This is a genomic window from Paraflavitalea devenefica (assembly GCF_011759375.1).
GTDB lineage: Bacteria > Bacteroidota > Bacteroidia > Chitinophagales > Chitinophagaceae > Paraflavitalea > Paraflavitalea devenefica.
The window spans coordinates 2191515-2249185 of record NZ_JAARML010000002.1; the positions used below are offsets into that span (position 1 = coordinate 2191515).

General features: G+C 48.9%; 33 protein-coding genes (2 of these 33 cut by a window edge). 16 read left to right on the plus strand and 17 right to left on the minus strand.

Features of this window, described 5'->3' with window-relative positions:
* Positions 1-951 carry the end of a right-handed parallel beta-helix repeat-containing protein gene (locus HB364_RS18025; protein ID WP_167289605.1) on the plus strand. Its footprint begins 1545 nt before the window's first position, so 951 of the gene's 2496 nt are visible here — the last part of the coding sequence; its start codon lies beyond the left edge, outside the window; it ends in the stop codon at positions 949-951.
* Positions 952-1016: 65 nt separating this feature from the next.
* On the opposite strand, the gene HB364_RS18030 is transcribed toward HB364_RS18025, so the two are convergent.
* Positions 1017-2042 (minus strand): LacI family DNA-binding transcriptional regulator, encoded by a 1026-nt coding sequence (locus tag HB364_RS18030; RefSeq protein WP_167289606.1) that lies wholly within the window; start codon positions 2040-2042, stop codon positions 1017-1019.
* A 156-nt stretch (positions 2043-2198) separates the two neighbouring features.
* Here HB364_RS18030 and HB364_RS18035 point away from each other — a divergent pair, with 156 nt between their 5' ends.
* From HB364_RS18035 to HB364_RS18050, 4 genes are all read left to right on the plus strand, one after another.
* Positions 2199-3329 carry an acyltransferase family protein gene (locus tag HB364_RS18035; RefSeq protein ID WP_167289607.1) on the plus strand — a complete coding sequence of 377 codons (1131 nt, stop codon included), beginning with the start codon at positions 2199-2201 and terminating at the stop codon, positions 3327-3329.
* Positions 3330-3541: 212 nt separating this feature from the next.
* Positions 3542-6496: a SusC/RagA family TonB-linked outer membrane protein gene (locus HB364_RS18040; protein WP_167289608.1), complete on the plus strand. Its 2955-nt coding sequence runs from the start codon at positions 3542-3544 to the stop codon at positions 6494-6496.
* An 11-nt stretch (positions 6497-6507) separates the two neighbouring features.
* Positions 6508-8016: a RagB/SusD family nutrient uptake outer membrane protein gene (locus HB364_RS18045; RefSeq protein WP_167289609.1), complete on the plus strand. Its 1509-nt coding sequence runs from the start codon at positions 6508-6510 to the stop codon at positions 8014-8016.
* 10 nt (positions 8017-8026) lie between these two features.
* Positions 8027-8896, plus strand: a complete 870-nt coding sequence (locus HB364_RS18050; RefSeq protein WP_208419986.1) for a PKD domain-containing protein — start codon at positions 8027-8029, stop codon at positions 8894-8896.
* A gap of 67 nt (positions 8897-8963) precedes the next feature.
* Here the strand turns inward: HB364_RS18050 and HB364_RS18055 are convergent, their stop codons facing one another.
* The 10 genes from HB364_RS18055 to HB364_RS18100 form a co-directional block, all read right to left on the minus strand.
* Positions 8964-11186 (minus strand): hypothetical protein, encoded by a 2223-nt coding sequence (locus HB364_RS18055; protein ID WP_167289611.1) that lies wholly within the window; start codon positions 11184-11186, stop codon positions 8964-8966.
* 423 nt (positions 11187-11609) lie between these two features.
* Positions 11610-11909, minus strand: coding sequence for a hypothetical protein (locus HB364_RS18060; RefSeq protein WP_167289612.1), 300 nt, complete (start codon positions 11907-11909; stop codon positions 11610-11612).
* A 192-nt stretch (positions 11910-12101) separates the two neighbouring features.
* The gene (locus HB364_RS18065) at positions 12102-23756 is read right to left on the minus strand and encodes a hypothetical protein (RefSeq protein ID WP_167289613.1); all 11655 of its coding nucleotides are present in this window, start codon (positions 23754-23756) and stop codon (positions 12102-12104) included.
* Positions 23757-23785: 29 nt separating this feature from the next.
* Positions 23786-27340, minus strand: coding sequence for a hypothetical protein (locus tag HB364_RS18070; protein ID WP_167289614.1), 3555 nt, complete (start codon positions 27338-27340; stop codon positions 23786-23788).
* Positions 27341-27423: 83 nt separating this feature from the next.
* On the minus strand, positions 27424-28116 hold the full coding sequence (locus HB364_RS18075; RefSeq protein WP_167289615.1) for a hypothetical protein: 693 nt from the start codon (positions 28114-28116) through the stop codon (positions 27424-27426).
* Positions 28117-28150: 34 nt separating this feature from the next.
* Positions 28151-28813 carry a hypothetical protein gene (locus HB364_RS18080; protein ID WP_167289616.1) on the minus strand — a complete coding sequence of 221 codons (663 nt, stop codon included), beginning with the start codon at positions 28811-28813 and terminating at the stop codon, positions 28151-28153.
* Between the two features lie 137 nt (positions 28814-28950).
* Positions 28951-29613 (minus strand): response regulator transcription factor, encoded by a 663-nt coding sequence (locus HB364_RS18085; RefSeq protein ID WP_167289617.1) that lies wholly within the window; start codon positions 29611-29613, stop codon positions 28951-28953.
* Complete coding sequence (locus HB364_RS18090; protein ID WP_167289618.1) at positions 29610-30410, minus strand: sensor histidine kinase; 801 nt, start codon at positions 30408-30410, stop codon at positions 29610-29612. Before HB364_RS18090 ends, HB364_RS18085 begins: the two co-directional genes overlap by 4 nt.
* Positions 30389-31039, minus strand: coding sequence for a hypothetical protein (locus HB364_RS18095; RefSeq protein WP_167289619.1), 651 nt, complete (start codon positions 31037-31039; stop codon positions 30389-30391). Before HB364_RS18095 ends, HB364_RS18090 begins: the two co-directional genes overlap by 22 nt.
* Before the next feature lie 50 nt (positions 31040-31089).
* Positions 31090-31443 (minus strand): hypothetical protein, encoded by a 354-nt coding sequence (locus tag HB364_RS18100; RefSeq protein WP_167289620.1) that lies wholly within the window; start codon positions 31441-31443, stop codon positions 31090-31092.
* A 256-nt stretch (positions 31444-31699) separates the two neighbouring features.
* On the opposite strand from HB364_RS18100, the gene HB364_RS18105 reads away from it, so the two are divergent.
* From HB364_RS18105 to HB364_RS18140, 8 genes are all read left to right on the plus strand, one after another.
* Positions 31700-32326: an RNA polymerase sigma factor gene (locus HB364_RS18105; RefSeq protein WP_167289621.1), complete on the plus strand. Its 627-nt coding sequence runs from the start codon at positions 31700-31702 to the stop codon at positions 32324-32326.
* A gap of 72 nt (positions 32327-32398) precedes the next feature.
* Positions 32399-33619, plus strand: coding sequence for a FecR family protein (locus HB364_RS18110; protein WP_167289622.1), 1221 nt, complete (start codon positions 32399-32401; stop codon positions 33617-33619).
* A 97-nt stretch (positions 33620-33716) separates the two neighbouring features.
* Complete coding sequence (locus HB364_RS18115) at positions 33717-36911, plus strand: TonB-dependent receptor (protein ID WP_208419987.1); 3195 nt, start codon at positions 33717-33719, stop codon at positions 36909-36911.
* 10 nt (positions 36912-36921) lie between these two features.
* Complete coding sequence (locus HB364_RS18120) at positions 36922-38523, plus strand: RagB/SusD family nutrient uptake outer membrane protein (protein WP_167289624.1); 1602 nt, start codon at positions 36922-36924, stop codon at positions 38521-38523.
* A gap of 103 nt (positions 38524-38626) precedes the next feature.
* Positions 38627-40015: a Gfo/Idh/MocA family protein gene (locus HB364_RS18125; RefSeq protein ID WP_167289625.1), complete on the plus strand. Its 1389-nt coding sequence runs from the start codon at positions 38627-38629 to the stop codon at positions 40013-40015.
* 150 nt (positions 40016-40165) lie between these two features.
* Positions 40166-40630, plus strand: a complete 465-nt coding sequence (locus HB364_RS18130; protein ID WP_167289626.1) for a cupin domain-containing protein — start codon at positions 40166-40168, stop codon at positions 40628-40630.
* A gap of 221 nt (positions 40631-40851) precedes the next feature.
* Entirely contained in the window at positions 40852-43212 is a 2361-nt protein-coding gene (locus HB364_RS18135) for an ABC transporter permease (RefSeq protein WP_167289627.1), read from the plus strand.
* A 341-nt stretch (positions 43213-43553) separates the two neighbouring features.
* Entirely contained in the window at positions 43554-45560 is a 2007-nt protein-coding gene (locus HB364_RS18140; RefSeq protein WP_167289628.1) for a T9SS type B sorting domain-containing protein, read from the plus strand.
* Between the two features lie 71 nt (positions 45561-45631).
* Here HB364_RS18140 and HB364_RS18145 read toward each other — a convergent pair whose 3' ends face one another.
* The gene (locus HB364_RS18145; protein ID WP_167289629.1) at positions 45632-45904 is read right to left on the minus strand and encodes an RNA recognition motif domain-containing protein; all 273 of its coding nucleotides are present in this window, start codon (positions 45902-45904) and stop codon (positions 45632-45634) included.
* A gap of 227 nt (positions 45905-46131) precedes the next feature.
* On the opposite strand from HB364_RS18145, the gene HB364_RS18150 reads away from it, so the two are divergent.
* A complete protein-coding gene (locus HB364_RS18150; protein WP_167289630.1) occupies positions 46132-47592 on the plus strand; it encodes a glycoside hydrolase family 130 protein in 1461 nt (486 codons plus the stop codon).
* A gap of 5 nt (positions 47593-47597) precedes the next feature.
* Here the strand turns inward: HB364_RS18150 and HB364_RS18155 are convergent, their stop codons facing one another.
* On the minus strand, positions 47598-48683 hold the full coding sequence (locus HB364_RS18155; protein ID WP_167289631.1) for a glycosyltransferase: 1086 nt from the start codon (positions 48681-48683) through the stop codon (positions 47598-47600).
* A 16-nt stretch (positions 48684-48699) separates the two neighbouring features.
* Positions 48700-49902: a glycosyltransferase gene (locus HB364_RS18160; protein WP_167289632.1), complete on the minus strand. Its 1203-nt coding sequence runs from the start codon at positions 49900-49902 to the stop codon at positions 48700-48702.
* Positions 49903-50227: 325 nt separating this feature from the next.
* Between HB364_RS18160 and HB364_RS18165 the strand changes: the two genes are divergently transcribed.
* Positions 50228-51574 carry an alpha-L-fucosidase gene (locus HB364_RS18165; protein WP_167289633.1) on the plus strand — a complete coding sequence of 449 codons (1347 nt, stop codon included), beginning with the start codon at positions 50228-50230 and terminating at the stop codon, positions 51572-51574.
* 9 nt (positions 51575-51583) lie between these two features.
* Here HB364_RS18165 and HB364_RS18170 read toward each other — a convergent pair whose 3' ends face one another.
* On the minus strand, positions 51584-54010 hold the full coding sequence (locus HB364_RS18170) for a CshA/CshB family fibrillar adhesin-related protein (RefSeq protein ID WP_167289634.1): 2427 nt from the start codon (positions 54008-54010) through the stop codon (positions 51584-51586).
* A gap of 124 nt (positions 54011-54134) precedes the next feature.
* Here HB364_RS18170 and HB364_RS18175 point away from each other — a divergent pair, with 124 nt between their 5' ends.
* Positions 54135-54809, plus strand: coding sequence for an NAD-dependent epimerase/dehydratase family protein (locus tag HB364_RS18175; RefSeq protein WP_167289635.1), 675 nt, complete (start codon positions 54135-54137; stop codon positions 54807-54809).
* Here HB364_RS18175 and HB364_RS18180 read toward each other — a convergent pair.
* Together HB364_RS18180 and HB364_RS18185 are read right to left on the minus strand one after the other, a co-directional pair.
* Positions 54790-55257 (minus strand): acyl-CoA thioesterase, encoded by a 468-nt coding sequence (locus HB364_RS18180; RefSeq protein ID WP_167289636.1) that lies wholly within the window; start codon positions 55255-55257, stop codon positions 54790-54792. The two genes, HB364_RS18175 and HB364_RS18180, sit on opposite strands and share 20 nt — an antisense overlap.
* Positions 55258-55343: 86 nt before the next feature.
* Positions 55344-57671, minus strand: the 3' portion of a protein-coding gene (locus HB364_RS18185) for a family 10 glycosylhydrolase (RefSeq protein WP_167289637.1). Its footprint extends 354 nt past the window's final position; 2328 of the gene's 2682 nt are visible here — the last part of the coding sequence; its start codon lies off the right edge, out of view — the gene reads right to left on this strand; its stop codon occupies positions 55344-55346.

Below are 57671 nucleotides of genomic sequence, written 5' to 3' on the forward strand. Positions count from 1 at the left end.
AGGAATATTTCACCCATTGCTATCTCGGCAGGTATTTACCTCGATGGTTCCAGCAATGTGACCGTGGAAGACAATGAATCGTATAAGAATGGTGTTGGCTTATCGGTGGGTAATGAACAATCCAACAGCACCAGCGGCGGCCACCTCATACAAAATAATGTATTCAGGGATAACCTGGGCGCCGGCATGTATTATGGCAGTACTAACTCCACCTCCATGGTGCAGAACTGTGTCGCCAAATGGAATACCCTGCGGAATAACTATATCCTCGATTCTGTGCTGCGGGCAAGGGCCAATAACCAATATGGTATTACCAATGCCAGCCAGCGGTACACAGAACTGAATGTATACAGGCTGCAGAACAGCACCTTTGAAGAAAATACCATCGAGTCGCTGTCCAACATCGTGCTGGGCTTTTACCTCACGCAGTCCGGACTTACCTTCCGGTACAATGAATACTATGTGATCAGTGAAGATGCCTGCCAGGCCATTTTTGTAAGGGATAACAATAATGATGGCGGCATTGTAACACCCACCGATGATATCTTCACTACCTTCCATCAATACGGATTGCAAACCGGTTACGACCATACATCCAGTTGCGAGGGGCAAAATTATAGTGCTACAGGCTGTGGTACTTCCGGACTGGGAGGCAGTAACATGGTGACCGGGATAGTGGAAGCGGAAATGTTACAGAAAATAGCCGTATATCCTAATCCTGTTGTCAACAACCTCACAGTGCGCATTGGTATGAAGGGAAAGGGGACCGTGAAACTGGAGTTGTTTGACATAGCCGGCAGGTTATTACTCACCCGGCAGCAACAACTGGCGGCTGGTAATTATACCCTGGGATGGGATAACATCAGGCAGCAGGGAGTGACTACAGGTGTATACCTGTTGAAAGTGAGCATGCCCACTGAACGGAAAATAATCAGGTTGCTGGTGCAGTAGGTTAAGGTGGGTCGCCCTGCCGGGCTGCTTTTGTAGCGCTGTAGGGCGGCTCACCTTAATGGATATTATTTCTTTTCATGTATGATCAACTGTGAATCCAGGATGATCTTATAATAAGTCATATTCCCGGCTTCATTGTCATTTTTGGCCAATAACTCCAATAATATCTCGGTTGCTTTTTGTCCCTGCAGATAAGGGAACTGCTCTACAGATGCCTGGGGAGGATACGCCGTATAGTTGCTGATGGGCAGGTTGGCATAGCTGACAAAACAAAGGTCCTTGTTGATCTTTCTTTTATGCTTCATGGCGCATTGTACCGCATCCATGGCAACGTAATCATTGAAGGCAACGATCGCTGTCGGTTTTCTTTTGGAGTTCAATAATTCTTCCGTAGCACGGTAAGTACTTTCGGCGGTCAGGTCGGTGTTGACGATCAGGGAAGGGTCAAACTTTAAACGGCTTTTGGACATCGCTTCCCGGTAACCCTGCTTACGTTCCTCACTGGCAAATAGCTTTTCTGGCCCATTGATCATACCTATCACCCGGTGCCCTTGTTTGAACAGGTAATTAATGGCCTGGATGGTACCCGATGCCATATTGCAGGCAACATAATGGATATTGGGCATATTGGGTATCCGGTCGAAAAACACTACCGGGATATTGTATTTCTTGAGTGCTTCAAAATGCTCATAGTTGTTCGTGTTCTTGGAAATAGAAACGACCAGGCCGTCCACCCGGTGATTCTTCATCGTCTCCACGATCTTCTGTTCCCGTTTTTCATCGTCATGGCTTTGGCCAAGCAGCACTGTATAATTATTCTTCTCTGCCACATCTTCAATGCCGCTGATGGAAGCAGAAAAGAACATCTCGGAAAGCTCCGGCAATATGACGCCGATGGTATAGGTTTTTCTTTGCTGGAAAAACAGCGCCGTTTGGTTGGGTTCATAATTGAGTTGCCTGGCCAGCTCCTGCACCCTTGTCCTGGTGCGGAGGCCAATGGCCGGGTGGCCATTCAGGGCGCGCGAAACAGTAGAGGCGGATATGTTCAATTGTTTCGCGATCTCTTTGATCGTAGGCAGTTTGGCAGACATTCAACTAAATTTTTCAAAAGGTAGAAATTTTTAATCAAACCCCTTGCTTTCTATTCAAACGTTTGCATAAAGGGAAAGTAAGGTGCTCATCAATGCAGGTATTTTTCTTTTGAGAAAAATAGAGCAATTTAGGATAACCATTAAACGGTGCTATCCATGACTGCCACTACCAGTACAACCCCTCCAACACAACCCTTGTCCACACGTCTCGTATCGCTGGATACCATGCGCGGGCTCATCATGATCCTGCTGGCGGCAGAAAGCTGCCGGTTGTATGAATCCCTGCACCACCTGGCTGCACCGGGTTTTGCTGCCGGCATGGTAGAGCAGTTCTTTCACCACCCCTGGCATGGCTTGCGCGCCTGGGACCTGGTACAGCCGGCTTTTATGACCATGGCCGGCACTGCCCTTTATATATCTTATTATTATAAGCGGCAACGCGGGATAGCCTGGCAGCAACAGTCAACCCACATCCTGCTTCGTTGCGCCAAACTTTTTGTACTGGGTACAGCCCTCCATTGTGTATATGCCGGTAAGTTGGTGTGGGAATTGTGGAATGTGCTGACCCAGCTTGCTTTCACTACCCTGATTGCCTGGGTGATCATCAACGGGTCCTATACTTTTCAACTGATCATCTCCCTATTGTTGTTATTGCTTACAGAGTTCCTGTACCGTAGGGTATTAATGCCGGGGTTTGATCAGCCATTTACAGAGCACAAAAACTTTGGCGCCTGGTTCGACACGCTGGTGATGGGAAAGATCAATACCGATGGATGGGTGGCCATCAACATTATTCCTACGGCAGCGCATACGATATGGGGGGTGTTGGCGGGCAAGCTACTGGTACAGGAGGCGCCAGCCGCCAGGAAGATAAAGGCCTTGTTATGGGCAGGTGGCGCGGGGCTGATCATCGGCTATGGATTGGACATCAGTAATATTACGCCCATTATAAAACGCATCAGTACTACTGCTTTTATATTTGTTTCCGGTGGTTGGGTATTGCTGATCCTGGCTTTCTTGTACTGGCTGGTGGATGTAAGGCAGGTGAAGCGGTATGCGTGGATATTTACAGTAGTAGGCATGAATGCCATTTTCATTTACCTGTTCTTTGAAACAGTAGGCCATCAATGGCTGAATGGAACAATAGCGGTATTTGTACAGGGAGGCGCCGGCCTTATCGGTGTTACACCGGCATGGCAGGAAGTACTGAGTGCATCGGCAACATTGTATGTAGAATGGTATATCTGTTACTGGCTTTATAAAAAGAAAATATTCTTTAAACTGTAAAAAGTACAATAAAACTACGGGTAAGAGTAATGATGTGAAAATAGTGCAAACGCTTGCATAACGAAAGGCAGTACAGATAAGGGGTTCAACATTTTGTTTTGATAGCAGAAAGCATGAAATTAGGATAACGAATTTACACAAAACCCAAACTATCTACTGCTATGTTGCCCGCGAAAAAGAACCTGCTACTACTTTTACTTTTATCAGTCGGCATGCTTGTGCACGCACAGGAGCGTACCGTGACCGGTAAAGTAATTGCTGCAAAAACAGGGGAGGCGTTGCCCAATGTTACCATCAACATTCCATCGCTTTCCAAAGTGATCACGGCCGATAAAGAGGGCGTGTTCACCATCACGCTTCCTCCTAAAAGAGTATTGGTCACCATCAGTTCCTCCGGCTATGTAACGAAAGAGTGGCCCATCGAAGCCGGGGACAACCAGGTAGTGCTGGAGCTGGAAGCAGATCCCCGGAAACTGGATGAAGTGGTGATCGTGGGATACAGTGATAAAAAGAGGGGAGAACTGACCAGCGCTGTCACTGTGGTGGATGCAAAGAAGCTCAAAGATGTAACCGCCAATAACATCGGCACTATGCTACAGGGCAAGGTAGCCGGCCTGCAGGTGGTGAGCAGTTCCGGTGTGCCGGGCGCTACCCCTGAAATAAGGTTGCGGGGCGTTTCTTCTGTCAATGCCTCCCAGTCGCCTTTATTTGTGGTAGACGGTATCATTGGTGGCAATTACGATCCCAATGATGTGGAAAGCGTGACCGTGCTGAAAGACGCCGGCGCTACCGCCATGTATGGTTCGCAGGCCAATGGTGGTGTCATCATCATTACTACCAAAAGGGCCAAAGCAGGCAAAACACGGTATGAAGCAAAGATCACTACTGGTTTCCGGACACCCGATTTTGGTGAAATGGACATGATGAATGGAAGGGAACTGTACAATTACCAGAAAGAGCTGTACCGTGACTATATTCCTACCGACACCGGCAACTCCTATAAGATTGACATCCTGAAGTTCTACAACGAACGGCCGCTGTCGCTGCGTGACCAGGACCACAACTGGCTCACCACTATCTTTAAGCCTGCCTTCATGCAGAACTATTACTTCTCGGTGTCGGGTAAAACAGAAAAGAATGATTACTACGTAGGCGTGTCTTATTACAATGAAGAGGGTACCTTCATGAACACCCGGTTCCAGCGCCTCAACCTCCGGGGTAATTCCACGCTGCGACTGAGTAAAAGCATCAGTCTTACCAATAATATCAACCTTAGCGCAGCCAATGGCAAGGGCTACGATTACAACGATATCTATTTTGCTTATTTAAACCTGCCATGGGATAATCCGTACGACAGTACCGGTAATCCTTTGTATGTGGATGGCAATTCCACTTTTAAATGGTGGTCGAGGGACAAAATAAACCCGGTGCACACCATCAACAACAGCAAACATCCTTACAAGGGTTTTGATGTGAATTATGATATGGCGTTAAACATCGCCATTACCAAATGGCTGAGCTTTTCCAGCAGCAACCGGCTGGCGGCAAGCTATAACAAGGCCACCAATTATTTTTCTCCGGCTGTGGCAGGCACTTACCACAATACCGGTTTCCTGGAAGAGAGCAGTGTGCTGAGCTACGGGATTGTTTCCAATAACCTCCTGAAGTTTAATTTCAGTATGGGCGATCATAGCCTGAGCGGCCTGGCAGGGGTGGCCTTTGAAAACAGTAAAACGGAACTGCAGGGCGGTTCGGGAAGGGGTTTGCCCTTTGGCTTAAATGTATTGAATGTGGTGTCCAATAATATCCGGGTAACAGGTTCTAATAGTGAAACTTCCATTCAATCTGTCATTTCACAGGTGAACTATGGGTATAAGAACAGGTATTTTGTTACCGGTTCCCTCCGGGTGGATGGTTCCTCCAACTTCCCGGAATCCAACAGGTATGCTACCTTCCCTTCCATATCAGCAGCCTGGCTGGCCAGTAATGAATCCTTCTTCCGTTCAGCCATCATCGACAACCTGAAACTGCGCGCCAGTTATGGTGTCACTGGTACCCAGGATATCGGCTCCTCCCGTTATCTTGGGCTGTATTCCTTATCCACCCAATACAATGGGCAGGCAGCCGCTACACCCTTGCAGTTGCCCAGTTCCAACCTCACCTGGGAAAGCAAGCACCAGTTGAATGCAGGGTTGGATATCAGCTTTTACAAACGGGTGTCTTTAAGCATTGATGTGTACCGGAATATTACGAAAAACCTGTTGTTGCAGGTATCGCAACCGCTTTCCGTAGGCTTTGAGCAACGCTGGGACAATGCCGGCGAGATCGAAAACAAAGGCATCGAGCTCACCCTGAATACCATCAATATCCAACGAAGGGATTTTGAATGGACTACTGATTTCAGTATTAATTTCAACAGTAATAAATTACGCAACCTGCCGGGCCCCATTATCAGAACAGGCTCATGGGCCATTTCACAGATCTACCGGAACGGAGGTAACCTGTATGAATTCTACCTGCCCAAATGGGCGGGTGTGGACAAGCAAACAGGCGCGCCATTGTGGGAGAAGCAGACCCTGGATGCGCAGGGTAACGTGACCAAAACAGAACTTACTTCCGATTATGCCCAGGCTACTTTCCAGGAATTAGGATCAGCGCTTCCCAAATTCCAGGGCGGTATCACCAACCAATGGCGGTACAGGAACTTTTCATTGGGCGTAAACATGTATTTCCTTGCTGGTAATAAAGTGTTCAGCAACAACCTGCGTTTTTTGATGAACGACGGCAGTGAGCCCTATATGAACCAGGCAGTATTGCCGGATGGCTATAGTATATGGGCCAAGCCCGGCGACAATGCCACCAATCCCAGTCCGCAAAACGCCGCCAATTCCACGCAAACTTCCAGTCGCTACCTTAAAGACGGCAACTTTCTTTCTATAAGAAATGTCACGCTGTCTTACTCGCTGCCGGCTGTGCTTGTGCAAAAGTGGAAGCTGAGTAATGTAACCATTTCGCTTACGGCCGATAATGTGTACACTTTTACCAGGTTCTTTGGACAGGACCCGCAAACCACGATAACGCCCGGTGTGTATGCCACACCCGGTGTGTCGGACTTTAAGTACCCCAATAACCGCCAGTTCCTGTTCAACATTAACCTAGGATTTTAAAACGATCAGCAATGAAGAAAATCATCATACCCGTTTTCATAAGCCTGTTTTTGGCGGGCTGCGTCAGGGAAATAACACCCAGCGATGCGATTGACACCAATACACTGGTGCAAACCAAAGAGGGATTAACCAATGCGGTAAACGGCGCCTATGCCTTGTTTAAAGACCATGTTCCGTTTAATGGCACCTCAGACGACAACCTGATGTACCTGCGTCAATACTTCCAGTTGGCTGATTTTGCCAGTGATGATATTGTATGCGGCCAGATGACTACCGATCCGTTCATGAACAGCTTCTCCCTGAACCATTCACCTGCTCAAACCAATACCCGCTATTTCTGGTATATCTCTTACAAGATCATCAATGATGCCAATACGGTGATAGAAGCAGCAGCCAAAAATGCCAATCCAGATGCGTCCATTAAGCAATTGATCGGGGAATGTTATTTCCTCCGGGCCTTTGCCCATTTTAACCTGGTACGTTTTTTCGCCAAACCTTACACGATAGATCCTACGGCACCCGGCGTTATTATCAGGACTTCCACCAGCGAGCCTTCTTTAAAGGCAAGGGCAACGGTAAAACAAGTGTATGATGCCGTGGTAGCCGATGCGGAGAAAGCAGCATCCCTGATGGAACAACCAAGAGGCGTGCAATATGCTTCCAAAGAAGCAGCCTGGGCCTTATTGTCGAGGGCATACCTGTACATGGCCGATCATCCAAAGACCATTGAGTACAGTGATAAAGTGATCAATTCCGGCAGGTTTGTGCTCACAACTGCCGCCACTTACCCCGCGCTCTTTGCCAATGCACAAACCGGCACGGAAACTATTTTTTGCATTGCCTTCACGGCCCTGGAAGACTATGGCAAGTTTGGCTCCATCGCTTCTATGATCTACTCTGATGGTAATTCCGGCTGGGGAGAAGAGTTTGCATCCCAATCATTGAGAGATACCATGAGTAGCCAGCCTGGTGATGTACGCTCATCGTACATAGTTCCATCGAAAGATGGCGGCGGTGTGGTGCAAAAGAAAAACGGCATTGAAATGTATTATATATCCAAGTTCTCCTTCCAGGGGAATAGCCCCACTTTAAGTTCCCCTATCATGTTCAGGCTGGCGGAAATGTACCTGAACCGGGCAGAGGCAAAAGCTAAATCCAATAATGTGGCCGGTGCGCTGGCAGATGTAGACAGTATTCGCAACAAACGCGGTTTGTCGGGCGCTTTATACAGTGGCGTATTACCGGCGGGCAAAACGGTACTGGAGGTGGTACTGAAGGAAAGAAGGGTAGAGCTGGCATTTGAAGGTCACCGGGTGTTTGATGTATACAGGAATAAGCTGCCACTGAACCGTACTTACTGGGGATACCACCTGCCGGGACTGAGCGAAACGGATATCAACTTGTCGCAGCAACCGGCCGGCTATGCCAACATGGTCATTCCCTATACCAGCAACCGGATCATCTATTACCTGCCGGTTGATGAGGTCAAGACAAATACTTTGTGTACGCAAAACGACTAAAACTACCAGTATGAGATCAGCAAAAGCGATATTATTTTTCACCGTACTATCCGCCGGATGTATGGCCCTGTTGTCATCCTGTAGCAAAGATGCGGTAGAAGAGGGGCCTGATGTTATATTCTCTGTAGCGGTAGACGCCTATACCGTTCAATTTACCAATGCTACTAAGGGCGGGGCTTCCTATAAATGGGATTTTGGTGATGGCGCTACTTCCACGGAAGAAAGCCCGACCCATACCTATCCCGGCAAAGGAAAATTCGTTCCTACCCTGTATGTGACCACTGCCGGCGGAAAAACGGTAGAGGGATCAACAGTGATACGCATATCCAAAAGTTCGGCTGTTAAACTGAATGACAATTCATTGGCCGATTGGGATACGGTGACACACAATGCCTTTGTTTCCGGCCTGTCGGGCGGTATTTTCCGGAAAGGAAAGATGGACTATGATGCAGAGAATATCTACTTCTATTTTGAAATGGCCTCTACTGCGGCCAATGCCGATATCTTTGATTTTTATATTGATGCGGACAACAACAATACGACCGGCCTGATAACCTGGGTGGCTAATGGCAGCGGCAATGATGTACTGCTGGAAGGAGCTATCCTTACCGGATGGTTCGATCTGTTTTACCACAAAGGGGCGCAGAACAGCTTTACATTCGACTACCAGAGTACGACAGATTTCTTCCAGGTAGGCACCGTCCAGGAGTCAGGTGGTATACTGAAGTTTGAAGGTAAACTGGTACGTTCTAAAATAAAATTCCTGACAGGCAAAGGCGTTAAGTTTGGTATTACTGCTACCAAGAACGACTGGAGCGCCATGCTGGGCATTTTCCCCGATCCCGGCACACCGGCCTTCTATCTTGATATGACTGATTAAAAAAAACAGGGCCTTTAAGTAAAAACTTAAAGGCCCTCGCTTATTCTTAACCCGTCAACATAAGCGACTATTTTTGCTTCAGCACATCTGTCGCCTGCCTGTGGATGATGTCTAATACAGCAGGTTTCAGCTTCTTGGATTTGAACAGTTTTTCCATTTCATCCAGGGTAGCTTTGGCTGTTTTTTCATCGCCTTCCAGCAGGTATCCTTTGGCGAGGTGCCGGTATACCCAGTTGAGGGTGATATTGTCAAGACCTTCCTCTTCTTTGGAGGCGCTGATCACTTTACCCAGCCTGCTCTTGGCGGTTGGCAGGTTGCGTTCACGTACAGCCACTTTACCTGATTCTGCATCGGCGGTCTTAAACTTCATCGCCTCATTCACACCCAGTATCATTTCTGCATACAGGCTCAGCGGACTGTTCTTGTACTTCTCGGCCACCAGCTTCATATCATCCATACCTTTCTTCAGGGATTCTGAATCGGAACCCAACAGGTAGAATAATGTTCCGGCATCACTGCTGAAATAAAGATCGGCAATCTCATCCTCAGTAGCCGTTACAGGAGATTTTACACGGATCGTTACTTCTTCTGACTGTATGATGCTGCCATCTTTATACTGGTAAGCAGCCTTGATACGGTAGAATCCGGGCTGGTCGAAATAGAAACCTTCCTTGCCATAACCAATATAAGCGCTGGCATAGACGGTATTGTCGTCCTTTGTCAGGTTTACTTCTTTCGGTATTACGCAATTGTGCGCTATGGGTTCATATACCACTGCTTTGCCATTGGGTTTCAGGATGCCAATGCGTACCTGGTCGTACTTGGGATGCAGGTTGGCATTGACGGTCTGCCCGTTCAGGTGCATGCAGCGTAATTTTATTTCTGTTACTACCGGCTCGCCCAGGTTGAATGTTTTCTTAACAGGCGCCAGTTCCAGTTGCAGGCTGCTGTTATTCTCCAGCATTTCCTGGCTGAAGATGGCCAGCTCATCAGCATGTTCCAGGCCTGCACCTGAGGCCCAGTCTGAACCGCCCATGATCACATTGGTGCGGAAACCATGACGCATATGCATCAGTTCACCGGTATCAAAGCGGAAATTAAAGTTGTTCCAGTAGGAGCCCAGGCCGTTGCGCTGGTCATACCGCCAGTCGTAATTCATCCAGCTCAGGCTATCCGGGCGGGCCTTATCCCAGGAATGCAGGAGGTTGAAAGCGTGGCCCAGTTCATGTACATACGTGTACAATAAATGGCGGTCATAATCGGCTGCTGTAGGATGAAAGTTTCTAACGGTATCCTGGAATATGGCGCAACCCTGGCGATGCGGCTTGCTGCCAAGATAATCAAACATGATCCCCAGCAGGTTATTGCTGGTGGCCCTTCTGGCGGCAAACAGCCATACTGCCCATTGCGGGAGGTTGCTGAAGCGGCTGAAGTGCCTTACCATGGAAGCATGCATTTCGGTTTCTGTCCAGCGGGCGTCTGCGCCGCCTTCGGCCGAAGTAATGGAGTTGTTGCTGCCTGTCATCACCATATTGATGCCGGCTTCGCCATAGGCTTTCACGGTATTCAGTATCCGGTGAGGGGCTGGTGAGGGAAGGGTGGAGGTATTGTAATCTCCTGCCAGTGCAGTGCCGGTTTCAAAATCGGTTTCCAGCAACACAGTCCTGAAATAAGAACTTTGGAAATTGCAGGTATAAATAGCGCCCTGTGTGAGGTTCTGGAAGAAGGTGACTGTGGCGGGTGCTGCAGGTGAAGTGATATAGTTGCGGTTGATCTCAATGCGTACCCGGTTGGCCCAGAGAGCAACAGTACCCGTAATGCCGCCTACGATCGTTACCTTGGTGGAGGTGTAGGTAATCACCGGCGCCACCAGGCGGAAGGAACCAAAATAATTGATCACAGCGCCGATGCTGAAGAAATCATAGCTGGCTGTATTCAAAGCACCGGTCCGGTCCACATCCACCCGAAGGTCCAGGCGAAAGGAGCCGGTAATGCCTGAATAACTGCCGCTTACCTGCCTGCGCAGCAGCAAAGGCGTAACTGGTATAAAATCAGCTTCGGGAGGGGCCATGGCGTCTACCCGTTCTTCGGGATACACAATGTCATCCGGGGGGGCGGTCAGCGTGGGCTCCTTGGTTTTAGCGAGTGCTCCTTCCGGTGTAATCTCAATCTTTTCAGCAACACCCTGATGGCCATTGCCTTTGGTGCGAGTGATTTTGCCAGGCTGAAATTCCGGAGCATGGCCCAGGTCACTGCCTGTTTCTTGTAAAGAGGGATCTTTTAATGACATACATACGTGTTTAATGTCCCGGAGAGGGACAGGTTAAAGAATAGAAATAACAATAGATGCTACTTCGATACAGAGCTTTAATGGACGTGTGTCAGGCAGGGAATATGTAATTACAAGGGTAAGGAAAGAAACACTACTACGGCAGGGGAGAAATACACTAAAAGGAAAGGTAAAACCAAAAAGAAAGAGATCCGTTGCTACTAATTGTGGCCAAACTGAGATGGAACCTGTTTTAGCAGGTCATCGTTTTAATAAGGACGGTAAAGCTACAACTTTATCTTATTCTCCACCAAGAATATATTTATGTAAATTTTTTTAGCAGCTTGTCACCCTGGGGCCCGCGGAGCGGAGCTTGTCCCGTTCTACGGGAATAAACGCTGGCGAAGGGTTTCGACAAGCTCAACCTGACAGAACAATGACTCATCAGCGGATCACGACCGTTTTCAGGTAATAATGTTCACTGCTGAACACCGCTACCTTATAAATGCCCGTGCTTATTTTAGCCGGCAGCCAGATGGTATGGGTGGAATAATGTTCCTTATGTGCCAGGAAGGTCTGGAAGAGCAGCATGCCGCTCAGCGTGTAAAAGTAAACCGTGAAAACACCTCTTTCAATGTTGTACAGTTGAAGCCAGAAACGTTTTTCCGTTACCAGCTCGGGATACAGGGTGATGCGTTGCGAAAGCTGGAATAAACCCACTGCCGGCAGTAAAGTTTTGTTCATAGGACGGATTATGCTTAAAAAGTTATACGGAATCCAACTATCCGGTCGCCATGGTTCGTGTCTTCACGAACCTAACATTCGGCGGAGCTAAAAGTAATCACTTTTGAAGCGTCCGGCAATAGTAGACTTATGCAGCCGGTTGGTATTTTTACCATCTGGCCACCTAAGTCATCGTTTTGGCAGGGATGGCAACTAACTAAATGACATGATTTTCATATCCGTAATGTATAAAAGCGGTAATGTAAGGTCGGTCAACTGTAATAGTGGCATAGGCTGTTTGGTTAAATTGGAAAAAACCGTAAGGCTGAAAGTAAAACATCCCTGATCAGTGGCCGGGGCATGCGTATTGAACCACAGGCGGATACTGCCCGCCCAACCGGCGATCATAGCTGTTAGCGTGGCCTCATCTTCTTCTGTTCGTTTCGCTGCCTGCTTTACCCGGATGCTTTGCATAGGTTGCATCATTACCGGCAGCACAAAATCATCCAGGTAACTATTGCCCGAATACGTGTATTGACAGTTAGCCAGGAAGCTCAGAGTATCCTGTGAGTTCTTCTCCAGCAGGGCGGTAAACAGGTTGGTAAGCTGGTTTACCAGCGTGGTCTTATTGTGCTGGCCGGGTGGCGCCCCGATGGTGGAAATATCCAGTGCATCATCATACCGGTTGGTAGGATGGCAGGGATCGGCAAAGCCAATGTTGCCCGTAGTATACCTGAAAGAGGAGGCATAAGGCATGCCGGGTTTCAGCTCGTCATTGCGTATTACCTGTACCATGCTATAGCTGTCCTGCCGCGCCAATATATTCATACCGGGCAGTACAACAGTCCGTTGTGCGATCGCCTGCCCGGTGACTGCTGGCAGCGGGTTTTTATTCTGATCAACATAATAATAACAATAATTGCTTTCATGAGCGCCTGCATACACCTTTTCCGTATACCCACTGATCTGTACCACAGGTGTGCCGATGCCCTCAGGCGCTTCACCGGTAATGCCAACGATCAGTGCCTGCACGGGACCTGATGGCCCTGCGATGGTTGCCGAATCTTCCTTGATGTAAAATTCATAAGGCTTTACCTCGTTGCTGAAATACTGCGGCGATGGCGACAGCAGGGATAGATTATTGCCGGTGGAATTGTTCACGATACGCGTCACCATATCATTGAATGAGCGCAAGGCGGTCGAAGCAATGCGGAACTGGTTAGGATCGGTAGTGCCTGCATAAATGGCTGCCAGTACCGTAGAAAGGGTTTGCTGTACGGCAGGGAATACCGTGATAAATTCCGCCAGGTCGGCAAAAGCATCTTCCAGGCCGGCAAGATCATGAGCAGGCAGGGCGCCCACATTAAAGTTGACCGTAAAATGCAGCTTGTCCTGCGGATAATGGAAGCTTTGCGCATACACAATGGTATAACCCCAATTCAGCAGGTCGCTGATGTTGATCACTCCGCCACCTGTAGTGCGGATAACGGGAGCAAGGCTTGCCTGGTTGATCATCGAAGGAGTAGCCGGGAAGGAGCGCAGCAATAACGGCGCCGGGAACTGGCCCAGCGGGGCCACAAACGGATTCTCCGTATCCGGTACTACGAATGACAGCCAGGTGCTGGCCTCATAATCCTCAATACCGGGCAGTTGGCCGATCTGGTGCTCAATAAAGGCGCCGGCATAAGTGAGGTCCAGGTCAAGGTAGGAAAGTACCTCGCCATCCAGGCCACGTACCAGTTGAGGCGATGATAACAGGAAAGGCAGGTTGGCCTGTTTACTGGTGGCGAGGTTTAGTTTGGGGGAAGTAAGGCTGATGGCGTCGCTTACATGGCCACTGTCTACCGGGTTCATCAGCACATTCCCAAATAAGCGGGGCGGTATGGGGTCTTTACTATCAGATACCACCGTGGCATTGAACTCTATGGCCGACCGTACATTATACGCATTGCTCAATGCTACCAGCAATTGCTGTTTAAACACTTCCTGTACAGCCCTCGTATCCGGGTACTCGTCTTTAAATACAGCGATCATCCATTGCTTCACGATATCGGCCAGTAATTTTTTATTGGCTAAAATATCATCGAGGTACGTAGTCTTCTGTTCTTCATCTACCAGTTGGATGGCGGCTACAAATTCCGGCGATAATACATGGTCAAAGTCGGCAAAGAACTGCTTCACCCACTGATCGGTATCTATGGCTGTAAAATCCATATAGGTGGAAGGCTTGCCCTTAAAGTCAATACCTGTTTCTGTATTATAGTCATAGATCGGGATACCCGGTCTGTTCTCCAGTTTCGTGGAAACAGGGCGCGGGGCAAACTGTGCCGGCTTATCAGGATTATTGATCCTGAAGGCAAGGCTGGTATTGTCATCCAGTCCCTGCTTCACTACCCATATATCCCTGCTGGTGGAAAAACTAAGCGGATCATTCCGGTCTACACCGGTAGCGATCTTTATCTTACATACGCCGGGGGTAGACAGGGCTGCTTCAAACTGCCGCGCAAATGTTACAAGGCTCCTTGTATCACTGCCGGGGTCTTTATCGGTGAGGGCGGGAATAAGGGCCTTCACCTGTTTAATACCACCGGTACTTTCAAAATCACCCATAATAGCGCCGCCTGTCCGTTCAATGCTAAAAGATACTTCCGGCTTAAAGATGGATGCTTTATTCAGTTGCACTTTATCAATGCCAAAGCGCAGGATATGATCAGTGGCCGGTGCGGCTACGGTGGTGGAGCCCTGTGCCCGGTTGTCCAGGAACAGGTAGATATCAGCCAGCCATCCTTGTACCAGCGCATTCACCTGTTCGGCAGATAAAGTATAAGAGGTATCCACCAGGGTGGTAGGAACGGTATAGGCAATGCCATTGGGGTCGGTGAGTTGGTACCACAACTGTTTGTACATGGCGCGGTCACGTGCTGCCTGTATGGTAACAGAAGATACAGGGGCGGTTGCAGCCTCTCCGGCTGCAGGCTTGTATACAAACTGTGCATAGCCTGAGAACGTTTGCTTGCCGCTGCTGTTTTGAATATTATTGATCGTAAGGGTGATATCACTGGCGGGCGGCAAGGCGCTGGTAGTAATGCGCACGCTCTTTTTGTCGGTACCAGGCGCTACCTGCTCTACGGTGATATTATTATCAAGCGTATAGTTGCTGGCGGCCAGGGCAGTCACAGCATCCAATGCTTCGGTAAACTGTGTTTCGATGGTGTTGCCGTCAATGGCGCTGGCAGTAATAAGCCCCTGGTAAGTGCTGTTGTCAAAGCTGAAGCCCATCTGCAGCAGGGGATTTTTCTGCCCATCGGTAGTTACCTGCCAGGAACTGGCTATCGAAGGCCATTGCGCCAGCCCGATCAGGGTATCGGTATAACCGGTGAGGATGGGCCATTGGTTCAGCGGAGTGGCATCTGCCGCTGTAGGCTGGCTCAGGGTAGTGATCAGCCGGTTGCCATACAGGTCCTGCCAGGTAAAGTCGGCCTGCAGCAGATCACCCAGTCCTTTGTACGGGCTATCTTCCGGCGCAGGCAGCCCTTCGGTGGCGGTGAATACCTGTTTGGAAAAACGGTTATAGGGAATAGCCTGCTTATACTCCCAGTTGTCACTGGCCGTTAGTATCCGGGGCGCTGCGATCTTGTTATTGGCTGATGCGCGAGGCGCCGGGGTTGTCAGTGGTCCGGCAGGCAGGGCCATCTTACTGCCGTTGAAATAAGCATTGTCCACCACGCTGAATGACAGCAGGCTGAATTGATGCTTCAGGTACAGGGGCGCATAATCACTTGCTTTGGGATCTTCCGGGATGGGGTCCGGTACCGGGCGTATGGCTTGCACAGCTACCACGCCTGCAGGTACAGTAGCGGTCCTTGTTATGGGGCCGCCGGTAATCACAATGGTGCCGCCATCGGCAAACAGGCCGGCCACATCCTGGTTATGCGCGGCCAGGGAGCCCAGGTTCTGGCCATAATACTGCGCCAGGGCGCTTAATGTGTTGCCGCCTTTGCTGGTGCCCACCGTAAGGGTGAGCGCCGGCAGGTACAGGCTGGTGTACAGGGGCAGCGGGTTATTCCAGTTGGTTTGTTTGGGATTGGCGGCTTTAATAGCATCAGCGGTAGTGCCAAAGTAAGCAGCTATATCGGTAAGATTGCCACCGGGTATGCTGCCGGCAGGGCCTACTTCGTATACACCTTCTGTTATGGACAAGGTTATGCCGTTGCGCAGGGGCAGCAGCTTATTGCCGGTGGCAATAGCTGCTACCGTATCATAATAGCCGGTTGCCAGTTCGCGTAAGGTGGGCTGTGTGTTGGCCGACAGCCATACTTCCTCAGGAGCGGCTTGTGCAAACAGTACAGTGGCGCTGGTATCTATCGCTTCACCGGTGGCCAGCATATTCATATAGTTCGTTACATTATTCTGCAGGCGGGTATCAGCAGGCGCTGCATATAGTACCAGCAGGCTCAGCGTGGCCTCGTTCTTGTCGTTGAACAGGCGATCGGGCAGGCCACCGCCACTAACGGCATCATAATAATACAGGTAGAAACCGCCTGCCCGTGTAATGCTGGCCTCCCACAACAGGCGGATAAAGCCGGTAGGCGTATTGAGCAGGCTGGGTTGGTCGGTATCAGCCGGTAATACGGCTGCCGTAATGCCGGCGCCATCGGGCCTGGTTTCGGTAGAGAGGTTCACCTGTGCAATGCCCATTGTCAGTTGGGCGCCATTGCCGGTTTCCAGTCCATTATAGGTGCCGCTTTGTGGCGACGCCGCAAAGGCTACCGTGAGCAGGGCAATGGCCTGGTCATTACTGCCCAGTCCGCTCACCATCTTTTCCAGTATGGCCACCTCACTGCCGCTGGCACCCGTTACTTCATACAAAGTTTTGGTAGAAGGGCTCGTCGTGATCTCCGGTACCTTCTTTACGGTAAAGGATACCACAGAGGCATAACCGTAGTGATTAATAAAATGGTTTTCCATCTCCTGGCTGCCTTCATTATACTGCCCGGCCAGGATACTTACCCGGGGATTTACCTTGCGTATCACAGGGGCGGGCAGTTGCAGCAGCGTTTCCGGCAATTGCCATAACCGCAGGGCAGGAAGGCCCGCAGGACGGCCGCCGTAAGGGAAGCTGATGGAGGAAGGACTGTTCCAGGTGATCTCGGTAGTGAAAGGATAGGTAGACGCTTCATCTTTGAACAGGGGTGCGGTGCCCAGGAAGGAGAGGCCTGTATTGAGCCTGTTCTTCGTGGCATAATCCCGCAGGGCAATGATGCGGTTGGCATCGTCTGAACCAGGTGCAATGGCAATCGTTAACTGATCGGGCGTGGCGCCTGCAAATTGTAGCCAGGGTAAAGCAACAGGACGGTTAAAAGTAACATTGAAATTGTCTTTGCCCGGCACCGGTACCGGGAACTGCTGACCGGTAAGGGCGTACAGGCCGGCAAAATCGGGCAACGTAAGCTGCCCGTTGTTATCGGTTACCCACATGCCTTTGTACAAAGGTTTAATACCCTTCGTTGGCAGCCGCAGCCCGGCCATATAATAGCGGGAAGCCATGCCGCTTACATGTTGCAGTCCCTGGGTGTACTGGATCTCTTTGATCAGTTCGCCCACTTCAAACTGCGACAGGTGGGTAATATCTAAGTAAGTAGAGGATGCTTTATCAAACAGGCCGGCAATCAGTCCGTTGGCAGGTGGTGCCGCCAGCTCCTGCTGGCTGAGGTTGAAACGGGCGCCGATACTGCGCAGGGTATCATTTGCCACTGTCATATAAGTAAAGGCAGGTACCTGCAATACGGCAGCCGGGGCCAGCAGGCCGGCAAGGGTAAGGATGCCGCCTTTGGCGATCAGGTCGGCTACATCCACACCTATCTTATCTGCAATCGTCTGTAAGGATTGCCCGGGTAAAGTAGCATAGGGGTCTTTACCGGGATAATGGATCTTGATGCCTGCCTGCAACAGATTACCCTGCTCACTGTTCAGCAGGGCGAGGTCGGCGCCGCTGAACCCTTTGTTGTATAAAGTTAGTGCGGCGATGCTGTTGAACGTATTATCCGTTTGTACCTGGTATTGGCTTTGGGATACCAGGATGCCTTTGTTTACATTCAATAGCAGGGTGGCATTGTCAGTAAACAACTCAGCGGCGCTGTAGGCAAGTCCACCGGTAAGATTACCGTTCTCATTCACCCACTTCACGATATCATCCACACGCTGCTCATCTTTTATATAATACTTGAAGTCCTTCAGGGAGTCCAGGGCCGCCTGCACCATTTGCCGGCAGATCAGCAGGAAATAATCGCCAAAAACAAAATTGCCTACAGAGGAGCTGTTTGTCATTACAGATAGCCTGGTATTACCGCCGTCCATTTCCTCCTGCACCTTTATGGCCAGGTCATTGAAATACATGCGCAGGTCGGCAATATACTGGGAGGAGGTTTCATTATAACCACCAAAGGTGTAGGACACGCCTTTGTAATTACCACCGTAATCGGGCACGCTCATATTCATCGCCAGCGGGATGGGGAAGAAAGTAGCATTCCCCTCTTTAGGGGTGGTGGGGCCCCATGCCGTCATCAGGAACTGTTCGGTGAGGAACTTTTCAATCTCTTTCACCGGTATGGGTACAGGATTATCCTTGTCACTTAAATAAGTGAACAGCATCTGCAGTTGTGCATGCGTGATCACGGTTTGATCAATCTCTGCGGCTGTATAAGGGATCGCCTGTTTTGTAACAGGATCATTATAGGAAGGCAGTACCGTAGAAATGATCCACCGGAACAATTGTTTGCACAGCTTCTCAAAAGAAGTATCAGGCTGTTCGTTGAGCGCTTTAAACAGGCAGTCGGTGGCATTCTCCTGCGGGGCTGCTACCGATTCAATCAGCAGCATCGTTACATAACAGGCCTGCTGGGCAGCCAGCGTGGGGGTGCCATTTTCGGGCATGGCCATCGTGAGGCCTAGGCCCATATAGCCGGTTAAGGGATCAGGGGTGGCGGCTTTTTGTAAATTGGACCAGTTTGGTATGAGTACTTCCGGTGGGGTAAACCGGCTCATTGTCATCAACTGCTTTCTGTAGCGCAGCGCCGGCGCCTGTAAAGCACGCAGAGTTTGTGCAGGTACCACAGTCCATGGCGGCGTACCACCAATGCCTTTGATCGTAACGCCTTCCTGTATGCGGGCAGAGAAGCTGAAGCTGATCGTGATCTTGAATAAACCCAGGTTGATCCGTACGCTTACAGATACACTGACCGATGCCGTGATGGACAGTTCAATAATTTCATATGGGGCAAATGTCATTTGCGCCAGTACACGTATGTCAATATTCACGTCGGCCCGGATAATGGAAAAATCAATCGTGCCATACAGCTTGCCGATAATGCCTGCAGTGCCCCTGAACCAGAAATAATAGGCTTTCTCCAGTTGCCCGTTGCTACCGGGGCTGCCCGGAAGCGCTTTCGGATAAGGGTTCCACTTGGCCAGTATGCCTTCCAGGATGGCCACCGCTGTCAGGCTGAAGCCTGCTTTCAGGATACCTACGTTAAAATCATAGCCAATGCCAAACTGTATGCCCAGGCCAAATACCAGTACGGGGTTGAAAGTGCCATCGCTTACCTTGGGCACCCGGTCGGTAGTGGCGCTGGATAGCTTACCAAAATAAAAACCTGCCGACCCCATCACGGGAATTGGTATGCCTATCGGTGTCCAGATCAGCGTTTGGAAAGTAAAAGAACGGCTGAAATCGGCCTTCCAGGGGAAGCCGATATCAATCTGGAAGTCGCCATTTGTATAAACGGCAATGCCAAATACAGGCAGGGTAATATTGAACTGGCCCATCTCAATGCGGCGCATGATCTCAGGCAGTGCGATCTCGGCCTGGTACACACCCACCGAATCACTGATCTTCCGGTACATGATCTGGAAATCGAGCCCTTTTAATATCCGCGCCGGTTCACCTTCCAGTGCCAGGCGCAGGGCATAAATAGTGGGGTCATTAAACACTACCTGGGCCGTGATGAAATAACCGGGTTTGGTAGGTGGCGCCGCAGCAGACGCTGCCGGCTTTTTCTCTTCCAGCTTTAAAATGCCGAAGTCCATACCGGTGAGCCAGGAGCTGTTGCTGTCCAGCGTTACATCCGGCACCTTGCCCGGTTCGGGCGCTTTCAGGTCATACATACAGGCGATGGCCTTTTGCACCGTGTCGGCAGTTTTGAAGCAGGGCAGCGTTACATGCTGGCCCATCGCCAGCAGGCGCAGGTCGAGGTACTTATTGCCCTGGCCCGAAGGTGCAGGCGTGGTTTCGGGTTTGGCGGCATCCCAGTTAATGTCTTCATCCGGGTTGTCCTTCCACCAGAACTTGCCGGTGATATTGACCCATACGCCATTGTCTTCTGGTTTGGGCTGACCGGATTTGTATTCGATCTTAATGCCGGTGATCTGGGCAAAGCCAAGGTTGATCGTACCAATGCTAACTTCAAAGCTCACCTGCTTCGTTGTAAAGTCATACGTAAGCGCCAGGTTGTTCAGGGGTATCTCATTCAATATATTCCAGGGAGCGCCCAGGCTGAAGGCCGAGCCGGTAGCCCAGGTCACCATTGTTTCAACAAGGCTGCCTACGGTGGTAGATTGGGTGAAATGAAGCGTGGCCACCTGGTGCGGCTTCTTATCGATCTCTTTCGTTTCTACCTTTCCTTCCAGCAGGCCCCAGCGGATGCCAAAAGCCTTATAGCCTGGTGCGAAATCATAAAACACCTTGAGGTCTATATTATACCAGCTCAGGTCGGCGGTGATATTGCCATACATGCCAACTGCTGCGTTCTCATCCTTCTTGCCTTTGCCCAGCATGGCTTTGGCGTCTATATACAGGTCGAGGAAGGGAATATGCCATTGCTCAGCGGTAGCGCCGCCCATTTCCCAGTAACCTGTTTGCGTGGCGATCTTAAAATAGAGGTCTTTAACGCCATAATCATATTCCGGTGGGGGATTCCAGTCGGGCGTAAAATAATGCGACAACAGCTTGCCGATCTTCACTTCGCCACCGGTTTGCCGGCCTTCAAACTGCCAGCCCTTGCCTGTGCTGTACAACGCACTGACGGAAACGATTATCTTATCATCCTGGGGCAGTATTGTAAAGGTGCCACCCAGGCTTACCGTATTCACACTATTGTTGCTTTCTACATTAAAGCTCAGCTTATCAATGGAGAACTTTTCAATGGAAAACGGCTTGTCCAGGGCGGCGCCAAGCTGGTAATACTTTTGTGCCGGTCTGTAAGCAAAATCAAGCTGGGTCACCGCAGCCGTAAGGTCCAGCTCGCCGCCAAACAGCTTCAACAGGTCGCTCAGTTCTATCGTGCCTTTCGATAATCCGCCATAAATATAAAAATCAGGATAGCCACCGGCAATACTTACCGTGTCCTTGCCAATCGTAAACTCACCGCTTACCTGGTATTCGATCTTCCGGTTGGGGCCGGCCACATCATACACTATTACATTTACGGTGGGGGTTACCTGCAGTAAAGGCGTTTGTGATATCTTCCACGGTTCCGGCGTGCTCATCTCAAACGACATATAGCCGAAGCTACGGTTGGCGGCATTATACTGTAATTGGGAGCTTTTCAGGCCAAAGCCGGCCAGCCCGTTGAGCGGGGCGGGCAATACCTGCACCAGGTTAATGCCGCCTGCCATTTGAAATAGCATGGCAATGCCGGGATAATTCTTTTCAAAAGAACCGGCAATCAGCCAGGTATTATTCTCTACCGGGTATTGTATCTGTAAATGCAATCCTGCCGGCTCTATCGTGCCGGTAATGCCACCCTGCACAGGGAAACCGCCTTCATTCACCTTCATCATAAAGCCGGGATCCTTAAAAGCTATCCAGGGTATGCCATCCAGCGACCACGTATCATTCACATACGTACTGATCTCGGTGATCACCGCTGTATTGGGCGCTGTAAAAATGAGGCTGATATTCATCGTAATGCCCAGGAAGGAGGGAGTAGTGGCATTACTGACGGTTACTTTAATGATCTTGTTATCCTTGTCTTTCTCCGCTTTGATATCTTCTTTCGCTACGGATACCGACAGGATGGAATTGGTCACCTTTACAAAAAAGTTCGTGAGGTAAGTGCCTGGCAGGGCGGCAAACAGGTTTACCTTTCCATCACTCCAGTTAGCCGTTAATTGTTCATATACCTTATCCAGCGTAAGCGGGTCAGCGGCTACAGCCATTAACGTACTGCGGTCTTCCGACAGCCGGAGTTGCTTACCTACCAGTATCAGCGCATCAACACCTACGAGGCCCAGCATCAGCTTATCGTGGATACTCTTTTGATAATAGTCGCCGAGGGAGTAAAAGTACCGGTAGACAGGCGTGTTGGCGAAAATGTCGAGAATAAAGCCGGCTGTTTTTGTCAGGCCGGGATAATAACCGGCGGGTGATTGCGGGCCGGTCTTTGTATAATAATTTGATAATTGCTGGTCGCGGATCATTTCTATAGCGGCTCCCGCAGCATTGACCACAGGGTCGTAATTGACAGCGCTTACCAGGCCGGGATAATTGGCATTACCGGGTTTTCCCTCCCGCGGTATCTGGAAGAAAGCCCTTCCCTGGCTGATCACCAGGCTCGATGTACCCTGCCCTTCAAATATACCGGGATACACGGCATTGGAGAAAAAGAAATTATAAGCATCCTGTGGTACCGGGCCCATTGAAATGATCAGTACATCGTTGTTCCTGGCATCTGCTATAGCACCCGTGATCTTTGCGGCAATGTTAACATAGCTGCCTGCATCTTCATTGTATCCATCAAGCAGCACCAGCCGGCTCTTGCTGAGCAGGGGCCATGTATCCTTGCTTAGCTGCATGATAAATCCCTTCAGGTTTTCGGGCGAAAACTCCGCGTTCAACCTGTTGTCTTTTGTAATGCTGGCTGCCAGGTAGGATAAGGCCCGGTCCTGGGCTTTCATATCTTCCCCGAGTGGCGCAACATACTTAAAAGGATAACATTCATTGACCTTACTGAAATGAATAATGACCACCGGGTTCCGCTGTGTTTTTTGAACAGTATAGGCCGATAATAAGAGATTCAGGGTGATATCGCCGGAGGTATTTGTAAAGTGGTGCATCCCGTAAACAGGCCACAGGCATATGTCATTCCTTCGTTTTATATAGGCGTCATAGAGCGCCTGTGCATTCTTCGTCCGTATTTTCAGTTCCGCATCAAAGGTTTGGGTACTGCCATACCAGGTCCAGGTGCTTTGTGGCACCGCTGTAAACTTGTCTGGCTGAAATTTATAAGCCAGCATTTGGAAGGTGGAGGAAGCTTTACTCAACGAAAAATTGTCTGCTTCATCTTGCCGCTCCACCACGTTGTCTTCCTCATTCCACAAATAAGGTTGCAGCCTCAGAAAATAACTAACCTTCAGCGGAATGGCATAGTTTTCTGAATCGGGTTCATCGGTGTCAGCGCCTCCTGTAAACCCAAACCTGATCTGGTCCGGTAGCGTATCCACGTCCTCAAACTTGAGGAAAGTAATATTGTTACAGGTGCCATAGGCAATAGTGATATTGTCAATATTGTCCGGTACAATATTGGGCAATAAAATGGCCAGCTTTTGGGCAGTAGTGACCGGGTAAAAAGGATCTGAGGCGCGGTATATGACTTTAATGGCGCCTGTATATTGTGTGGTGTCAATGATCCTTTTCATCACATTCACGGTGGTGGCCTGGTGGCCAAAATTGTTGGTGCCATCTACGAGGAAGCGCAGTTCATCTTCCTGCTGAATATAATTGATCATTTCCTGTATAGAAATGCCGGTATACTGGTCCCGGATGCCGTTGGCATTGGTAAACAACTGAACAAGGTCGGCAAATAGTGACATGGCTTATCGGAATAAAATGGTAATAAATATTAGGCTGGCAATGTTTCAGGTGCAGCGGGTGTCATCGCTTGCTTCGGCTGGTCGCTGCGGTACATCGCATACCATCCCAACCCCGAAGCCTTGCCGCCGGAATCCGGATTGCCAAACAGGTAGAAGAGCGTAGAGCCTGCCGGCGGTATCTTCAGCAGGCCAAAGAATTTGATCGCTATTTCGGTAAACAGCAGCAGGAAGGCTTTCTTCTCAGGCCGGTCATCAAACTTCAGCAGTATCTGCCCGATAGACAGTTTCATAATATTTTGCAGGCTGATCAGTTTGGCGCCGCCACTGGTGCCCGGTAGTGATATACCAATACTGGTTTTGTAATTGTTCACGCCTGCACTGTCGGGCCACCAGCTCAGCAGCAGCCACGATACAAGATTGATCTTCCCGGCCAGCTCACCGGGCGTGCCCATATTCAGCCGGAACTTTAAGCCAAACCACGCTGTTTTGGCCGTGGCCTGCATACGTATATCCGGCAACACGGCCAGGTAACCGAGATCAGCAGGCGTTTGTTCATCACTGCCTGCTACCAGGCTGTCCATGTCCAGCGCCAATTGTATATACAGGCTGCCCGGCCTGGGCGTGCTCTTCGATACATCAAATGTGATGGCCGATGCATCGAACGTAAGTGATTTATTGAGTGGGGCAGTGACCGGGAAAGTCATATTAATGGCCAGGTTATTAAAGCTCAGTCCCTTCCTGCTGTTATCCTGCCCGTCCAGGTTGCCAAACGAGAAAATATCATAATACAGCGTCTTGGCCGGATTCTGCTCATCCACCTGCTTTACTACCTTATAATCAATAAAACCTTCCAGGCTGAATACAGAAGCGGTGGTGCCGCTGTTGTCGGGGTTACGGGTGGTAAGCAACACATTCGATACCTGTATCTTGTTCAGCACATTGCTGTTGAAATAAAAAGCATTGTCGCCCCTGCTGCCCAGGCTGTACACGGCTTTCCCGTTATTAAGCTGGAAGCTGCCCTGCAGTAACACATTATTCCAGGTATTGGCAACATCACCCATATGGTCAACTGCCGAATTGAAGAACTGGTTCAGCGTAAGCTGCGCATTGCTTTCAAACTTCCTCACGGTGGTGTTCGTAAACAATACCTTCAGGGATAGCAGCCTGAAATCGTACGATTGAGCGGTTGTAGGCACAATGGCCTGTGCAGGTTCCCGGTCGGTGAAATCGGGGTCTACATAATAGATCAGTCCGTAAATACTGCTGGGCTGATCCACTACGGCGCCGCTGGCGCCCTTGCCCTTGACCACCGGGCTAATGGAAATGGCGAGGTGATGCACATTAAACAATTCCGGATGCGTAACGCCGGCCATAATACCGGTAAGGTTGGAAGGCAGTTGCTTAATATCCATTCGCAGGAACAGGATGCCTGTCCAGTTCTCATCGGAAATAAGCTGGTTGAACTGGCTGAAATACGCATTGTCACTTTTGGCGGCTGCCTGCTTGCAATAATCCTGCAACCATTGCGACAGGATCACCAGTTGTTGTATATCCGTTGCCGGCTCTGTGCCCGGCGGGTTAGCCGGCGCTGCAAAGGCTGCCGCCTGTGTCCATTTCTTCGGATTGGCCACCAGGCTGGCTGTATTGTCATTGGCATCATACAGCTTTCCGCGCCGCCCTTTTATGATCATCACATTCCTGTAGTCATTATATTGATTGCCCACGCCCACATTGGCCTGCATCATCCAGTTGTTGATGCTCATAATATGCTCAAAGCCCGGCTTGTCGGGTTCAGTGCCCATCAAAGTACCAAGGTGGTTATTGTTGGCGCATACCAGGAAGAGATCGCTGGTTTGTAAGGCCTCGATCAGCTTTTCATCCGGGTTAATAAACTGCATGCGGTACGTAATGCCGTCATCGGTATTTTGTCCCAGGAATACTTTATTCCATTGGTATTTATTGCCCTGTTGGGTAGTAGTTACCAGCAAGCCCAATGGCGTGGTGGAGGAAGCAGGAGGTTCGGTCAGGGGGATACCGGGCGGTATCACCGAGGGGATAGTGGAAATGGCGCCGATCAGTTTGCGCCGGGTGGGACTGATCACGGCGCTTTCAAAAGACCCGATCTGTGGAGGTGTAAAATTGCCGGGTACTCCCTGGGGTATAACGCCTGCATAAGGCGCCAGCGGAAAAACAATGGTATCGTTGGCTTTAAAAATAAAATCAGGGGTAGTATGGCCAAACAGGTCCGTGTACGCAGGAGTGATCAGCCGGTCATTGCCAAACAGTGAAGCGCCCTTGGGTTGCGAAACATAACTGATCGTATTGCCCGGTGCGCTGATGAGGGTAGCCCACGACGTGAGCCAGGGGCCTGTCAGCAGGGATGCGGTTGGGTCTTCCGGAGCTTTCACCGGTGAGGCTGACTGAAAGGGGAATACAGCACACCAGGCCGGCTGCCGGGAGAGGAACCGGATGCTGTCGCCGCCTGTACCACTAACAGGCCTCGGCGTGATCTTAAAAAACTCCGTGCCTTGCAGGCCGCACTGTAAATACTGGTTCATGGCATTCGTAACGCCCGGCAAGGCAATATTGAAATCCCCTTCCGGCGAAACCAGGAACTTCTCAGCTTCGTTACTTATCTGCTCGCCATGCGTAAATACAAGCCGGGCAGGTAAGATATCATTGCCCGGTGCAAGTGGCACCAGGGTAACGCCCGCACCGAAAGCGGTGCGGTAAAAAGAGTCGAGGGTTGTAGTGGCCTGGTCAAAATTCCGGCCGGTAAAATTGAAATAAGTGCGCCGGGCTGCATAGGCCTGGGCAATAAAGTTACTGCCCGTGTCAAAGGCTGTATTAAACAGGTCGGAGGAATCAATGCTTACATCGAAACCAATAAAGTCGGTGGCGGCTTTGGTAGAAGCGAGGGGGTACCAGCAGGAAGTCACCTTGCCGGGATCTTCCGGGCGGGGAAAGAGATAATGAAATCCCCATTGCCACTTAGTATACAACGTGTCGCGTTTAATATACGTGCGGAACTGTATGCATCCCCGCAGGGGACCGGAGAAATTCAGCAGGCCCGAAGGAGAGGGCTTGATCGTAGGCGCTGCGGCGCCTGCGAAACCAATCACACTGTCAGTGCTCTGCAGGTCGAGCAGGGTGCTGTTGGGGCGCAGGGTGAGTTTGACGCCATTGGCTACTGTAAAGGCCAGTTGAGGGGCGATCTTCGTGTTCAGGCCCGTGGCTGTTGCACTGCCGTTTTTGTTGATGCCCATCAGGGAGGCAGTATCCTTATTGATGTTACCGGGATCTTTCAGCCAGATAATAGCCCTCGTCGCCGAAATATTTTTCAATACCGTATAAATAACCCTAAGAAACTGATCGGCGCTGCCGGCATCAGTAATAACAGGCGCTTTGGCGGAGAAAACAAAACTGCCGTTAAAGGTCTCACTTTGCAGGGCCGTTACCAGCTCGATCGGGTCACCCTTAGAGTCCCTGTTCTCCGGTATTACAAATGCCACAAATCCCTTGTCGTCAGCACCAGTGGGACCGGTATATAGGCGCTTATTGTATACTGAAAGGAAGAAGGCCATATAGAACCATTTAATAGTAATGAACGTATAGGTGATGCCTTACAGCAAAGCATCACCTATCAATAAATAGCTGGTCGTATGCATCAGTTCGTAAACGTAAGTGAGGTAGCCAGGGTAGTTTGTGTGTGCTTGCCTTCTACCGCATCATAGCCGCTCATAAACAGCCCGATGGTATAAGTAAGTCCCCGTCCGATCTTATAATTATTGATAGCGCCGGTCCCGGAAGCTGCATTAAGATTAATGGGAACTGCCTTATCTGGCGGATTATTGTAAGAAGCGCTGGAGGCCCGCCAGATGCCTGCCCAGGCAGTATTGGTTTGTGGCAATATGCCATCGGGCAGGGAGAAATTGAAGGCCACAGAATCCGTGCCCACAAAAGTCATGGCAAGATTAGGGGTAAAAATAGTGCCCTGGCCGTTGGACTTGGCCGGGATAAAAGCAGTGGAGCAGATATTACCGTATAACTGTTGCGGCGGGGTAAGTATCGCGCCTGTTGCATACCCGATGATATAGCTATTATTATTAAGCACAAGATCGGTGAAGTTCGTAGAACCGTGGGGCGTATTCACATCAATGGGATGTTGGGCAAGAGGTTCGGTATTCCAGGGAATGCTGTTGGCATTTTGCCAGATGTAAATGCAGTTCCCATACGTAGTGGGTTGGTTGCCCGGCATGCATATAAAGCTCACGCCAATAGCATCTGAAGTAACGTAATCTATGCTCAGGGTGGTGGTAGCTGAACTGCTTGCCGTCAGTAATTGTGATTCATTTGCCATGATAATTAATATTTATTAGTTAAAAGAAAAGACCTTAATCGTCCAGGTCGCCGGTATTGAAATTGATGATGGCGGCGGCGGTAGTGTACGGCTTGCCGGTAAAATAGATCAGCGTATAATTCGTATTTAAGCCAAACGTTACATTATTAATGCCGACTATACCTTCCGATGCATTGCTGGTGATCGCTGTAGTAGCCATGGGGTCGAACGGGTTATAGGGTGAGGCAAAACCCTGCCATAACCCTATCCAGTTGCCATACTTTTGGGGCAGGTAACCGTTCAGCGTACGGTAACCTACCACGATAGAGTCGGTATATATCTTGTCAATCACCAGGCTGATCGCAGAAGGCGGCGCTGTGAGGCCGCCCACGCCCAGTACAGCGCAGCAGCTTATATCCGTAATAGCTGCTCCTACACTATAGCCTACTGTATAACTGGCCTTGGTGATCGTAAGCCCATCAATCACCAATGAGCCAAGCTCATGGTTCACCTCTATGGGTACCTGTTTCAGGGGCTTGGCTGTCCAGGGTATCGTGGAAGCCTCCCAGATGGCAACGAAATTGTTGCTGTCTTTGGGCTGGTTGCCCGGTAATCCCTGGTATTTTACCGACACGGTATCGCCTGTATGGTCCTCAATAGTAATGGCACAGGTGAACTGCGTAGAAGTTCCCAGCGATACAGGAACAATAGCTGGCATGGGCAGGCTGATTAAAAAGTAATGGCTTGCGTAAAACTTTCCAACAATTGTAAATGTACTATCAGTCATCACCGTGGGAAAAGCGCAGGAGTACCTGATTATGAAAACAGGTACTTGTACGGGGGTGGGGGGGAAGACTAAAGGGTAGGGTCCATCAACTGGTGGCGCAGGGCAAAGATCACCAGCCCGGCAGTATTGCGGGCGCCTGTTTTCAGCAACAGGTTATTGCGGTGGCCTTCCACGGTCCGCTCACTCAGGAACAGGGCAGTGGCTATTTCAGGGGTGGTATATTCCTTGCAGATCAGGCCCAGCACTTCTTTTTCGCGCCGGGTAAGCGACCCCGGTATATCTATATAAAACTTTTTGCCTTTGGTCTGCAGGCCCTGCTGCATGGTGCGCATCACTTCTTCCGCAAAATAAAAACCATTGTTGTACACGGCCGTGATGGCTTTGTTCACTTCTTCCAGCGTACTGCTTTTAGACAGGTAGCCATTGATGCCTTTTTCGATCATGTAAATAATATGGCGCGCCTCACAATGCACGGAAAGGATGATCACCTTCAGGGCTGGGAACCCAGCCTGTATCTTAGCGGTGGTTTCCACACCATTCATGCCCGGCATATCAAGGTCCAGCAGCACCACATCCGGCAGCTCCGCCGCTGCATTGATGGCCAGCAATAACTGGTGGCCGTTTTCCGCCTCGATGCTCACCTGTATGGTAGGCAACTGATTGATATTGGATACCAGGCACTGCCGGAACAATTGCTGGTCATCTGCCACGGCTATCTTGATCACTTTCATAACGCGTCATTTATCGGTATATCAATATAAGCGGTTACGCCCTGGCCGGGTGCAGTAATGTACTGGTATCGGGCCTTCAGCATACTAATACGGCTTTCAATATTGCGCAGGCCATGTCCCTGTAAGCGGTCCATGCCCTTCAGGTCAAAGCCACACCCGTTGTCCTGGTAGCTGAGCTGCAGGCCAGTGGCCGTGGCTTCCAGGTTAATGGCAATACGGGTAGCGGCAGCATACTTGATCGTATTGCCTGCCAGCTCCTGCAGGATACGGTAAATATGCAGGCTTACGGGGTCGGGCAGCGCCGGCAGGGGGTCGGTATGTTCAAAATTGATCTCCAGCGCGCCGGCCGCCGCCAGGCGGTCGCACAGGCCCTGGATAGTGGTGGCCAATCCGAAAATATCAAAGCCATAAGGGATCATATCATAAGTGATGGTCCGGGTATTGGATAGTCCGGTAGTGATCAGCTTACGCGCATCTTCCAGTATCCCTTCGGGTTGCCCGCCGTTGCCATCCGTACGGAGCTGTTGCAGCTTCCATAACAGGGTGGAAAACACATTGCCGATATCATCATGCAGGTCTTTGGCAATCCGCCTGCGTTCGGCTTCCAGCATCGCTATATTATTGTGCAGCAGCTCTTCCTTGTGCTTCATTTCCAGGTCATACAATTCCGTTTGCTTATGCATCAGCCTGCGCTGGTACAGCATAAAAAAAGTGATCACCCCGCCGGCCAGTATCATCATGCCCAGCGTGCCGCTGAACAGGAAAATGAAAATATCTACTTCCTTCGCTGCTTCCATAACCCGATCGTTATAAACGTGTACAAAAGGATATTAAAAAAAGCATGCAGGGTCCAGATGTCCATCCGCAATTGCTTATATTCAGGTCCACGGATATAATTGCTCAGCGTGAACAACAACAGGGAACCGGAAAAATAGATCAGCAGTCCTGTATTGATCCAGAAATAAGGCGACCGTTCGGGCTTATGGATCCTGGCCTCGCTCAGCATCTTGTAGAAAAAAGCGATCGCGCAGGCGATCATGATCACGGCCTCAATACTTCTTGCATACGTATTGTTTTGCGTGAGTGGTTGCAGTAGCATGGAATTGATCACGGCAAAAACCAGGAAAGAAAGGAATACATACAGGAATACCCTGAGGGGAATGCGCTCCCGCCATAAATAACTATAAAACCACAGCAGCATGCCGCATTCCTCTACAGTATAAATATGCAGCAGGAACAGGTTGTTGATGCGGTAATGCCATAGCAGGGTGGCGGCCAGTTCTGTAACGGCCGCCACCAATACATGAATAGTAATGATCCTGAGCGCGCCGGGCAAAGCCCGGAATTGCCACAAGCCCAGCAGCAGGGGTGGCGCCAACGCATAAGGCGCCACGGAGAAAATGATCTGTTTCAGACTATGAAACATGGGTGTTGATCGTCAGGTGTCCCTCTTACAGGAAATAAAGTTGTTCACACTTAGTCATGGCTCAGCGGACTTTCATTGTCGCAGGTATCCGGACAGGGGTGGGTGAAATCATACGTTCCCGGCCGCTCAATATTCTTGCTGTCCACATACGTTAAAATATCATGCCCTTCATCGTCAACACCGATCAGTACCAATGCTTCTGCGCCCTGGGAATTGATGCCAAAATAAATACGTATCTGCGATGGCTTGAAGTCGGGTATCTTTTTGCCATATTCATCAATGATATCATTCAACTCAGCGACGTCAATGGTAAAGGCCTTAATATTATGCCCCTGCGTCCTCCAGCGGCGTGTGTATTCAATGGCAGTGAGCAGGGGAAGACTGTAAAGACTGTTTGTAGACATATAGGTGATTTTTAGGTATCAGGGTATTTGCAGGTTCATAAAGTCAATAAACCAATTGTTTCATGTATGGGTATGAGTGGGTCAGACCATTGAATAAATGGACTACATAGGATTACTGCATGGGTTACGAAAAAAAGAGGAGTAGTAACTATCCGGGCTATTCGGTAGCAGAAGTGACAGTCGTCAAAAGTAGCTGTTTTTTGTAAGCACGCCAATAAGTGTAAAACCTGATCCCAAATGGGCGGAAATCATTATTTTGCTGCCCATTAACGTGGCTGCCACAGAGCAAACATATAATGAACATCGCTTATTGCAGGAGTTACAACAGGGGCGCAGCCAGGCCTTCCTGGAGTTGTACAATATATACCATCCCGCCCTGTACCATTATGTGCTGCGCTTTGTGAAATCACCTGCCATTGCAGAAGATATCCTGCAGGACGTATTCCTGAAGATATGGGAGATCAGGGAACGCATCAATCCCGACCTTTCTTTTAAGGCCTATCTCTACCGCATTTCCCGCAACAGCGTGTTCAAGCTCATGAAAAAAATAGCTGTCGATGAAAACCTGCGCCTCCAGGTAATGCAGCAGTTCCGGCAAACCGTGTCAGATGCCGATCTCAAGGTAAGCTGGCAGCAGTATGAAGCCATATTACAGGCAGCCATTGCTAATTTATCGCCGCAGCGGCAAAAAGTGTTCCTCCTGTGCCGGGAGGAAGGCAAAACCTATGAACAGGTGGCCGCCGAACTGAATATTTCCCGCCATACGGTGAAAGAGCACATGGTGCTGGCCATGAAGTCTATTAAAGAATATTTTGAACAATACGGCAATACCCCGCTCAGTTTCACCCTGTTATTGTTTTTAAGCACGGACGTTCCTCTATAAATATTTTTACACAGACCCACCCTCCATCCTCATTTCTGGATATTATATGTTCTACATATTCAATATTTGCGTATGGCGGAGGAAATGGACTACTACAAACAACTGTTACAGCGGTACCTGGATAATGATTGCACCCCGCAGGAGGTGGAAGAAGTACTGCATTTTTTGCAGCAGGATGCTGCCGGCAAGGTCTTATTGGAGCAGATGCAGGCCGAGTTTGAGGCAGCCATGGAACTGGCAGTCCCGGCAATTTCGGCATCTGTCAGCATGAACCTTCACCGGCGGTTAACAGAAAAGATCGGTCCCGGCCCTGCCCGGCCCTTTTACCGCAGGTTACTTTTCAGGATAGCAGCAGCAGCCCTGCTGGTGCTCCTGGTAGGGGCGGGTACGTATTACCTGTTTCTTAAAACGCAGCCGAAAAAAGAGACTGCCGGTAACAATCACCCAGCAACTCCTGTACAGTTCACCCCGCCCGGCCGCAATAAGGCCTATATCACCACGTCCAATGGCCAGCAAATAATACTGGACAGCGCCGTCAATGGAACTTTAGCCCAACAGGGTAACGCCAATATTATGCAGTTAGCAGATGATCAGGTAATATACCGCGCAGACTCCCCACTAGCCACTAGCCACTCGCCACTTGCCTATAACACTCTCACCGTGCCCAGAGGCGGCAGAATGGTCACCCTCACGCTGGCCGACGGTACCCGGGTATGGGTCAATGCCGCTTCTTCTATCCGGTATCCTACGGTATTTACCAGTCATGAAAGGATGGTAGAACTCACCGGCGAAGCGTATTTCGAAGTAACGCACGACCGGGACAGGCCTTTTGCCGTACGCACGTCGCAGGTGGCGGTGCAGGTGCTGGGCACCCGGTTCAATGTGAGCGCTTATGAAGAGGACGGGCAGCAACAGGTAGTACTGGTAGATGGGAGCGTGAAAGTGACGGCAAACGGCTCACATCCCGCAGCTTACAGCGCGCAGCTTCTGCCAAACCAAATGGCCGGCTATACCAACGGCGGCCAATTAATAGTGACGGCCGTTAACACGGAAGAATACACCTCCTGGACAAAAGGATACCTCCTGTTAAAACGTACCCCCTGGGAGCAGCTCATGCGGCGGCTGTCCAGGCATTATGATGTAAATATCAATACCCATATACCGGCTTTTAAAGAAGAGACCTTTTCCGGTCGCCTTGACCTTCAGGCTAACCTCGAAGATATGATGAACCTGATCTGTACGGGTACGCCGTTCATCTATCAACCCACAGAAAGAAAGCTGATCCGCCGGTAATGAAAATGCAACTACTAATAAATTAAATCAACCCTGCTAACGTATGAGAATGCATCACTCCCCATGCTGGTACCAAAAGCATCGGCAACTGTTATTGTTGAGAATCAAATGCACCATCCTCCTGTTGTTTATCGGCCTGTTGAGCATGGCCGAAAAGACCTGGTCGCAAAGCACCCGTATCAACCTGCAACTGCGCAAGGCCACTTTGCCGGAGCTATTTGAAAGTATACAGAAGCAAACAGACTACCTGATCTTTTACCGGGATAACCTGGTGAAAAAAGAAAAGAATGTAAGCCTCGACTTTGATGTTAAGAATATGCCGGTGGCAGATATTCTTAACAAGGCATTGGATAAAACATCCCTTACGTATAAAATAAGCGGCCGGCAGATCATCATTATGCCAAAGGAAACCCCGCCTTCCGGCCAGCGGGCCGATAGCCTGCTGACCATCCGGGGCCGTGTGTATGATACGAAAGAACCTCCGGGTGTACTGGCCGATGTAACTGTAACAGTGAAGGGCGCCACGGCCACCACCACTGATGCAGATGGTTATTTTACCATCAAGGCTAAAAAGTACGACGTGCTGGTGTTTTCCAGGGTGGGCTTTAAGAGCTTTGAATATACGATATCCGGCAGCGATAATTCCCTCAATATTGCCCTGAAAGAAGAAGTAGGCAACCTGGAACAGGTAGTGGTGGTGGGCCTTTCGGAGCAGAAGAAGAAACACATTGCCAGCGCTGTGTCCTCGCTCAATGTGGCTTCCAATATCACCGGCAAACCCATTACCACTTTATCACAATCCTTACAGGGGGGCGTTACGGGGCTGCAGGTGACCCAGGGCTCCGGCCTGCCGGGCGGCGATGCCGCTACCATCAAGATCAGGGGCATCAGCACGCTGGGCAACTCCAACCCGCTGGTACTGGTAGATGGTATCCCGATGGACATGAACCATATTGACCCGGTAACGGTAGAAAGTGTGACGGTGCTGAAGGATGCGGCTGCCGCTGCCATTTATGGAGCAAGGGCTGCTAATGGTGTGATCGTGGTTACCACCAAAAGAGGTACACCCGGTAAAGTGGCGGTCATCTATGATGGCTATGTGGGCATTCAAAGTCCGGCCAACTTACCCCGGCTCGTGGATGCGCCTACCTATATGCGCATGTACAATGAAGGGCAGGTGAATGCCGGCCAGCAACCTTCCTTTACACAAACGGCTATTGACAGCACCATTGCCGGAACAGATCCCATTAAGTTTCCCAATACCGACTGGGTTGACCTCATCATTGACCGGTCGGTGCCCATTACCAGCCATTCCTTATCGGTAAGCGGCGGCAACAATGTGGCGCGCTTTGCCTTAACCGGTAATTACCTCTATCAAAAAGGCATGATACCGGTGAACAATACCAGCCGGTGGAATATCCGGGCCAATACTTCCATTACGTTGAGTAAAAGTTTTGTGGTGAACCTCGACATGCTGGCCATCAAGAGAAATACCATTCAGCCCAACCGGCCCAGCGGTTCCAATGGCAACCGGATACTGGAAGATGTATACCGCGTGCCGCCCACCATTTTGCCCAAATATCCTACCGTGAACGGAAGGGAGATCTACGGCCGTCATGTGGATATTGTGAACCCGCTGGCTTATGCCGAAAGGGGAGGATCCCGGAAATATGAAAGCGGGCAAACCAGTATTAACCTGCAACCCAAATGGCGTGTGTTGCCCAACCTGAATGTACGCGGGCAATTCAGCTTTCGCCTGAACAGTGATATCTACCGTGACAGCCGCGATGGTTATAACTTCTTTGATTACTATACCGGCCAACTGGTGCAAACATGGACCACCCAAAGAACGCCCACACAGGCCAGGACCACCTATTATTATGTAGGCGCCAATGCTGATTATACACTCAACCTGGGCGATCATATGCTGTTTGCCATGGCCGGGTACTCACAGGAAGAGAACAACTCCGGCAACTGGGATGTATCGTCCCTGATATCAGGCTATGCCAAGCTCAATTATTCTTATCAAAGCAAATACCTCCTGGAAGGCACTATCCGTACGGATGGATCGTCCAGGTTTGCGCAAGGCCACCGGGTAGGTTATTTCCCTTCCGTAGCGGTTGGCTGGAATGTGCACAACGAAGCCTTTTTCAAAAACGTAAAGTTGATCAACAACCTCAAGCTGCGGGCTTCTTATGGTCAGTTGGGGAATGAGAATATAGACCTGTACCAGTATCAAACGCTCATCAGCACCTCCAATGGGGTGGAAAGCACGTATGGTAATCCCAACATCACCTGGGAAACGGTGAACATGCTGGATATTGGTATGGACCTGGGACTATTCCCCGGTAATAAGCTGGAGCTTACCTTCGATTATTATGACAAAGTAACCAATGACATCATCCTGTATCCTCCCTTACCGTTGGTAGGCGGCTTTGAAGGGGTAGTGCCTGTCAATGCCGGAAAAGTGAAGAACAAAGGATGGGAACTGTCCCTGAATTATAACGGGAAATTGGGAAGGAACGTCAGTATCTCTGTAAGGCCCGGTGTAACATACAACACCAATACCATCATGACGCTCAAAGGAGGGCCGTATGTAACAACAACTACGATTAACCAGGTGGGCAGCAGTATCGGCAGCCTGTATGGTTATAAAACTGCGGGCCTGTTGCAGGCCAGCGACTTTGACAACAATGGCGATCCTTTAATTCCTGTACTGCCCGGTTCCAAACCAGGGGATATCAAATACCTCGACATGGGGGAAAAGGACGGTAAGATCACATCAGACGATCAAACCCTGATCGGCAATCCCACACCACAACTGAATTATTTTTCCAACTTCCGGGTAGCGTATAAGGGATTTGACCTGGAGTTTTTATTACAGGGTACCGGCAAAAGCGAGGCGCCCTTGCTCGACATGTTTGCCCTGCCCCTGGATATGAGTAAGGATGGAGGTGTGCCTACCAGGTATTATTCCACCAATTATTGGACGCCGGAACGTACTGATGCACGCTTTCCCAGGATATCCATTGCGCCCGCCAATAACAAGCTGTCTTCTGATTTCTGGTTCCAGGATGCGGCTTATTTGCGGATAAAATACATCCAGTTGGGTTGTAACCTGAATGCTGCATTGATAAAACGGGCCGGTATCAGCTCCTTCCGGTTGTATGCCAATGCGCAGAACCCTTTTACCATTACCCGGCTTAAGCTCACCGACCCTGAGAGCCGTGGTAACCAGTGGACGTATGGTATTATGAAAACCTACACCGTGGGTGTAAACATTCAATTCTAATTACTACAACATGAAACAAACAACTTTCTATACAACGTTACTGATAGCCATACTGGCGTTGCCCGGTTGCAGCAAGTTCCTGGAGCATGACAATCCTACTGCTATCACCGATGATCAATGGTGGAATACCGCTACCGACGCGTTGAATGCGTTGAATGCCGTATATGTGGGTATTCCTGATGGGGCTTCGGGCCGGCAGTTGATGTTCCTGGCTGCTTTAAGTGATGAAGCGGTGGCCCGTCAAAGTACCCGGGGCGATTATGAGTCATTTGTAAAAGGATTGCACAATGTTTCCTGGAATGTGGGCGAAGGGATCTGGGAAGATGATTTCAAAGACATCCGCCGCGCCTGCCGGTTCCTGGAAAATGTAGACCGCTGTTTTATGGAGGAAGACCTGAAAACACGTTACAAATATGAAGCCAGGGCTTTAAGGGCTTATTATCATATGGAGCTGATGATGTTCTTTGGTGGTATTCCCATTGTAACGGCTTCTGTAACAACCGAGGGAAGTTACCTGAAAAGAAATACAGAAGAAGAAGTGTACAATTTTGTTGTAGAAGAGCTCACTGCCTGTGCGCCTCATTTGCCTACAGTGTATACAACGAATACCGATTATAAAAGAATTACGGAAGGCACCTGCTGGGCATTAATCAGTAAGCTGGCGCTGTTTTATAAAAAATATGAAGTGGCCAGGGATGCCGCCAAAAAGGTAATAGACCTTGGTGTGTATGAGTTGTACAAAAGCAGCAATCTCAAAAACAGTTATGCCGACCTGTTCCTGTATGCCGGCGAAGTGAATAAAGAGCGGATATTCTTCCGGGAAAATACCGGTAGTGGCGGACAATGGAATACCTTTGCCCCACAGGGAGTAGGCGGGAAGACCGTTGTTTCCCCCACGGCTGCAGCCGTGAATAATTACGAGACCAAACAAGGTAAGACGATCTGGGAATTAGGCCCCGATTCTGCAAAGATCTACCAGAAAGACCCCAACTATAAAAGTAACCGTGATCCCCGGCTGGCTGCTTCACTGCTGCTGCCCGGTCAAACCTATTCATCCTATGTGTTGAAGCCTTTTGAAACGGCGCAAACCTATGCCGACCGGATTGGCGCGCAGAATGCCACAGCTACCGGCTTCTGGGTGAATAAGTACCTGGACCCTAAAGACAGGAATGCAGCGGCGGCTGCCCGCACACTGGATTATATGATCATCCGTTATGCAGAGGTATTGCTTAACTATGCCGAGGCGCTCATTGAACTGGACCAGTGGAATAACCCCGATGTGGTGAAATATATTAACGAAGTGCGTACCCGCGCTACCATGCCCAATGTGGATGTGACAACGTATAATTCGCAGGAAACACTCAGAACGTTGATACGGCGCGAGCGGCAGGCAGAGCTGGCATTTGAAGGAGGCAGGTTCTTCGACATACGCCGCTGGGGCATCCTGGGTACGGTAATGAACGGACAGGTATACGGCGCCGTTGACCCCACTACCAATGAACCGATAAAAGTGGAAGTGCGCTCCTGCAATCCCGACCGTGATTACCGCTGGCCCATTCCTCAAAAGGAAATACTGGCCAACCCGAAGATGGAACAAAATGATAAGTATTGAAAATAAACAGAAGCGGACTTGTAGTTATTTACGCTGCTACCCCCAAAGAACCAGCAACCAGTAACCAACAACCAGTAACACTCTCAACAACACTTTTCTCATTATGAATAGAAGAACCCTCATTAAGAATTTAAGTCTCAGCCTCGGCGCCGCTGTTATCAGAACAGATTCCATGGCCCGGGTAGAGGACAACGTGTTTGCCTACGGCCTTCCGGTTAATCCATTGCACAAACCACTGGACAAACCCGTGACCGCCATTACGCTGGGCGCCGGTAACCGGGGAAATGTATATGGCAACTTTGCCGCTAAGCATCCCGACCTGCTAAAAATAGTAGGGGTGGCCGAACCCATACCGCTCCGGAACGAACGCTATGCCACCAAACACCAGGTGCCGGCAGCCAACCGGTTCGATACCTGGGAGCGCGTATTTGAACGTCCTAAGTTTGCGGATGCGATTATCATCACAACACCCGATGCTTTGCATTATGCACCCTGCATGAAAGCACTGGCCATGGGCTATGATATACTGCTGGAAAAACCGATTGCGCCCACAGAAAAAGAGTGCCGCGATATCCTGGCCCTGGCCAAAAAAACAGGACGCATTGTTGCGGTATGCCATGTATTGCGGTATGCGCCCTACTTTGTAAAGATGAAAGAACTCATTGCCCAGGGCGCTATTGGCGATGTCATCAGCGTGCAGCACCTGGAACCTATTGAGCACCTGCACATGGCGCATTCCTATGTGCGGGGCAACTGGCATAACTCCAAAGCTACCACGCCCATCATCCTCGCCAAGTCCTGCCACGACCTGGACATTATTAAATGGGTGATCAATAAACCTGCGAAGCAGATCTCGGCCATGGGCGACCTGAAATGGTTCCGCAAGGAAAATGCCCCGGCAGGAAGTACCGCCCGCTGTACAGATGGCTGCGCCATTGAACGCACCTGTCCCTATTCGGCCATCAGGTCGTATTACGACAAGCGGCAACGCCTGTCTGTATTTGACCTGCCGGATGATAAGACAAAACATGCGGAGGTGATCATGGAAAAACTGAAGACGACCAATTATGGCCGTTGCGTGTACCGCATGGAGAATGATCAGCCCGACCATTATATCACCAATATCCGGTTTGCCGATAACATAACGGCCAGCTTCTCCATGGAAGCCTTCACTTCCTATGCCGGCCGCCGCACCCGTATTATGGGTTCTATGGGCGATATGGTGGGCGATATGAAAGAACTGGTGATTACTGATTTCAGGACCGACAAACAGGTGAAGCTGGTGCCCCAGGCTGAAGATGTGGAAGGATACAAGAACAGTGGTCATGGTGGTGGCGACTGGCTGCTGGCCCGTGACTTTGCGCAGGCCGTGGCCCAACAGAACCCGAAACTGCTCACCTCCACGATTGATGAATCCATTGAGAGTCACATCATGGGATTCATGGCAGAAGAAAGCCGTAAGAAAGACAAGGTCATGTCAATCACGATATAATACTGATACAGCATAATCTGCTACCCGGATAATATGTCAAAGGGTGGGTCGCTCAAACGGCTCACCCTTTTTTGATAAATGAACATACAAGTAGGATAAAAGGGTGTATCCGTCCTGTAATAAATATAACTTTATTACAAAGAAAATACCATGACTAAAAGAGACCTTACCTTGATAGGCATCACCATGCTGGTGATGTGCATTCCGCTGGCCATCATCGCCCATAAAAACCAGCAACCGGAAATGTCTTCTACTATTTTCGACTGGAGCACGATTAAAGTGACGCCCACCAAAACAGGAGAAAGACGCCAGTTCTTCCAGGCGCCCACGCCCACGCTCAATGAACTGGAATGTCATGTAACTACCTTGAATCCCGGCGAATCGCCACACCCGCCGCATCAACACCCGGATGAAGAGCTGATCATCATCAAAGAAGGTACGGTGGAGTCAACAGCCAATGGTGTCGTAAAAAGGGTAGGGCCGGGCTCAGTGATCTTCCAGGCGGCTAACCAACTACACGGCCTGAAGAATATCGGTACCACGCAGGCCGTTTACCATGTCATCAAATGGAAAACGGAAAAGACAGGAAAGCCAATTAAGGCAGGTAATTTGTAATGAGCACTATTTGATCGGACAAAGTCATTATCAAACTGACAAATCATCTTACAGGTTGTTTCCAAAAGACTAACATTCTCTTAAAAGCGAACATATCCAGTACTAAATACGAACAATTTATATAAATACATCATTTATAAAGAATTAAATAACAGTAATCGTATGATTTGGCATTTTCTTGGTTATTTTCATCATGAGTAAGTATACCAAAGTAGAACCGCATGATAAAAAACTATTTCAAAATAGCATTTAGAAATATTATACGCCACAAGGCCTATTCAATTATCAATATTTCCGGCATGGCCATAGGCCTTGCATCGAGCATACTGATCCTGCTTTGGGTACAAAATGAACTGAGCTACGACAAGTTTCATAAGAATGCCGGCCAGATATATCGCATAGCTGGCGATTTCGGTGATCTTAGAGTCGCAGTAAATTCGGAAGCTATGCCTGCCGGGTTAAAAGCAGAACTGCCGGTTATTAAAGATTATGTCAGGTTAAGTTTGCCCTCTACCATCCTGTTTGAAGCAGGCGACACGAAATTTGAAGAAAAACGCGTTTTCTATGCCGACCCAAGTTTCATGGATGTATTTTCCTTTCCCCTGGTAGCAGGTGATCGGGCTACTGCGTTAAACAGGGTGGATGGCATTTTAATAACGCAGGACATGGCCAAAAAATACTTCGGGAACGAAAACCCGATTGGCAAAATCTTGCGAAAAGACAATCGTGAAACTGTCGTCGTAACAGGTGTCCTGGCAAACATTCCGGCCAATTCAGACCTGCAGTTCGATTTTATAATGCCAATGGCTGTCATTCTAAAAACAGCGGAGAATCAGACTTATAATTGGGAGAATTTTAATTTCTACACCTACATTCAATTAGCTCAAAGTTTTGATCCCTCTCCTGCAAATTTAGCAACCCTGGAAAAGCAAATGAAGCAGTTATTTACTAAGCATAGCCCAATGCCGGTCGTGTTTCATTTGCAGCCTTTGACCAGGATCCATTTGGCGCCTGCAAGGATGGGAGATATGCCAGGTCACGGGAATGCGCAATATGTAAATATCTTTTTTATTACCGCTATTTTAATACTCATAGTGGCCTGCATCAATTTTATGAACCTGGCCACCGCACGCTCGGCCCGAAGGGCCAAGGAGATTGGCTTGCGCAAAGTGTCAGGAGCCATACGTGGGCAGTTGATCCTCCAGTTTTTAGGCGAGGCTGTTTTTATCTCATTGGTGTCGCTGTTTCTTGCGGTTGTAGTTGTCCGCTTATTTTTGCCGGTGTTTAATAACATCGCGGACAAAAAATTGGCTATCCCTTTTTCCGATCTGCACTTCTGGTTAAATCTTTTGGGCATCGCGTTATTGGTTGGATTGATTTCGGGCAGCTACCCGGCACTCTTTCTCTCCGGCTTCAACCCGGTCAAAGTGCTTAAAGGGAATCTAAGATCACTCGGCGGCAATTTGCTGTTCCGCAATGCTTTGGTGGTTGTTCAATTCACGGCATCTATCCTATTGCTGGTTGGCACGGTGGTTATTTATGATCAGCTTACATTCATAAAAGAGCGTAACCCGGGTTTTGAAAAGGCCAACCTTTTATATATGCCCATCAAAGGAGACCTCTGGACCAGGCAGCAGGCCTTGAAAATTGCGTTAAAACAAAATCCGGTAACCAGTGATTTCGCCATCACTTCTGACCTGCCTACCAATCTTCTAGCCGGAAATGAAAGTGCGAATTGGGAAGGCAAAGATCCCAACTTACAAATAGTTTACTCATTGATGGATGTCAATGAGGATTTTATAGACGTATTTAAGCTGAAGCTGGTAAATGGCAGAAGCTTTTCGAGATCATTTCCGGCCGATTCAAATAATTTCATGGTCAACGAAAAAATGCTGAGCGTTATGGGCTTGAGTCCCGAAGCAGCAGTTGGTAAGAAATTCTCGTTCACCGGAAGGGATGGTACGATCATTGGCGTTGTTAAGGATTTTAATTTTAAACCGGCGCAACAGGCTATCGAGCCACTGATCTTGCGCTATAACAAAGACGGAGGTTTTGTAGTGGTGAGGACACTGCCGGGCAAAACTAAAGCAACCATACAGGCGCTGTCAAAAATCAGCCAGCAGCTCAACCCGGCCTATCCCTTCAAATTCGATTTCCTCGACCAGGATATGGCCAATCTTTATAAGGGCGAACAACAGATGAGCAATATTTTTAACCTTTTTGCTATTCTGGGCATTTTTATCGCTTGCCTGGGCCTGTATGGACTATCTGCTTTTATGGCCGAACAGCGCACGAAAGAAATTGGCGTCCGTAAAGTATTGGGTGCGTCCGTCATCAACCTGGTTTATTTATTATCCGCTGGTATCACGAAGTTGATTCTTATCGCAATAATTATTGCTACACCACTTTCCTGGTGGGCAGTGAATAGCTGGCTGGCAAATTTTGCCTACCATATCCAGGTAAGTTGGATGGTATTCTTCGTTGCCTGCGTCGGAGCATTGGGCATTGCATGGCTCACGGTTAGCTATGAATCTATAAAAGCGGCAATTGTAAACCCGATAAAGAGTTTGAGAACGGAGTAATAGCTGTCGGGCAGAATCGATACCTAAAAGGAGTTCATTTTGTTTGAACTATTTAGCAACCTGGCATTGTAAGATTAGCTTACTTTTTTTAAATGAATTGTCCGGTCAAATAGTGTCTATTACAGGTAATTAATCATACCATTTGCATATATTAGAATATTTCATAACACTGCATAAAAATTATGTGGTATCCCAACCATATTGCTTCATTAACGTATTTAAAGGAAGGCTTAAAGGCTGTTTAATTTTTTATCAGTTATCTTAGTCCCTTGAGGGGCCTGCTTATGCTGAAATCTTCTACTATTTGCAACGGAAACTTATTTTTCAGGGTCAATACACCTATGCAACTACGAGTCGCTGTACTGGCACTAATCTTATTGCTAACCAATCGCTTACAAAGCCAAACCTGCACAACCCTGGGGCAAACCCCCGCCACTGCCTTCCCCGTTTGCGGATCAACGACTTTCAGTCAGGCCAATGTGCCCATTTGCGGCGGTACCGGCGTCCCTGTTCCGGACTGTGGCGCTGGCTATTCCGATAAAAATCCATTCTGGTACAAATTCACCTGCTTTACCGGCGGTACGCTGGGGTTCGTGATCACCCCCAATGACCTGGGTGATGATTACGACTGGATGTTGTATGATATTACGGGGCGTAATCCGAATGATGTATTTACCGATATCTCTTTGATCGTTACGGGCAACTGGGCCGGTACTTTTGGCCTCACCGGCGCTTCTGCCAACGGGGTATCCAAGATTGAATGTGGTTCCGACCCTGCCCAAAACAAGCCCACTTTTGCCAAAATGCCTGTACTTATAGCCGGCCATGAATACCTCCTGCTCATCAGCCATTTCACCGATTCACAAAGCGGGTATAAATTATCCTTTGGCGGCGGCACAGCCGTGATCACAGACCCCAAGCTGCCAGATCTGCAAAGTGCTACGGCTGCCTGCGGCGGTACCATCCTGCGGGTGAAGCTGAACAAAAAAATGAAATGCAACAGTCTGGCGGCTAATGGCAGTGATTTCATCTTGTCGCCCGCTGCCGGTAATATCACTTCGGCTACAGGAATAGGTTGCAGTGGTAGCTTTGATATGGACAGCGTAGTGCTCACAGTGAGTGGTGTCATTGCACCCGGCACGTATGACATTATCATGAAAAAGGGAAGTGATGGCAATACCATAAAAGATAATTGCGACCGGGAAATACCGGATGGGTCGAAAATTGCTGTTACGGTGTACCCTGCCGTACCTACACCAATGGACAGCATTAAGCCGGTATCCTGCGAGCCGGATGTGCTGCAACTGGTATTCAGGAACCTTATCCGGTGTAATTCCATTGCCCCCAATGGAAGCGATTTTGTGATCAATGGTTTGCCGGTTGGCATCAAAGGAGCTTCCGGCGTCTGTAACAATGGACTTACATCTGTCATCAACATACAATTGACCGGCCCTATACAAACAGCAGGTACCTGGAGTGTACAACTGGTACGGGGTACTGATGGCAATACCATTATTGATGAATGTGGATTTGAAACACCTGCCTCGGCCCTGCCTTTTGTTACCTACGACACGGTGAATGCCGACTTCAGTTATAACATTCTATGGGGTTGTAAGAAAGATACCGTGGAATTCTTCCATCCGGGCGCTAATAACGTCAATGAGTGGCACTGGAATTTTGACCATGTTGGCGGCAGCCAGTTGCAGAACCCCGTTTTTATTTTCCCCACCTTCGGCAGCAAAACAGTTTCGCTGGCCGTAAACAATGGCGTGTGCAGCGACAGCACGGCTGTTACCGTGCTCCTGGATAATGCCATGGACGCCCGGTTTGGCTATCCGGAGTTCCTCTGTCCGGAAGACAGGGCTGTCTTCACCGATAGCAGCATGGGTAAGATCGTTGCCTGGAACTGGACTTTCAGCAATGGCAATTCCAGCGGGCAGCAGCAGCCCGAACCCCAGCGCTATCCAAGGCCTGTGGCAAGGACCGTATTATATACCGTGAAGCTGGTGGTGGAAAATGATAAGAACTGCTTTGATTCAGTCACGCACAAGGTAGGGGTAGTCACTTCCTGCTACATCGTTGTTCCCAGCGCCTTTAGCCCCAATGGTGATAACAACAATGAATACCTATACCCGCTCAATGCATTCAAAGCCACCAATCTGCTATTCAGGGTGTATAACCGGTATGGGCAGGTCGTTTTTGAAACAAATGACTGGAAAAAAAGATGGGATGGCACTTTGAATGGGCAGAAACAACCGTCCGGCATATACGTATGGACACTCTCCTTTATTCACAGCGATACGAAACAAAAGATTGTTCAAAAAGGAACTACAGCCCTCATACGGTAATGTAAACACACCGCCCGCTAAATGAAAAAGGAGCCTTATCCGGGCTCCCTTTCGTATATACACATTCAGCACTAATAAAAATTCGCTCTGCTTGCCAGATCGTCTCTTCGTTTGGACTCATTCACTTTAAGGACCCGGCCATCAAGCATTACCCCGTTTAAGGCAAGAATAGCTTTTTCCGCTTCCCCGTTTTCAGGCATATCTATAAAAGCAAACCCACGGCTGCGGTTGGTGATCTTATCCATGATGATGGCAACAGAAGTAACAATTCCATAGGGAGAGAATAATTTTTTCAGGTCTTCCACTTGTACAGTGAAGCCTAAATTCGAAACATAAATGTTCATTTCAATGAATTTAGAAGTAAAAGTTATCTGAGAAAAAGCAGGAGGTAAAGGAAGATCAATTGGTAGTGCTATTCATTCGCATTACTAAGTGCTGGTAAACTCAAATCATTAACTCCCTCAAGATAGCTGTATTTTTCCATCTTTCCTATTATATTTAGTGTATTGTATTTAACAGATGTTCCTCTACCTTCACCGGTCATTCTTTCGTTTAATACATTTATCGCTGCATGAAACTACAGGTTAACAGAACAGGCATTAGATTGAGTCCCGACTTTACGAAGGTAATTCCAAGGTTTTTTAATACTGGCGATGAACGCTCCCTGGCACTGATCTATAAAGTGTTGCAGATGCCGGATAAGGAAGCGGAGGATACATTGCTCCGGGTGTTTGATGAGTTCAGTAAACGCTACCGGAACATCGAGGTTATTTTTGAAAAGCATTTTGATTTGATCAGGCACCTGCTGCCGGAAAAAGAACAACTTACGCTATCCAAACAAAGAAAACTGCTCATTGGATCTTACTTTACCATGGAATATTCTTTGGAAGCTGCCGCACTCTTCAATCCTTCCATAGTGGAAGATCCGGATCAGTCTGGTACAACGGCCGATGAAAAAAATGTGATCATCAGTTTAAGGGCTACAGGTGAAGGACATATTTCATCACTGGTATTTAAACGGGGAAAACTGGACAAGAATTCCATGATCCATTTTGAGTCTTCGGGCAGGTTCGTAAGCGAAGGACTGATTACAGAAAAAAAGAGGAATAACAAGGCTGCTTTTGAAGAACTATTGAGTCACACCATATTACCCGGACCTATACGCCAGGATATTCTCCATCAGTTGCACGATACCTTTTCCTACAAAGAACTGGAATCAATTCTTAAAAACGCCTTGCGACAGATTGACTCCGCCACAGAAAGAAATAAGCTGAAATATGACATCCTCAGTATGGTAAACACCAGTTATGAAGTGAACTTCCCTGCTGATTCATTAATCACTGAGCGGGTCATTTTCCCGGTTACCTTTACGGAGAAAAACGGCATTGAGGATGCCCGGTTTGTAAAATTTACAGCAGAAGATGGGACTGTTCGCTATATCGCTACTTATACAGCCTATGATGGTTCTTTTATTTTACCTCACCTGATTGAAACAAAAGACTTCCTGCGTTTTAAAATATCGGCCCTTCATGGAAAAGCGGCCATTAACAAAGGCATGGCTTTATTTCCAAGAAAAGTAAATGGTCAGTATGTGATGCTTGCCCGTATTGACGGGATCAACAATTATATTATGTTCTCAGATGACCTGTACCTGTGGGAAACCGCCACTTTATTACAGCATCCACAGTCACCCTGGGAATTTGTGCAAATCGGCAACGGTGGTTCTCCCATTGAAACTGAACAAGGATGGCTTGTTATTACGCATGGAGTGGGACCTATGCGTAAATATTGCCTGGGGGCCAGCCTGCTTGATCTGAATGATCCTTCCAAAGAACTGGGGAGACTAAAAGAGCCGTTACTGATGCCCAACGAGGAAGAGCGGCATGGGTATGTACCTAATGTAGTATACTCCTGCGGATCATTTATTCATGGTGATACCCTGTTTCTCCCATATGCTGTTTCAGATCATGCTACTTCATTTGCCACTGTTTCTTTAAGCGGATTATTGGATGAGATCATGAGTAGCCGTTAATCAGCTCATTCTGCCAGTGCTGAGGCTACTACTATATGTGATATCCAATAAGCGAGTGTACTTTCCGCACCCTGGTTCTGGTTGATCCCTGAAGGGTGTAAGCCATCCGCACATCCCCCCGTAAAAGGATCATACAGCGACACCCCGAGGTCATTGGCGCCCAGGAACCATTGATAGCTTTTGTACATACGTGTCAGGTATTCTTGCTCCCGGGTAATACGGAATGCCTGCTGATAAAAAAGGACCATAGCCATTACATCTATGCCCTGCTGATCGAACTGAGCTGCAACGCCGCCCTTTTTAAGCCATCCTTCGTTACCTATGGGTCTTACTATTCCATGATTAAATACTTTAGATTCAAGAAAGCTCATAGATTCCAGGGCAATGGTCAGGTATTCTTCATGCTGCGTAACCTCGTAGGCATTTAATAAAGCCAATGGCGGTATGGCATTATCATACGTGAGAATAGGCTCAAACCAATCCCATCCATCCTCCTGGTTATCCTTATACATCCTGGTCAACTTATCGGAAAGATGAATGACCATCTCTCTTTTCACATCATCCGGAAAATTGTATTTGATATACTGGCAGATGCCTATAATGGAACTGGCAATAGCACGTAAAGAGATCAGTTTGCCTACATGAGGATAGGCCTTATTAAAAATGTCTATACCGGTTTTAGTGAGCAGGGGTGTTACGCCTTCGTTGACTAAAAATCCCAGCGCCATCAGCGTCCTTCCAAAAGAATCTTCCGAACCCCGCTCTTCATGTGTTACTTTGGAATAACTCATAAAATTGAGGAAATGTCCATCGCTCGTTTGCATATAATGGATAAAACTCAGGTATATGGGAAGCAGGGAGGTAATTACCTCCTTTTTTTTGTTCTTACTCGCCCACACAGCCAGCAATAAAGCCCGGGCATTATCATCAATGCAATACCCTTCCTTCCTGTTTGGCATGTCAAATACGGCATGTTGAATAATGCCGGTAAGGTCTGTTAAATTATTAATGTGCTTAAAATTTAAGGCCGGTAACTGAGCCGCGCTGAAAGGCGCCGGCTTTGAAGAACGTATCATTGTTTTCGTTTCCATATAAACTTTTTATGAATTAACGGGCTATCCCGGCCGGTACCTCAGTAGCGACAGTTGGGGTGCCCAGAATGCCACCAAATAATTGTGTATGCGCCTGAGCTACATTTGTCCAGGTGGTGTCTCTTGTTTTTAAAAATGCGTTGTGCCCCATTTGAGTTCTCAGTTTGCTGTTTTCCAGCAATAGCACGCCCTGCTCCGCCAACTCATTTTCTCCGCTGCCTGTGAGGATAATGCCTGTTTCCTCATCCAGCATTTCTTTAGCCAAAACAAATGAATTAGAGATAATAGGACATCCGGCGCTCATCGCATACAAGAAAGTGCCGCTTACTGCCTGGTCAGGATCTTTGGAAGTAAACAGGTATATGTCTGTTAATGCCAGGTACTCCATAAGCTTTTTCGTAGGTACATATTCGTTCACCAGCCGTACGTTCTGTTGGAGGTCGTAATCATCAATGATCTGTTGCAGGTAATTACGGTATTTTTCACCTTCCTGCTGTAACAGGTTGGGATGGGTATTACCTATTACAACATACATGGCCTGTGGAAACTTACTGCTGATTGCTTTCATGGCCATAATCCCCTTTTCTATTCCTTTATTAGGACTTAGTAAGCCAAAAGTAGTAAGCACCAGTTTATTGCTAAGACCGTAATCCTGTTTTAAGTCATGGATATTTTCCTTACTGGCCGTATGTGTGCCATGAGGTATGATGATAATTTTTGCTGTACTGATATGATAATCCTCCTTCAGCAGGCGGGCGGAATTTTTTGTCATTACAATGATTTTATCCGCCAGCAAACAGATCGCTTCAACAACCTTTGATCTTTTAACATCCGGGGTGGGCAATACGGTATGAAACCGGATAATAAATGGTTTTTCCAGGAGGGCTAAAAAGCCCAGTAAATATTCACCCAGCTCACCGCCATACAAACCAAATTCATGTTCAATACAAATCAGCTCAATAGAAGTGTCCTGGTTAATAAGGTGAGCTGTTTCAATGCAGGAATCCAACTGGTGAGCGTCCATTACCAGGCTAACGGGGAAATTATACAGTCCTGCATTCGACTTTTTATCCAATGCGCAAACAGTAATGATAAACGCGTTTTTTTTATTAAAGTTGATCGCATTCAGGAGGTCCTGTGTAAAACTGGCTATCCCACACTTCGCCGGCGGAAACGTGCTTATGAAAAGTATCTTTGATGGCATAATGGCTGGTGTCATACTTATTAAATATGTTAATTAAATAATGCGCAATACAGCTTACGCCTGACGGGGCAGGTGTAACACTTAAACCAGTATTGCAAAAACTAAACATTGGAAGCCCGGGTAAGAATAGCTTACAAAAACGGGAAGAACGATCTTAGGTTGAAGGAATAGCTTCTGAATTAATTAAAGGTAGTTCATTTAGTTGGAGCGGCCTATTAAATTATGCAGGAATGCTTTTAAGGATAGCACAGAACACATGGTCTGTCTGCGTTTGGTTTCGTTTGTCTTACTGTAGTTTGTGTATATTGATCATCAAAATTGTACATTTGGGAAACCAGGTATGACACACAAATCGTTACAGCATATCCTTTTAATACCGGCTCTTTGGCTGGTCCTGGCAAAACCCCTGCAGGCGCAGGTTCATGTCCATCCCGATTCCATCAGGCATAAGATGCAATGGTATGCCGATGCCAAACTGGGCATTTTTATTCATTGGGGTATTTATGCAGTGGAGGGTATTGGTGAAAGCTGGAGCTTCTTCAATAAGGAGATCAGCCATAAGGATTACATGAAACAACTGGATGGCTTTACTGCCGCCCGTTATAAACCCGCAGCATGGGCTGCCCTCATTAAAGAAAGCGGCGCCCGCTATGCAGTGATCACCACCAAGCACCATGATGGCGTAGCGCTTTGGCCCACTGCTCAACAACATTATAGTGTGCCGGCGCATACACCTGCCCGGCGTGATGTATTGACACCTTTTTACCAGGCCCTGGATAAACAAGGCATTAAACGCGGCGCTTATTTTTCCCTGATTGATTGGAGTCATCCTGATTATCCTGGCTTCCTGCGCGACAGCGGTCGCTACCGTATTGCCGATGACCCGCAACGCTGGCAACGGTTCCGTACATTCTTCCAGGCGCAGATCAATGAACTGAACCGGGCCTATCATCCGGACCTCTGGTGGTTTGATGGAGACTGGGAGCACAGCGCCGAAGAGTGGGAGGCGCTGGCAGTACGTACAAGCATCCTGCGCGAAACGCCGGGCGCCATCATTAACGGCCGCCTGAAAGGATATGGTGATTATGATACGCCCGAACAAAACTTCCCGGTTACCCGGCCGGCTTTCCACTGGTGGGAGCTGTGCATGACCATCAATAACAACTGGGGGTATCAGCCAAAAGATACGGCCTGGAAAACACCCTATGAGGTCATCACCATCTTTGCCGATGTAATTGGCAATGGGGGTAATATGCTGCTGGATATTGGTCCCCAAGCAGATGGTTCCATACCACCGCAGCAGGTACAGGTATTGAAAGAACTGGGCCGGTGGACCAAAAAACACGAAGCAGCTATCTATGCTACACTGGGTGGTATTGCACAGGGACATTTTTACGGCCCTACCACCTTATCCAAAGATTCATCTACCCTCTATTTATTTATACCGGCAAAAACAACCGGGCAGGTAGTCGTGAAAGGACTGAAGAATGCCATTAAGGAAATAAAAGTGATCGGTAAGGGACAGTTGCTGCAACATAAGATCGTGGGCAAGATTTCCTGGAGCCCCGTGCCGGGACTGGTATACATTCCTATACCGGCTGCTGTGCAGGATGAGTATATGACTGTACTGGCGCTGCAACTGGATGGCCCCGTACGGCTGTACAGGGGGCAGGGTGGGCTTAACTGACAGTCCATCTTACCGGATCAGCATTACTATTCCTTTTCTGTAAACAGTGCCACAGGTAGTAGTAGCTTTTACCTGGTACATATATCCGCCGCCCGGCTGTAATGCCCCTTTGTATGTACCATTCCAGCATTGTGTCGGATTACTGGTGTGAAAAACACGCTCGCCCCATCTGTTGAATACTTCAAATTGCAAGGATGTTACCTTGCCCCAATACTTTAAACCAAAGCAGTCATTATTATGATCATTATTGGGCGTAAAGGCGGAAGGCATGGCGTATTGGTTGAGTTGTTGGGTGAAGTCAACAGCTACTGTTATAGAGTCTCTGGCAACGCAGCCATTGCTGTTGGTGACCGTTACATAATAAGTAGTGGTTTGCAAGGGCGAAACAACAGGATTGGCTACGGTCAGGTCCGTAATCCCCGGCTGCGCATCCCACTGGTAAGTACGTCCGCCTGTAGCCTGGAGAACAGCCTGCCCGATCGAACAAGTAATGCTATTCGAGCTGGTGACTGATGTTGCCGGCAGGGAATACACCGTAACCGGTACACTTAAGGTGGCTGTACGTTGACAGGTATTTTCCTTTATACGCACATCATAGCTGGTCGTTGTTGTTGGATATACCTGCAGTGAGGCAGTGTTGCCGGGGATAGGGATGTTGCCCGATGACCAGGCATATTCGTCTCCTCCGGAGGCCGTGAGCGATAGCGCTTCTCCTGGGCAAATAGGATTGACCGGCGCCACGGCAAATTGGGGCGCGGGATGAAGGGCTACTTTTACGGAATCTTTACTAAAACACCCGTTGCCTCCTTCCACCAATACCACATATTCAGTAGGTGTTGAAGGAGAAGCTGTAGGATTAGGGATGGCTGTATTATTAAGTCCCTGCTGTGGCCACCAGGTATAAGCAACGGCGCCCGGCGCGGTGGCCGATAAGGGGGTAGTAGTCCCGGGGCAAATGGTAGCATCATTGCTGATGGTGATGGCAGGTGGGGCTTTGATGCCAATAACGACGGTATCTTTTGCTTCGCAGCCCTGCGCGTTGGTGCCTGTAACAATATAAGTGATGGGCTGTTCCGGCGTTGCAATGGGATTGGGAATGTTCTGGTTACTAAGGTATGTATTGGTATTCCATTGATACTGGCTGCCGCCGGTGGCCTGTAACGGGACCGGCTGACCGGCACAAACAGTGGTATCATCAATAGTGACCACCCGCATCTGGCATAAAGCTGCCGACGGGATAAAATAATCTTCCACTTCACCATCCTGCGCAAATCCGGTTGCGGGTTGGGCCGATGCAGCGTCTGATGAAAGGCGAAGCCTGAAACCATAGCCTGTCGCAGTTCCTGTTGGTAAAAAAGTCGGTAAGCCGGTCCATGTTAAGGTAGCAACAGTTGTATTGGGAGGAACTGTTACGGAAACAGATTCATTATTATCAAACCTGCCATTCCTGTTGTAATCGAACCAGCCTGTCAGGTAGGCATCTTGCCCTGTTGTATTGCTCAATGCAACGGGAATACTGTAGGTGCCTGTATGGGTGTAAACGGGAAAGGCGCTGGCATTTTCTTCATCCACGCCGTTGGCATCATCATCCATCGATTCCTGCCCGTCGGCATCAGGCGGCACGGTGCCTATATACAAAAACTGGTCTTTACGCACAGTTGGCAGGGGTGGCAGGTAATTACAACCGTTGACAGGCGTATACATTTGCCGGTGGTGCGCTACTCCATACGAAGCTGGCAGATCGCCACGGTCTACAGGCGCCAGGATGCCAAAAGCTGCAGCTATGCCACCCCGTTCAAGATGGTCAAACGTTGTGTTAATGGTCAATGTTCCGCTGGATGAGTTGGTCACGATCACAGGATTCTGTCCGGTGGCGGAAGACCCGCCATAAGTTTCGCTAATGGCAACCGTTTGTGTATTACAACCGGTTAATGGGTTGGTTGTTTGTGGTGAGTTCCTGAAAAAATCAGTTGCCTGCCAGTTACTGCCATCGGTTTGCAGCCTGATGATTTCGTTTATTGATCCCGCTTCTGCATCCGCAGCCACGAAAGTAAAAGCAGTGGGCATGCCTGCCCGGGTAGCTGTTATACGCATGGTAAAAGAACTGGTGCTGCCAGGCGTGAAGGCATATTGATACAGGGCAGGTTGGATCGCCGGATCGGTAAAATTGTACAGGAAATGAAGTACAGCGCCCTGCCAGGTATTCATGACCCGCGGGGTGGGAGCGTCTGGCGACACCTGCGAAAAGGTAATGGTCACCACCATACCGTCACTGGTCGTGAAAGTACGGGAAGCACCATTGGTGACCGTGAATCCCGCCCAGTCAAACCACCATATTTCATTGCGTAGGTTCCCTGTTCCGGTGGTAGCATACTGAGCCGAAGTACATATATAAAAAAATAAGAGCAGGGTGAATGATAAAGATCGCTTAAGCATGCAGGAACGACAGAAGTTTTTAAGGGTTGAATGATACAATTGCAATGTAAATCAATAACGCGGTTCTGCCTGAAATATGACGTATAGGAAATAGTTATCTTTGATCGTAAATGGGGCTGATAATATGACGAAAATAAAAGCTATAATTACCGGTGCTACCGGCATGGTAGGAGAAGGCGTATTGCATGAATGCCTGTTGCATCCGCAGGTGGAAGCGGTACTGGTCATCAACCGGAAGCCCTGCGGCGTAGCACATCCCAAACTGAAAGAGATCATACACGCGGATTTCTTCAACCTGCAGCCAGTTGAAGATCAGTTGAGCGGCTACAATGCCTGTTACTTTTGTCTGGGCATTTCTTCAGTAGGCGTTAAGAAGGACGATTACTATAAGACTACTTATACATTGACCATGCACGTGGCGGAAACACTGGTAAAGCTGAATCCAGGTATGACCTTCTGTTATATATCCGGCCGGTCAACCGACAGCAGTGAAAAAGGCAGGATACACTGGGCGCGGGTGAAGGGAAAAACAGAAAATGACCTGATGAAGCTGCCTTTCAAAAAAGTCTTTGCGGTGCGACCGGGTTTCATGAAGCCCACCAAAGGATTAAAAAATACCCTTCCCTTTTATAAATACATCAACTGGCTCTATCCCATTGGCCGGGCTTTATCTCCCGGCGGCTTTTGTGAGCTCCGCGAATTAGGATTGGCCATGATCCAGGCCATCAATCTTCCGGATGACAGGAAGGTGCTGGAAGGGAAGGACATTATTGCGTTGGCTAAAACTGCGACGACGTAGCTTCATTGATCTCCTTGCGCAACTCCGATAGTTTTATGGCATAAGCCTGTAGCTTTTTATCTTCTTCTGTTTGCGGTGTCCACGCAGGTACCGGAACGGTTTTGCCATTATCATCCACTGCCGCAAATACGATCACACAATGGGTGGTTTTGGTTTCCACTTTTGTTTTGGGATTGGTGGCCTTGATGTCTACTGCTATATGCATGCTGCTCCGGCCGGTATAAATGATCCGTGCCTGTACTTCTACAATTTCACCGATATGGATGGGATTGATAAACCGGATGCCACCAACATATACTGTCACACAATACTGACTGCTCCAGTTTACTGCGCAGGTATAGCCTGCCTGGTCAATCCACTTCATCACTGCGCCTCCATGTACCTTGCCACCGAAATTCACATCTGCAGGCTGACTTAAAAAACGAAACTTAACAATGTTGTCTGTCATGTATTGCCGGAATTTGAAAGCGGAAGATATAAAAAAAGAGGCTGACATGTGTCAGCCCCCTTTTAACAAAGCAAGACGGAATATCATTACAACTTTATCAGCTTCACAGTCTGCACATTATTCCCCTGCTTCACCTGCAGGTAGTAAATACCGGGTCTGTAACCGGCGCCAAGCGTAAGCAGTCCATTAGCTGCCAGTCCGGTTCTTGACTCAACCGTGCTACCCGTATTATCTGTCACTATAATACTCAAGGACTGCTGGGATGTGCTCAACGTGAGTACATAGAATTGATAAGGAGAAGGATTGGGGAATGTTTTCACGGTGAGTATGCCATCCGGGAATGGATCATTGGGAATGCGCGGTACCCGCACAGGTACCTGTTGGGTGCTGGTATTGCCCGATGAATCAGTAGCGGTGATCGTGATCGTGTAGGTTCGTCCATTGCCAAACAGGCCACGCTCTGCCCGCAACTTCACATGATGTTCATCCACAATAACCCAGTCAGGCGCTAAATAACCATACAGACCACCGGTTACCGGCTCATTGCTGGTAACAGAGAGGGTAGTGGTCACTGCTCCGCAATTATCAGTGGCCACATAATCAACCGCAACATCCTTCATCTGCAAATTAGGCGGCCATATCTCAGCCGGACTGGTGCTAACACTGGTAATCAGCGGACTTTCCTTGTCTTCTACAGTAACTGTATAGCTATAACCGGCTGCATTACCAGCTTCATCTGTTACTGTCCAGTTCACCAGTGTAGTACCGGGTTGGAAGGTGACACCCTGTAAGGTATTGGCTGCAACAGGGGCAGACGTCAAGCCTTTATACGTGAGGGTATAGGAATAAGCAAGTGTAGCGCTGCAATTGTCAGTGGCACCGATGTCCAGTTGTGTGCCGGCTGTGAAATCACAGGTGGCAGAGTCGGCCGCGAATACTTTTACAGTACCATTGCTGAGTGTGCTATCCAGGGCAGTGATCAGCGGAGCTATGCTATCCTGTATGGTGAGTGTAAACTCGCAGGAGGAAGCATTACCGCCTGCATCGGTAGCGGTCAATACGATTGCTACTGCGCCACTTCCATGGATAATGGTTCCGGCAGCCGGTGCTTGGGTAACAACAATGCCTGGCGCGTTGGTTTGTCCATTCACCAATGCCTGTGTGGTATAATCGGGTAGGGTAACTGCACAAGCTGTATCGAGGGTCAAGAATTGATTACCCGGACATACAATCACCGGTGGCAGGTTGGAAGCGGTATTGGATACTACGCTCTCATTGTGAAAATGGTCCAGCGCGGTAACTGTATAATAATAAGTCGTTCCGGGAATCCCTGTTTTATCAGCAAAGACGGTGGTGTCTGTATTGGTTATGGCAAGGATATTATTGGCATTGCTGATGTCGATGACAGTGTCTTCCGAACGGTACACTACAAAGCGGATGGCTCTGTTCAACTCATCAGCAGCAACACGTTTTGTCCAGTTCAATACAATGGAGTCTCCTGCATATTTTATAACCGTGAGTGAAGAAGGCGCTTCCGGCGCTGTACTATCACGCCAGGGCATGCGGGGGAGTAACGCAGGCTTCTGATAAAAGAATAACCGTAGGGAATCACGGAAACCCAGCTTGCTACTGCTGCGCAGACTGTTGGTATTATAAATAGATTGTCCGTAAATATTAGGATACAACGGGTCTCTGTTGAGACGTACTTCATTGGGTATTTGGGAGGGGTTGGCCCAGTTAGTGCCTTGTGCAGGATCATTCACTTTATAGCCCGCCATGCCAATATAAATATGCCGGCCACTGGCCTGGTTATTCCACCAGGGAATAATGACGGCATAGTTAGCGCCGGGCTGCCCGATATACCAATACACCTGCGGCGCAATATAATCCACCCATCCTTCCTGTAACCATTTTTTAGAATCAGCAAACAGGGTGGTGTAATGTTCCAATCCGCTGGTAGGTGTACCAATAGCAGGATTGGTACTGTTGCGGTAGATGCCGGAAGGCGATACACCAAACTTCACCCAGGGTTTCATGATCTTGATTGTATCAGATACGCGTTGGATCAACAGGTTTACATTATCACGTCGCCAGTCGGCCCGGCTGGTGAAGCCGCGCGGGTCAAGGGCGAAAGAAGAATCATCATTATAGGGTGTAGTACCGGCAGGAGCAGCAGGCGGATAAAAATAATCATCGAAGTGGATACCATCTACTTCATAACGCTGAACAATATCAGTGATCACGCTGGTAATATGGTCACGCACTACAGCCAGACCGGGGTCCAGCACGCGCAAGATGCCTTGGCTCAGCAACCAGTCGGGATGTTGTTTAGTCACATGGTTGGCGGCAAAGCCGGGAATATTGTTGGAGTTGGCGGCTGCCCGGTAGGGATTGAGCCAGGCATGGAATTCAAT

Bases quoted from the DNA above. Each gene is read 5' to 3' on its own strand.
- HB364_RS18165 (WP_167289633.1), top strand. From the start codon at position 50,228: ATGACACACAAATCGTTACAGCATATCCTTTTAATACCGGCTCTTTGG.
- HB364_RS18035 (WP_167289607.1), top strand. From the start codon at position 2,199: ATGACTGCCACTACCAGTACAACCCCTCCAACACAACCCTTGTCCACA.
- HB364_RS18080 (WP_167289616.1), bottom strand. From the start codon at position 28,813: ATGCCAGCTATTGTTCCTGTATCGCTGGGAACTTCTACGCAGTTCACC.
- HB364_RS18175 (WP_167289635.1), top strand. From the start codon at position 54,135: ATGACGAAAATAAAAGCTATAATTACCGGTGCTACCGGCATGGTAGGA.
- HB364_RS18075 (WP_167289615.1), bottom strand. From the start codon at position 28,116: ATGGCAAATGAATCACAATTACTGACGGCAAGCAGTTCAGCTACCACC.
- HB364_RS18140 (WP_167289628.1), top strand. From the start codon at position 43,554: ATGCAACTACGAGTCGCTGTACTGGCACTAATCTTATTGCTAACCAAT.
- HB364_RS18055 (WP_167289611.1), bottom strand. From the start codon at position 11,186: ATGTCATTAAAAGATCCCTCTTTACAAGAAACAGGCAGTGACCTGGGC.
- HB364_RS18100 (WP_167289620.1), bottom strand. From the start codon at position 31,443: ATGTCTACAAACAGTCTTTACAGTCTTCCCCTGCTCACTGCCATTGAA.
- HB364_RS18095 (WP_167289619.1), bottom strand. From the start codon at position 31,039: ATGTTTCATAGTCTGAAACAGATCATTTTCTCCGTGGCGCCTTATGCG.
- HB364_RS18060 (WP_167289612.1), bottom strand. From the start codon at position 11,909: ATGAACAAAACTTTACTGCCGGCAGTGGGTTTATTCCAGCTTTCGCAA.
- HB364_RS18120 (WP_167289624.1), top strand. From the start codon at position 36,922: ATGAAACAAACAACTTTCTATACAACGTTACTGATAGCCATACTGGCG.
- HB364_RS18155 (WP_167289631.1), bottom strand. From the start codon at position 48,683: ATGGAAACGAAAACAATGATACGTTCTTCAAAGCCGGCGCCTTTCAGC.
- HB364_RS18065 (WP_167289613.1), bottom strand. From the start codon at position 23,756: ATGTCACTATTTGCCGACCTTGTTCAGTTGTTTACCAATGCCAACGGC.
- HB364_RS18040 (WP_167289608.1), top strand. From the start codon at position 3,542: ATGCTTGTGCACGCACAGGAGCGTACCGTGACCGGTAAAGTAATTGCT.
- HB364_RS18030 (WP_167289606.1), bottom strand. From the start codon at position 2,042: ATGTCTGCCAAACTGCCTACGATCAAAGAGATCGCGAAACAATTGAAC.
- HB364_RS18135 (WP_167289627.1), top strand. From the start codon at position 40,852: ATGATAAAAAACTATTTCAAAATAGCATTTAGAAATATTATACGCCAC.
- HB364_RS18110 (WP_167289622.1), top strand. From the start codon at position 32,399: ATGGCGGAGGAAATGGACTACTACAAACAACTGTTACAGCGGTACCTG.
- HB364_RS18130 (WP_167289626.1), top strand. From the start codon at position 40,166: ATGACTAAAAGAGACCTTACCTTGATAGGCATCACCATGCTGGTGATG.
- HB364_RS18160 (WP_167289632.1), bottom strand. From the start codon at position 49,902: ATGACACCAGCCATTATGCCATCAAAGATACTTTTCATAAGCACGTTT.
- HB364_RS18145 (WP_167289629.1), bottom strand. From the start codon at position 45,904: ATGAACATTTATGTTTCGAATTTAGGCTTCACTGTACAAGTGGAAGAC.
- HB364_RS18045 (WP_167289609.1), top strand. From the start codon at position 6,508: ATGAAGAAAATCATCATACCCGTTTTCATAAGCCTGTTTTTGGCGGGC.
- HB364_RS18170 (WP_167289634.1), bottom strand. From the start codon at position 54,010: ATGCTTAAGCGATCTTTATCATTCACCCTGCTCTTATTTTTTTATATA.
- HB364_RS18050 (WP_208419986.1), top strand. From the start codon at position 8,027: ATGAGATCAGCAAAAGCGATATTATTTTTCACCGTACTATCCGCCGGA.
- HB364_RS18150 (WP_167289630.1), top strand. From the start codon at position 46,132: ATGAAACTACAGGTTAACAGAACAGGCATTAGATTGAGTCCCGACTTT.
- HB364_RS18070 (WP_167289614.1), bottom strand. From the start codon at position 27,340: ATGGCCTTCTTCCTTTCAGTATACAATAAGCGCCTATATACCGGTCCC.
- HB364_RS18125 (WP_167289625.1), top strand. From the start codon at position 38,627: ATGAATAGAAGAACCCTCATTAAGAATTTAAGTCTCAGCCTCGGCGCC.
- HB364_RS18090 (WP_167289618.1), bottom strand. From the start codon at position 30,410: ATGGAAGCAGCGAAGGAAGTAGATATTTTCATTTTCCTGTTCAGCGGC.
- HB364_RS18180 (WP_167289636.1), bottom strand. From the start codon at position 55,257: ATGACAGACAACATTGTTAAGTTTCGTTTTTTAAGTCAGCCTGCAGAT.
- HB364_RS18085 (WP_167289617.1), bottom strand. From the start codon at position 29,613: ATGAAAGTGATCAAGATAGCCGTGGCAGATGACCAGCAATTGTTCCGG.